At 41.6% G+C, this 57,671-nt stretch carries 39 protein-coding genes and 1 pseudogene (1 of these 40 running past the window's edge); 21 read left to right on the plus strand and 19 right to left on the minus strand.

Features of this window, described 5'->3' with window-relative positions:
- Positions 1 to 331: 331 nt before the first annotated feature.
- The 5 genes from V7K45_RS16055 to V7K45_RS16075 all read left to right on the plus strand — a co-directional run bounded on the left by V7K45_RS16055 (position 332) and on the right by V7K45_RS16075 (position 4,094).
- Entirely contained in the window at positions 332 to 688 is a 357-nt protein-coding gene (locus V7K45_RS16055) for a hypothetical protein (protein ID WP_100897934.1), read from the plus strand.
- Between the two features lie 103 nt (positions 689 to 791).
- Positions 792 to 1,814 (plus strand): SPL family radical SAM protein, encoded by a 1,023-nt coding sequence (locus V7K45_RS16060; protein WP_335005219.1) that lies wholly within the window; start codon positions 792 to 794, stop codon positions 1,812 to 1,814.
- A gap of 428 nt (positions 1,815 to 2,242) precedes the next feature.
- The gene (locus V7K45_RS16065) at positions 2,243 to 3,724 is read left to right on the plus strand and encodes a site-2 protease family protein (RefSeq protein ID WP_335005061.1); all 1,482 of its coding nucleotides are present in this window, start codon (positions 2,243 to 2,245) and stop codon (positions 3,722 to 3,724) included.
- Positions 3,725 to 3,729: 5 nt separating this feature from the next.
- Positions 3,730 to 3,906, plus strand: a complete 177-nt coding sequence (locus V7K45_RS16070) for a DUF6888 family protein (RefSeq protein ID WP_335005063.1) — start codon at positions 3,730 to 3,732, stop codon at positions 3,904 to 3,906.
- Entirely contained in the window at positions 3,903 to 4,094 is a 192-nt protein-coding gene (locus V7K45_RS16075; protein WP_335005065.1) for a DUF6887 family protein, read from the plus strand. Before V7K45_RS16070 ends, V7K45_RS16075 begins: the two co-directional genes overlap by 4 nt.
- A 352-nt stretch (positions 4,095 to 4,446) precedes the next feature.
- Here the strand turns inward: V7K45_RS16075 and V7K45_RS16080 are convergent, their stop codons facing one another.
- From V7K45_RS16080 to nifH, 4 genes are all read right to left on the minus strand, one after another.
- On the minus strand, positions 4,447 to 5,700 hold the full coding sequence (locus V7K45_RS16080) for a glycoside hydrolase family 10 protein (RefSeq protein ID WP_335005221.1): 1,254 nt from the start codon (positions 5,698 to 5,700) through the stop codon (positions 4,447 to 4,449).
- Positions 5,701 to 5,753: 53 nt separating this feature from the next.
- Positions 5,754 to 7,064, minus strand: coding sequence for a nitrogenase iron-molybdenum cofactor biosynthesis protein NifN (gene nifN, locus V7K45_RS16085; protein ID WP_335005067.1), 1,311 nt, complete (start codon positions 7,062 to 7,064; stop codon positions 5,754 to 5,756).
- Entirely contained in the window at positions 7,064 to 8,443 is a 1,380-nt protein-coding gene (gene nifE / locus V7K45_RS16090) for a nitrogenase iron-molybdenum cofactor biosynthesis protein NifE (protein WP_335005069.1), read from the minus strand. The genes nifN and nifE overlap by 1 nt, the downstream gene beginning before the upstream one ends.
- Positions 8,444 to 9,021: 578 nt before the next feature.
- Positions 9,022 to 9,990 carry a nitrogenase iron protein gene (gene nifH, locus V7K45_RS16095; protein ID WP_335005072.1) on the minus strand — a complete coding sequence of 323 codons (969 nt, stop codon included), beginning with the start codon at positions 9,988 to 9,990 and terminating at the stop codon, positions 9,022 to 9,024.
- A gap of 203 nt (positions 9,991 to 10,193) precedes the next feature.
- Here nifH and V7K45_RS16100 point away from each other — a divergent pair, with 203 nt between their 5' ends.
- Positions 10,194 to 10,403: a hypothetical protein gene (locus tag V7K45_RS16100; protein ID WP_335005074.1), complete on the plus strand. Its 210-nt coding sequence runs from the start codon at positions 10,194 to 10,196 to the stop codon at positions 10,401 to 10,403.
- 271 nt (positions 10,404 to 10,674) lie between these two features.
- On the opposite strand, the gene V7K45_RS16105 is transcribed toward V7K45_RS16100, so the two are convergent.
- Positions 10,675 to 11,805, minus strand: a complete 1,131-nt coding sequence (locus V7K45_RS16105; protein ID WP_335005076.1) for a substrate-binding domain-containing protein — start codon at positions 11,803 to 11,805, stop codon at positions 10,675 to 10,677.
- Between the two features lie 545 nt (positions 11,806 to 12,350).
- Here V7K45_RS16105 and V7K45_RS16110 point away from each other — a divergent pair.
- From V7K45_RS16110 to V7K45_RS16125, 4 genes are all read left to right on the plus strand, one after another.
- The gene (locus V7K45_RS16110) at positions 12,351 to 12,722 is read left to right on the plus strand and encodes a hypothetical protein (protein WP_335005078.1); all 372 of its coding nucleotides are present in this window, start codon (positions 12,351 to 12,353) and stop codon (positions 12,720 to 12,722) included.
- 99 nt (positions 12,723 to 12,821) lie between these two features.
- Positions 12,822 to 13,196: a hypothetical protein gene (locus V7K45_RS16115; RefSeq protein ID WP_335005080.1), complete on the plus strand. Its 375-nt coding sequence runs from the start codon at positions 12,822 to 12,824 to the stop codon at positions 13,194 to 13,196.
- Between the two features lie 491 nt (positions 13,197 to 13,687).
- Positions 13,688 to 14,329, plus strand: a complete 642-nt coding sequence (locus tag V7K45_RS16120) for a hypothetical protein (RefSeq protein ID WP_335005082.1) — start codon at positions 13,688 to 13,690, stop codon at positions 14,327 to 14,329.
- 10 nt (positions 14,330 to 14,339) lie between these two features.
- Entirely contained in the window at positions 14,340 to 15,152 is an 813-nt protein-coding gene (locus tag V7K45_RS16125; RefSeq protein ID WP_335005085.1) for a pentapeptide repeat-containing protein, read from the plus strand.
- An 89-nt stretch (positions 15,153 to 15,241) separates the two neighbouring features.
- On the opposite strand, the gene V7K45_RS16130 is transcribed toward V7K45_RS16125, so the two are convergent.
- Positions 15,242 to 16,693, minus strand: a complete 1,452-nt coding sequence (locus V7K45_RS16130) for an MFS transporter (protein ID WP_335005087.1) — start codon at positions 16,691 to 16,693, stop codon at positions 15,242 to 15,244.
- Positions 16,694 to 16,795: 102 nt separating this feature from the next.
- Here V7K45_RS16130 and V7K45_RS16135 point away from each other — a divergent pair, with 102 nt between their 5' ends.
- From V7K45_RS16135 to V7K45_RS16145, 3 genes are all read left to right on the plus strand, one after another.
- A complete protein-coding gene (locus V7K45_RS16135; protein ID WP_335005089.1) occupies positions 16,796 to 17,314 on the plus strand; it encodes a phosphoribosyltransferase in 519 nt (172 codons plus the stop codon).
- Between the two features lie 191 nt (positions 17,315 to 17,505).
- Positions 17,506 to 17,745: a hypothetical protein gene (locus tag V7K45_RS16140; RefSeq protein ID WP_335005092.1), complete on the plus strand. Its 240-nt coding sequence runs from the start codon at positions 17,506 to 17,508 to the stop codon at positions 17,743 to 17,745.
- Complete coding sequence (locus tag V7K45_RS16145) at positions 17,742 to 18,008, plus strand: type II toxin-antitoxin system RelE family toxin (protein WP_335005094.1); 267 nt, start codon at positions 17,742 to 17,744, stop codon at positions 18,006 to 18,008. The genes V7K45_RS16140 and V7K45_RS16145 overlap by 4 nt, the downstream gene beginning before the upstream one ends.
- A 178-nt stretch (positions 18,009 to 18,186) precedes the next feature.
- Here V7K45_RS16145 and topA read toward each other — a convergent pair whose 3' ends face one another.
- The 3 genes from topA to ftsH all read right to left on the minus strand — a co-directional run bounded on the left by topA (position 18,187) and on the right by ftsH (position 23,803).
- A complete protein-coding gene (topA, locus tag V7K45_RS16150; RefSeq protein ID WP_335005096.1) occupies positions 18,187 to 20,352 on the minus strand; it encodes a type I DNA topoisomerase in 2,166 nt (721 codons plus the stop codon).
- A gap of 333 nt (positions 20,353 to 20,685) precedes the next feature.
- On the minus strand, positions 20,686 to 21,597 hold the full coding sequence (locus V7K45_RS16155; protein WP_335005098.1) for a DUF928 domain-containing protein: 912 nt from the start codon (positions 21,595 to 21,597) through the stop codon (positions 20,686 to 20,688).
- Between the two features lie 316 nt (positions 21,598 to 21,913).
- A complete protein-coding gene (ftsH, locus tag V7K45_RS16160; protein WP_335005100.1) occupies positions 21,914 to 23,803 on the minus strand; it encodes an ATP-dependent zinc metalloprotease FtsH in 1,890 nt (629 codons plus the stop codon).
- Positions 23,804 to 24,342: 539 nt separating this feature from the next.
- Between ftsH and V7K45_RS16165 the strand changes: the two genes are divergently transcribed.
- Positions 24,343 to 24,888 carry an NADPH-dependent FMN reductase gene (locus tag V7K45_RS16165; RefSeq protein ID WP_322693178.1) on the plus strand — a complete coding sequence of 182 codons (546 nt, stop codon included), beginning with the start codon at positions 24,343 to 24,345 and terminating at the stop codon, positions 24,886 to 24,888.
- Positions 24,889 to 24,932: 44 nt separating this feature from the next.
- Here the strand turns inward: V7K45_RS16165 and V7K45_RS16170 are convergent, their stop codons facing one another.
- From V7K45_RS16170 to V7K45_RS16215, 10 genes are all read right to left on the minus strand, one after another.
- A complete protein-coding gene (locus V7K45_RS16170) occupies positions 24,933 to 26,051 on the minus strand; it encodes a ferrochelatase (RefSeq protein WP_335005104.1) in 1,119 nt (372 codons plus the stop codon).
- 1,210 nt (positions 26,052 to 27,261) lie between these two features.
- Positions 27,262 to 28,728 (minus strand): xylulokinase, encoded by a 1,467-nt coding sequence (gene xylB, locus V7K45_RS16175; RefSeq protein WP_335005106.1) that lies wholly within the window; start codon positions 28,726 to 28,728, stop codon positions 27,262 to 27,264.
- Positions 28,729 to 28,855: 127 nt separating this feature from the next.
- The gene (locus V7K45_RS16180; protein ID WP_335005108.1) at positions 28,856 to 29,494 is read right to left on the minus strand and encodes a hypothetical protein; all 639 of its coding nucleotides are present in this window, start codon (positions 29,492 to 29,494) and stop codon (positions 28,856 to 28,858) included.
- Between the two features lie 352 nt (positions 29,495 to 29,846).
- A complete protein-coding gene (locus tag V7K45_RS16185) occupies positions 29,847 to 31,124 on the minus strand; it encodes a glycosyltransferase (RefSeq protein ID WP_335005110.1) in 1,278 nt (425 codons plus the stop codon).
- A gap of 805 nt (positions 31,125 to 31,929) precedes the next feature.
- Entirely contained in the window at positions 31,930 to 33,189 is a 1,260-nt protein-coding gene (locus V7K45_RS16190; protein WP_335005112.1) for a glycosyltransferase, read from the minus strand.
- A 93-nt stretch (positions 33,190 to 33,282) separates the two neighbouring features.
- Positions 33,283 to 33,750, minus strand: coding sequence for a DUF2141 domain-containing protein (locus V7K45_RS16195; protein ID WP_335005114.1), 468 nt, complete (start codon positions 33,748 to 33,750; stop codon positions 33,283 to 33,285).
- 102 nt (positions 33,751 to 33,852) lie between these two features.
- The gene (locus V7K45_RS16200; protein ID WP_335005116.1) at positions 33,853 to 34,836 is read right to left on the minus strand and encodes a glycosyltransferase family 2 protein; all 984 of its coding nucleotides are present in this window, start codon (positions 34,834 to 34,836) and stop codon (positions 33,853 to 33,855) included.
- Positions 34,837 to 35,078: 242 nt separating this feature from the next.
- Positions 35,079 to 36,083 (minus strand): NAD-dependent epimerase/dehydratase family protein, encoded by a 1,005-nt coding sequence (locus tag V7K45_RS16205; protein WP_335005118.1) that lies wholly within the window; start codon positions 36,081 to 36,083, stop codon positions 35,079 to 35,081.
- Positions 36,084 to 36,289: 206 nt separating this feature from the next.
- Entirely contained in the window at positions 36,290 to 37,468 is a 1,179-nt protein-coding gene (gene devC, locus V7K45_RS16210) for an ABC transporter permease DevC (RefSeq protein WP_335005120.1), read from the minus strand.
- 88 nt (positions 37,469 to 37,556) lie between these two features.
- Positions 37,557 to 38,765, minus strand: a complete 1,209-nt coding sequence (locus V7K45_RS16215; protein WP_335005122.1) for an ABC exporter membrane fusion protein — start codon at positions 38,763 to 38,765, stop codon at positions 37,557 to 37,559.
- Between the two features lie 1,546 nt (positions 38,766 to 40,311).
- Here V7K45_RS16215 and V7K45_RS16220 point away from each other — a divergent pair.
- The 7 genes and pseudogenes from V7K45_RS16220 to V7K45_RS16250 form a co-directional block, all read left to right on the plus strand.
- Positions 40,312 to 40,573 (plus strand): annotated as a pseudogene (locus tag V7K45_RS16220) (hypothetical protein).
- Between the two features lie 300 nt (positions 40,574 to 40,873).
- Positions 40,874 to 46,300, plus strand: coding sequence for a beta-ketoacyl synthase N-terminal-like domain-containing protein (locus V7K45_RS16225; protein ID WP_335005124.1), 5,427 nt, complete (start codon positions 40,874 to 40,876; stop codon positions 46,298 to 46,300).
- Between the two features lie 248 nt (positions 46,301 to 46,548).
- On the plus strand, positions 46,549 to 48,276 hold the full coding sequence (locus V7K45_RS16230; protein WP_335005126.1) for an SDR family NAD(P)-dependent oxidoreductase: 1,728 nt from the start codon (positions 46,549 to 46,551) through the stop codon (positions 48,274 to 48,276).
- A gap of 213 nt (positions 48,277 to 48,489) precedes the next feature.
- The gene (locus V7K45_RS16235; protein ID WP_335005128.1) at positions 48,490 to 53,241 is read left to right on the plus strand and encodes a PfaB family protein; all 4,752 of its coding nucleotides are present in this window, start codon (positions 48,490 to 48,492) and stop codon (positions 53,239 to 53,241) included.
- Between the two features lie 201 nt (positions 53,242 to 53,442).
- Complete coding sequence (locus tag V7K45_RS16240; protein WP_335005130.1) at positions 53,443 to 55,119, plus strand: PfaD family polyunsaturated fatty acid/polyketide biosynthesis protein; 1,677 nt, start codon at positions 53,443 to 53,445, stop codon at positions 55,117 to 55,119.
- Positions 55,120 to 55,121: 2 nt separating this feature from the next.
- Positions 55,122 to 56,636 (plus strand): thioester reductase domain-containing protein, encoded by a 1,515-nt coding sequence (locus V7K45_RS16245; RefSeq protein WP_335005132.1) that lies wholly within the window; start codon positions 55,122 to 55,124, stop codon positions 56,634 to 56,636.
- Between the two features lie 570 nt (positions 56,637 to 57,206).
- Positions 57,207 to 57,671 carry the 5' portion of an SDR family NAD(P)-dependent oxidoreductase gene (locus tag V7K45_RS16250; RefSeq protein ID WP_335005134.1) on the plus strand. It continues 339 nt past the right edge of the window, so only the first 465 of its 804 coding nucleotides appear in the window; the start codon lies at positions 57,207 to 57,209; its stop codon lies off the right edge, out of view.

Genomic DNA, 57,671 nt, shown 5'->3' on the forward strand with positions numbered 1-57,671 from the left:
TATTCAGAGGTAAGTGAAGCCATGATTTATGGTTCTTTGCTTCGTCTCATGGTTAGGCGATTGGCTATTTAATATTTACTTTACGAATCAGCTCTTAACAAGCCAAAGTTAGGACTACAACCTAAAACTTAAGTTTATTGAGCTTGCTGAAACCTAGAACAGCCCCAAAGCTGGTAAAAATAGCGTGACTGACATAGAGATATCAAGTAGCAATTGGGAAAGGAAACTACTACCTTGAATTGGGTATAACCCGTATGCTCTATAGCTTTAAGTCACTTTTCTAGATTTTACAATACAAGTAAGACATAAAAATAACGCTTCAATCAATTATATGAAAATCCTCTCATCAGAACTAGTCCATTTGGGATTTGGCAAATATGTGCGTTCTGACCAAGTGACAGCAGTTATACCAATAGAAGAGGAGCGAGGCCCAGGGCGACGAACCTTTGTTCACGTTCAAGGGCAAAGCGATCCAATTATCGCCTCTCGCGCTGAAGATACCATCATCCGTGATTTAGTACAAGAACCACGCGAAGTTACGCAAGCGCGTCAGCAGCAGGAAATTCTTCAAGATTTATTGGTTAATTTAGCTAATGTTAATTCAACTGTGCGCCGAATTAACCGTGATGAAGGCAGTTTGGATCTTGATTTGTTAGAACGACGAATAAAGCAAGTCCTAGAAAATTAATTGCAGAAGTCAGCAAACTAAATAACGGAGAAAGATATTGCTGAATACCATTACAGACCAAGTTTCAGTATCAGATACACAAACAAGATCGCCAAGGTTGTGGATACCTGAACGGGTACTGTTTACACCTGCTGCTCTAGATGAAGATTGGGGGCAGCAGATTCTTAAACGTGTGCAGTCACTCAACTTACCAATAGAAGAATTATCACAGAACCGCCTAAAGGGTCTGCGCGGTGAATCTGAGCGGGATACTTACAACATCGCCAAGCGTACCTTAGCTGTGGTTACTGCACCACCCAGTTCTTTTAAGCTGAGTCCGATCCCACCTTCTGCGGATTGGCAGTTTCACCTTGCCGAGGGTTGTCCGGCTCACTGTCAATACTGCTACCTAGCTGGTAGCTTGTCGGGGCCACCTGTCATCCGCGTTTTTGCTAACTTACCGCAGATATTAGAGAACTTAGCTAACTACGAGCAACAGGGTAAAAACACAAGTTTTGAAGTTAGCTGTTATACAGATCCATTGGGTATTGAGCATTTAACTGGAAGTCTTGCTGAATGTATCTGTTACTTTGGCACTCGTACCAATGCACATCTACGTTGGGTATCGAAGTTTGATGCTGTGGATGGATTACTCGACTTACCACACAATGGGAATACTCGCTGTCGGATGAGCGTTAATGCCGCACCAATTTCTGGTAAGTTTGAAGGTGGCACAGCATCCGTAGCATCTAGACTGAATGCGTTGCGACGGTTGGCGCTACCACAAGAGCGTGGCGGTGGCGGTTATCCAGTAGGCTTGGTTATCGCGCCAATTATGCCGATAGACGATTGGCAAATGCACTATAGTCGTTTGTTTGACCAGATAAACGAGGCACTGGATTTTGACTGTAACCTTACCTTTGAGTTAATCTCGCATCGGTTCACACCAGGATCAAAAGAAGTGTTACAAACTTGGTATCCGCAATCGAAATTAGAGATGGATGAGGCAAAACGTAGTGTCAAACGTAATAAGTTTGGTGGGACGAAGTACATTTATGAGAAAGACACAATGAAGGCGTTGCGTAGCTTTTTTGAGAGTGAGATTAGTAGGCGCTTTCCAAAGGCTGAAATTCTTTATTGGACTTAGAAGAATACTTTGCTCATATAGAGTTTGAGCAAATTAATTATTGGGTTAGAGAGCGATTGATATGTTATGCGATCGCTCTCTTTTCAGGTTGCTCAAAAGCTGGTGCGTTATACTAAAGCCCTAACACATCCTACTTACAGCAGTTTTCATATGTATTTGAACCACACCTGTCGTAGGGGCGCAAAGCCTTGCGCCCCTACCGCGTGGTCTATTACTTTATAAATTGCCTCTTACCTTTGAAACCTAGTTTGTATACCGCACCAAGCTGAAATCTGCTGTAAGTCGAGCTATTAGTTCAACTTGCCCGATGCCTCAGCTACGCACAAAGCAGGATAATTTGAGCAGATTACAGGCGGCGTTATACATTAATAAGTGTATCTGCAATACCGGACTTGTTCTGGCTTAGTCTCAATAGCAAAGGTTTGGAGATGTTTACTTTATCAGAAACTTCTATCCTGGCGGCAATCCTACTGGTAGCTTTAGGCATTTTGGGCTGGGGCTTTTATCGCGCCAGACCTTTTGGTAAACTGGGAATCTTAGCCTGGTTACAGTCGGTGGTGTTGATGACTCCCTGGCTGCTGTTTTTTGGATTGTTTGCCGCAGGGATTTACATCAATATAGCGGGTATATTGTTCTTGGTGGTGACATCCGCCGGATTGTACGTCTACTTGGGCAGACAGTTACGCGCAGCTGGGCAAGATGCCATCCTCAAGCAACGCGCTACAGAAAGACTCGCTGCTGCTTCCTCACTTGAAGCAAATTCCCCACAACTAAAAGTAGCAGAACTGAAACCGGAGATCCCACCGATACCAGAAGAAGACTTGAATGCAGTTAAAGGTATTTTCGGTATCGATACGTTTTTTGCTACAGAAACGATCGCTTACCAAGATGGAGCCATTTTTAAAGGCAATCTACGGGGAGAACCAGAAGAGACTCACAACCGTCTAACTGCAAGTTTACAACAACGCCTTGGCGATAAATATCGTCTGTTTTTAGTGGAAAATACAGACGGTAGACCTGTGGTAATCGTCCTACCCAGCCGCAACGATCCCCGGCCGATGTTATTATCGCAAAAAGCTTTTGCAGGTATTCTGTTAATAGCGACCATTGCCACAAGTTTAGAAGCTGCGGGATTACTGCTGAATTTTGATTTTTTTGGCAATCCAGGGCGGTTTCAAGAAGCTTTGCCCATAGGCGCTGGAATATTTTCGATTTTAGTAGCTCACGAAATTGGTCATTGGTTACTTGCACAGCGTCACCAAATTCGCCTTAGCTGGCCCTTTTTTCTACCCGCAGTGCAAATTGGCTCTTTTGGCGCAATTACCCGCTTTGAGTCTCTGTTGCCCAACCGCAAGGTATTATTTGATATCGCCTTGGCAGGGCCAGCCGCAGGTGGTATTGTCTCTTTGTTAATGCTGGTGACGGGCTTGCTGCTTTCCCATCCAGGTAGTTTATTTCAATTGCCAAATCAGTTTTTCCAGGGGTCGATTTTGGTGGGAAGTTTGGCGCGAGTTGTCCTTGGTTCGGCGTTGCAGTCACCCCTGGTAAGCGTTCATCCCCTAGTGGTGATTGGTTGGTTGGGGTTAGTAATTACCGCTTTGAACTTAATGCCCGCCGGACAACTAGATGGTGGGCGGATTGTGCAGGCAATTTATGGACGCAAAACCGCAGGACGAGCAACGATCGCAACTTTAATTTTACTGGCGCTAGTGTCTCTCGGTAATACTCTTGCCATGTACTGGGCGATCGTGATTTTCTTTTTGCAACGAGATCAAGAACGCCCCAGCTTGAATGAAGTCACTGAACCTGATGATGCTAGAGCCGCTTTGGGGCTTTTGGCTCTATTCTTAATGATTACCACGCTTCTACCCCTTACTCCTGGCTTGGCTGGGCGTTTGGGAATAGGATAGTGTTTATGGAGCCTACACCCAAACAAGCAATCTCCGCAATTCGGGTGTGCGCTCAACTTACCAGAGTTTATAAAGGAATAGACCTTGTAAGGTTAGACGAGCGCACCAAAAATGTTTATATCTTGGCGAATAATTCAATCGAAGCTGAGGTAACACCAACTGGAGAAATTCTTTGGTTATGACAAAACCTAACTTTCAACAAATGCCTTTAGAGCAACTCAGAACTTACATTTTGGAGCATCGCAACGACGATGAAGCATTTCATATTTACATCGACAGGAAACGCGCCCAATCTGCAAAACAGCTTCCGATGACAATTGAGGAAGCGGAGGCTGATTTACAGAGACGGTTTGGACAGCAAGCTAGTTAAAATAATTCGTAATTCGTAATGGGCTACGCCCCGCTACGCGGGAGCATCCCAAATGTGCAAGTTTAATTTACATACGGCATTATGACTTATCCCAGAGGATAAAAAACGAACCGCATTCGCGCAGCGTCTCGTCAGAGAAGGACGCAAAGGACACAAAGGTAAGAGGATTTAAAAGGGTTTTTGCATCAGTTCCATATATTTTTGCCAAATTGGGATGCTCCCCCGCTACGCTAACGTAATTCGTAATTCGTAATTCAGTTTTGTAAAGGGGATTGAGCGCAAAACCTGAGCAGTCTGACTGACGAGTATAAGTGTGAAGGATAAAGTATTAACTTTCATCCTTCATCCTTTCTTATGGTTTCCAACCTGCTAGCAAATTTGGGTAAGCTACAGGTGTGGGGAAAATTTTCTGGAAGGCAGTTTGACGCTCTTGTGGCTTTTCTTTGCTCATGTTCCAGAGGGTTTCATAGAAAAAGAAAGAGACTCCAGCAAAATTGCGATCGCGTACTTTTTGCACTTGTGTCTGAATCTGTTGCATCGGTATAGATCGGTTTTTCAACCCAGCCAAAATGCCTACACTCACTGGAATATGGCTCTTTGCCGCTTTCACTTCTGGATATTCTAATTCTCTGATAAAAACATTCAAGTCATCACGATATATCTGCAAAACTAAGTCTTCAATGATTCCCAGCCGTTCCCACTTCTGCCAGTCTGCTAAAAAGAAATCGTAGGAAAGACGTTGAGGATTAGGAGCAACGGAAACCAGACAATCTTTTTTAGTAGCTTTGATAGCTGTAAATACCCGCTTCATAAACTCGGTGATTTTGTTAGCTCTCCAGCGTACCCATTCTGGATCTTTGAAGTTTTTCGAGGGAGCTTTCCCCTGATGTTCTTTTTTGTAAAGTGCCACTGTATAGGCATCGTATCCTAATTCTGATGGTAAGCCAAAATGGTCATCAAATTGAATACCATCAATATTGTAATTTCTAACAATTTCAACGATTAAATCTTGAATAAATTGTTGTACTTCTGGGCGAAAGGGATTTAGCCAAATGCGATTATCATTCCCATCTTTGACAATGCGAGTCCCATCGCTGCGACTAGTGAGCCATTGGGGACGATTTTTAGCTAACAGAGAATCTGCTGGTGCCATGAAGCCAAATTCAAACCAGGGAATCACTGTTAACCCTTTTTGATGTCCCACATCGACAATTTCTTTGAGGATATCTCGCCCTTGCAATCCGGGAGTGGGATCGAGCGATCGCCCGATAACTTTTTGGGCAACTTTACTAGGATACAATGTATATCCCCAATTCCAAACCGCCGGATATATGGTGTTGAAATTGAGTTCATCAAGGCGTTGCAAAGATCCTTTGAGGCGATCGCGCTCAAATAAGACATCACTATCAATATTTGTTAACCACACTCCCCTTAACTCAGATTTTGGCGTTGACGGCAGATTAATTTGAGCGTTCAAGGGGAACGATAATATCATCGTAGCGATCGCACTCAAGGTCAGCATAACGATAAACAAAAAATACTTTCTACTTTGGCGAATATTCCACCAAGAAGAAAAATCAACACACCACTCTACAAACCTTTTCATCATTATTTAAAATGTCTCTGTAAGTGAAGGAAACATCGACATGATAACTAATATTAATGCTTAATCTTTGTTTCCTGCTCTAAAAACAGATTGCCAATATCAAATAAAAGTTGCATAGTACCTCGATAGCCAACTTTGCAGAACTGACCACTATCTAAGCGGTCAAAAATGGGAATCCCTTGACGATAGAGAGGAATTTTTAAGCGTTGAGCGATCGCCTTTCCATGAGAGTTGGTAATTAGCAAATCAGACCCAACCGCCAATTGCTCAAAGTCTTCCAAATCGCCGATAGTGACGCTCTTGATCGGCAGTTTTTCTAGCAAAGGAAAGCGTGTTGTTGTCACTGCTGCGTGAATCTCAACTCCTAGCGATCGCAAAAAAGCAACTGTTGACCAAAGTAAATCGGGTTCCAATGCCAAAGCAACTCGCTTGCACCCAAAGTAAAAGTGATTCTCCAACATCGCATGTTGTAACTGACGGCGTTGACAGCGGTATTTCTCCGGTACGCTGACGCCACTGATATCCGCCAATGCTTGCAGGAATTTATCTACTGCTGCTAGTCCCGTCAATTCACTAAATACCTCATAGGGTATATTGAATCTCTGCTCCAAAATTTGTGCTGCACCCCGCATACTATCACCTAGCGCCAAAGTGAATACAGAACTGCCAATTGAGCGTAATTGTGCTGCATTTGTGCCATTAGCTGTAATGGCACTAGAAGAATCTTCTATATGACTATCTAGTACGCCAGAAAAGTCAGGTAGAAAAATAGGTTCAAGTCCAAAAGAGGTGACAATCTCTTTGATTTCCTGTACATCCCCTGGTGTGAAGGCAGAACTCGCCAAAATAGTAATTTGTGTGGGACAAGCATCTTGTTTAGAGCCTTTTTGGGGAATTTCCCTAACTATACTCTCAACTGCACCAGCAAAGCCATCCTGTAATGTACCTTTGAAATCTGGTGTAGAGACAAGCACAATTGGTAAATAATCCAGTTCTGGGTGACGGTGGCGAATCTCCTTCACAAAACGCCCCATATCATCGCCTCTGGTTTCCACCAGTCCAGTGCTACAAAGACCAATAATTTCTGGTTTGGATCTCTGCACCAAAGTCAAGATTGCTTCTTCAACTCTTTCCTCACCACCCAAAATGGTTGCAACTTCGGTCATCGCCGTACTGGAAAGAGGAATCGTCTGACGGAAATGCTGTACTAATACCGCCTTAGTCAAAGCAGTACAGCCTTGAGAACCGTGTAATAAAGGCATCATCCCTTTCAACCCCAAAAAGGCTAAAACTGCACCCACAGTTTGGCTTTGCTTCAGGGGATTAACTGCAACAGATGTACTCGTAACACTAATAATCGCCATTATATTTCCTCCTCTGACCACGGGGCTGGCTGGTATACTTGCTCCCACACAGGATTGTAAAAAGCGGCATACAATTCTCGTGCTACTTCTAAAATTCCTATATACCCTGCATAAGGATGGTTGCGTTCTTGATTAATATCTAGGAATGGAATTCTAGCTGTGAGAGAGGTGTCTTGATGGCGTTTATCAGCAATTAACATATCAGCAAGATTAGAGTTAATTATCTGTAGGATTTCTTCAGAACTATTTTGTTCTAAAATTATGCCATCTTGACCTAACAAACTTTTGACTCTAATTTTATCCTCATCAGTATTATTCTTAGTCAGAATAGCAATAACTTCCATCCCCAATTTCTTAGCAGCAAAGATAATCAACCAACTCTTGAAACTTCCAATAGAAAGGATAATGCGCTTACCTTGCAATCGGGTAATATACAGAGCGAGTTTTTCATCTATTACAGCAGTTTCTTCTACAATTAACTTTTCCGTACGTTCCTGCAAATCAGAATTACCTAACTTTGCCGCAATATTCCTTAAACATTGATTGATTGACTCTATACCATAGATAGACTCTTCAATATAGGGAATGCCATATTTTTTCTCCATCCCTTTTGCTACGTTGATGAGTGCTTTGGAAGAGAGTATGACGTTAAGTTTGGCGCGATGGGCATAGCAAACTTCTTTGTAGACAGCATCGCCTGTAATTTTTGCCAAAACTCTGATACCTAATTTCTCCAATAACGGTAGAACATTCCATATTGCACCTGCGATGTTATGTTCACCAATTAGGTTGATGTCATAAGGTGTACTAGTGTCTGGTTCAGCTGTTCCAATAACGTGTTCTAGCATTGCTTCACCAGCAACACGATTGCCCAAATTTTGGTTCCCAATGAATCCAGGACAATGTACAGGGATAGTGGGTATTCCTGTTTTCTCAGTAGCATCTTTGCAAACTCCCTCAATGTCATCTCCAATCAGGGCGGTGATGCAAGTGGAGTAAACAAATACCGCCGTCGGTTGGTAGCGTCTTGTTAATTCTAAAATGCCTTTGTACAGCTTTTTAGCTCCACCGAAGATGATATCGTTCTCATCTATATCGCTGGTAAAACGTGTTTTGTACAGCATCGAACCAGAGGAGAGACTGCTGTAACTTCCCCAAATACTGGCAGCACAGCCACTTGGCCCGTGAACTACATGAGCAGCATCGGTGATTGGTACTAGGGTAATCATTGCACTATCAAAAGCACAACTCCCTTGAGTAGTTCCAGGTTGGGGTAATTGTGTAGAGGACTTTTTTTTATGCACTTTCTGTTGCTGAGGAGCATCTTCAGAATTGGAGTCACTGAGTGAATCGTTGATTTTTTCTGGGGTGGGATTCATTTTTTTTGGTGACAATAGGTAGAAGTTATTAGGTGTTAAGATAATTCCAAAAGGTCTTCATAAGATTTTCATTTATTAACCATGTATCTAAAGCATGGAAGAAAAAGGGATGAGAAAGCTCATTTTCTATCCCCTAAAACATAAACACCAACTAGGTTAGAGAAGGAGAAAACAAAAACACGAACTAGACTATTAAAGTATTAATGTTGCTGTGTAGACCTTGAAAAATTAGTGTTAGCACGGTGAAGTTGAAACAAACAAAAGTTAAGATTGGCTATTCGATTACCTCCATTTTAAAGGATTTTTCAAAAGGGATGAGTCCTGAGTCCTGAGTCAAAAGTAATGAATAAGTAGTATTAATGAATCTTCCTACTCTTAGCCGAAGCATTCGCTACTCAAAACTAATTTGATGCTTAGTCGGTCTAATTTTACTTTTTACTCAGCACGGACTAAACCTTAGCTATCCGCTAATATTACTCAACACTCAGAACTGTTTCGGTGAGAGGGTGGGCTATTTTTGCCCACCTGATATTTACTCTGTATTTAGTACCTGAGTCAGATAAAGAACCTTACTTCTTTTAACTACCGGAAACTATTTCTACATTTCCTTTTTTCAGCGCTTCTAGTGCTTCGCCTTGAGCATCTTCTAGCTTCTTCTCACCATCTGCTTGAGCGTTGGCGGCACCTGTTAGTTTTGCAGCATTTTCTTCACTTTCGAGGATACCGAATTCAATCAACAATTCTTCTAGTTCGTCCATCTCAATGGGTGTGGGAACGGCGAGATTTGTATTGTTGATAATCTTGTCTGCTAGTGTGCGGTATTCATTAGCTTGTCCACTGTCAGGTGCGTACTCGTTTACAGTCATCCGGCGCAATTCGGCGTGTTGCACGATATTGTCACGGGGGACGAAGTGAATCATCTGAGTACTTAATCTAGCTGCTAGAGTACTAATAAGTTCGTCTTCCCGGTCAGTTTTCCGGCTGTTACAAATCAGTCCACCCAAACGTACACCACCAGTGTGAGCATATTTGAGAACGCCACGAGCAATGTTGTTGGCTGCAAACATCGCCATCATTTCACCAGAGGTAACAATGTAGATTTCTTGCGCTTTACCTTCACGAATTGGCATCGCAAAACCACCGCATACAACGTCGCCCAACACGTCATAGGATACAAAATCTACATCTGAATAAGCGCCGTTTTCTTCAAGGAAGTTAATAGCGGTGATGATACCCCGACCGGCACAACCTACACCAGGTTCTGGCCCACCAGATTCTACACATCTGATATCCCGGAAACCGGTGATTACTACTTCTTCCAGTTCGATATCTTCTACAGCACCTCGTTCAGCAGCTAAATGCAGCACGGTAGTTTGAGCTTTACAGTGCAAAATCAAACGAGTGGAGTCAGCTTTCGGGTCACATCCGACAATCAAGATACGTTTACCCACTTCTGCCATTGCAGCAAGGGTATTTTGAGAAGTGGTAGATTTACCAATACCGCCTTTACCGTAAAAAGCAATCTGTCTAATTCTTTCGTCGGACATGATGATTGATCCTGTAATTGTTTGTTTGGTGGGTCTGTGAGTTTATGAGGCGATCGCACAAAGTAGTGCCTACCAGAAGTTTGCTGTCAAGTTACAGCAGTAACCTGATGTAGAACGTTGTTGGAGGCGCTCGTTCTACAGCAAAAAGAGTCTGTATCCAGAACATATTTAAGTTGTGGTCAGTTTTCGTTGGCCATTGGTGAATGACACTAAGAAAAGGCGAAAGGCTTGTGTCATCTCGTTCCCAGTCTGAAAACTGGGAATGTGTTCCAAGAGGCTCTGCCTCTGGTCAAGCCACTGGAGGCGGAGCCTCCGAGAAGGGTTCCCAGCCTGGAGACTGGGAACCAGTTAGAGCAAAGCTTATAGCTTTTCTTAGTACCATTCGGCGATTAGTCATTGTTTTTTCTGACTAATGGCTATAGCGATAAGACATCACTCAAGGAATATGCAAGTATTACCATCCGCTCATTCAAACAATTTCTCTGGCGGTAGTAATACCAATTGGAAAAAAGAAAGCTACATATTCCAAGCTGGAAACTCAAATTCAACCCGAATTACAAATTCAGCATTATTCAGTTGTTGTAATTCCCTAAAGGTTGCTCATACCTTAAGAGTGGTTGCAGGAGGAATTTAAATTTACGCTAAATTTTCCTTTAACCACACAACCAACCATTGCAATCCACTCTAAATAGTCGCTACAACTTCTCCGATTTTGCTGATATCGTAACCGCCGAGAATTTCAAATTGTGAGTGAACCATCCGATGTCCCAAAGTACTGAGCAACTGCTGTACAGGTGCTTCTTCCAAATATTCCTTGAGAATCACCAAATCATATCGTGACTGATGTAGAGGGATAAATCCCAGCCCAAAGGCGGTAGCGACAGATGCCGTACTCATACCAGCATCGGCAACTCCTCTGACTACAGCTTGGGCGACATCTTGGTGACTTTTGAGTACATTGTCAAAACCCTGAACAGCATCGAACGGTATCTGCTCTTTTTGGAGTGTTTGTTCCAAAAGCATCCGACTACCAGAACCTATTTCGCGGTTAACAATAGTCGCCCCAGCAACTAAGTCACTAACTGTTCTAATTCCCATTGGGTTCCCTGACTTCAACAAAAGTCCCTCTTCCCAGACACCAAGGGTAATCAGAACTGCTTCCCTTCCAGCCAGAACATCTCGAACAAAGGGAGTATTATACTCACCAGTTTCAGGATCGTAGAGATGCATCCCAGCGATGTGCGCCTCACCTCTGCATAGACTGTGCAATGCAGCCATGCTATTGGCGAAGTTATATTGGACTCGCAGTTGCGGATGCCAGCGTTCGGTAGCTCTTGCCCATAGTGAAATCACAGGGGCACAACCAGCAATCACAACGGTGTTGTGAAGTGTGTCGAGATTATCGTCTAAAAGACGGACTCGAACTTTATTTGTACCTGTAAGACTAGTACTTTCACCATCAGCCGGAATCATATCTTGGCGAAAAGCATCCTTACCAATCAAGGGATAAGCTATCCATTGTCCTCCCACACGAGCCATGCTAACTCGCAGTTGTTGACCGTTAGGAACAGGTTTGGCAAGAACTGCTTCAATTTCAGGTAAATCTCGCTCTAACCAGAATAGATCCTCAACTTGACAGCCAAGCGCTTTGGCCAAGCGAAGTGTTATGGCTACTGAAGGAGCATATTGTCCCGACTCTACACCACTAATTGTCTGACGAGTCACATTAGCGATGTTAGCCAAATCTTGTTGGCTCATGCCTAAGCGAGTTCTAATTGACTTCAAGTTATTACGGAGGTCACTATCCTGCTTCATTGGCTTTGTGTCTCTTGGTTTCAAAAAGCCGTAGCGGATTTAAACATTGCATCTGCCAAGGCGAAAGTTTGGTCTTTGAGTTTATATCATTTCTCTTTGAAGACTTTTTGTGCTTTCGCTGTCTTGATTCCCTATATAAAAAGACTATCACAGAAATGGCCAATTTGCTTGCGAGGCGCAAATTATTTTGGCGGTTGATTATTTTCTACCTGCTATTTTGGCTTAAAAGCCCCAAACTCCAATAAACAGAGCATATATCTTGCAGTAAAGTTTTACCAATTAAATTGGTACAAAGTAGTGTTTAATACAGTTTTAGAGATTAGTTTCAGCTTTGATGCTTGATAGACGAGTAACACAAACAGTAGAAAACATACTAACCAATTTCGCTTTTAGGGGTAAATTTTGCCCTGACGAAAAATTACCTATTTGACTAAAGTGAATATGCACATAGCATCAGCAAATAATTGCTGTATGAAGTTTTTGCACAATCAATTAGGTATTTACCAAAGTATGCAACAGATGGCAACAAAGCAATGGAGAGAGTAATGATTACCGAAGAAGACTTAGCCCAGCAATTTAACGTAATTATTGAACACACTCACCCACAGGTATGGAAACTGTTAAACCAATGTTATGTGAAGATAATCAATCCTCATCCTCATTTAACAAGAGTGAATATAAAAACATGCATCCGCCATACAAAATACATTGGTATTTATTGCCCTGACAAACTAATGAGTGCTGTAGTAGAACAAAAAAACCTACTCAAAGAAGTAGCAGAATACTTAGGGCTAGTTGAAGTTGTTTGCTTGAATGCCAATAACTTGATCTTGATGCGCGATCGCCTTTCAAATCTCAAGCAAACTTATCCCCAGTTATGGTTAGACTTGCTGTGGATTGTTACTCAAGAACAATAACCTAGTAAACCTGATTTTTCTGCAATATTCAATCTGCAAAAAATCAAAAGTACCAATCTTCACCGCAGCTTCGTTACTTTTGAAGCTTGCCAAAACCTTATGAATCAACCATACCTACATCCAGATGATTTGCCTTCACCTCAAACAATCAAGCTGAGTGAAATACTATTTCGACAGCTTGAAGAAGCAACGAAAAAAAGCTTTTTTTTAGCGTGCGATCGCATGACACGGATTTTGTTATCGAGTTGTCATTGGTATTTCCAAATCAATAGTGGCGTTTTGACCTTGATCCTGATTTGTAATAACATGGAAAGTTATCGCAATATCATGAAAACTGTTCCCCAATTTGCCGATCGCTTAAAACAGTTTGCTAACAGAGCTAAAATTACTGTCAGTTCTCCAATTGACAAAGGTATACCGTGGGTACTCAGCATCGATAATGTCTTACCTGAAGGGGACTTGCCGAGTACCTGATAGATAAACCAGAAAAATAGCGATCGCCCTTCCGCGTGAACAGTGGCGATCGCGCCGAAATCTTAAACCACGGCAAGGTGTCTAAGCGCTTTGTATCTGCTTATTTAACTGATTGGGAGGATAGGGATGAAAATACTTTAGGAAAAACAACTTGAGTTAGAAAGAGCCATATTTATTGGGATCTAATACTTGCGGTTCCGGTTGGGAGATGTTGGGGAAATATTTGGGGTAAAACTGGGGTAATGTAAAAGAGTCAAGATGTTTACAAAGCAGCCGTGTTAAACAAAAATTATGTCGTCCGATCGAAGTAGATTTTATCCCAAGACGACAATGGTCTTTTAAATAAGCATTAGCTTCTATAATTGCTATTTGACACACGGGTGTAGATCCGTTTAACGGATTTTGCGCTCTTTTATACCCTATATTGTCAAGTTAGGCACTTATATCTTGCATATAGATAACTTTTACCCTCACCACTGGAGAGCAAAATCTTGGGCATAGAATTACGCAGTTTCGTATTTCTCGACAGCCTGCAACCTCAACATGCAGCATATATGGGAACAGTAGCCCAAGGCTTCTTACCATTACCAGGAGATACATCACTGTGGATTGAAATATCTCCTGGTATCGAAATTAATAAGATTACGGATATAGCTCTGAAATCTGCCTCTGTCCGTCCGGGAGTACAGGTAGTTGAACGACTATACGGACTATTGGAAGTTCATTCTAGCTCCCAAGGCGAAACCAGAGCTGCTGGTCAAGCAATTTTGGCGTTCCTGGGAGTCAAAAGAGAGGAATGTCTCAAACCGCGTGTTATTTCTAGTCAGATTATCCGCAACATCGATGCTTATCAAACACAACTGATTAATCGCACGCGCCGGGGACAGCTACTACTAGCAGGTCAAACACTGTATGTATTAGAAGTGGAGCCTGCTGCTTACGCCGCACTGGCTGCCAATGAAGCGGAGAAAGCAGCGAGGATTAATATTCTAGAAGTTCAAGCTGTAGGTAGTTTTGGACGGCTTTACTTAGGTGGACAAGAACAGGATATCCTAGCAGGAGCAGCGGGAGCATTAACGGCTATTGAAAGTGTCGCTGGTCGGGTAAATTCTCTGGGTGGGCGTCAGGAGTAAAGGAGAGAAAATGGCAAATCGAGAGCATCTAACTTTACTCAAAGCAGGTGCAGTTAAATGGATTGAGTGGAGAAAGAAAAATCCCCAGATTGAACCAGACCTGAGCGCCGCGAATCTGCATGGCGATAACCTCAGAGGTGCATACCTCCAAGGGGTAAACTTGAGAAAAGTCGATTTGGGTAATGCTTTACTTGTGCGGGCAAACCTCAGTAGTGCTGACCTCAGTAGTGCCAACCTCCATAAAGCCTTCCTGAATGAAGCTAACCTGAGTGCGGCTAACTTCAGTGTTGCTAACTTGAGTGGCGCTATACTTACGCAGGCAGATTTGAGTTATGCCAATTTGATTGGAGCTGACTTGAGTCAGGTGGATCTTAGAGGTGCTGCGATCGCATCTGCTAATCTAATTGGTACTGACTTAAAAGGCGCTAACTTGAGAGATGCCGATTTAGGTGCAGCAAAGTTGATGCGGGCTAACCTCTCTTTTGCCAACCTCATTGAAGCTAACTTGATTGCGGCTGACCTCAGCGAGGCGAGTTTGTACGAAGCAGAAGTTTTAGGAGCTTATCTTTACAAAGCTGACCTGTACAAAGCTAATCTGACTAAGGCTCACCTAAGTGGTGCATACTTGTTGCGGGCTAACCTAAGTGAAGCTGATTTGAGTCAAGCTGACTTGAGTTGGACTAACCTTAGAGACGCGAATTTGGCAGGAGCTAATCTTAGAGGAACTAACCTCAGAGGAGCCGACATTCGGGGAGCTAACCTCAGCGGCGTAAATCTTCAAGAAACAATTATGCCTAATATCACTCGCTTTGTACATTTTTAACTCGGAATTGGGTTTGGGGAAAAGGTTAAAGGGTAAAGGTTAAAGGTTTTTTTCTTTCCTTTTCCCCAAAACCCGATATAGTATTGCCTTTAACTCCCCCTCTTCTCTTGCCGTTCTTTGAGTTTCAGCATAATTTCAGCGTGCATTTCGCGGGTAATTGGGTAAAAATACGTTAAAACTAAGCCGAAAATCAAACAAACTGTCGGTATGGGGCCAACGGCAACGCGAATAGCAAACAGTGCTGATTCCGGTTGGATGGGTAGTGGACTTCCGGCTACAGATTCTTTGAAACCAGATACTTGCAAAGCATTTGACACCAAAAACAACCCGAAAGCTAAACCAAATTTTTGTAACAAAACCATGAAGCCATAAAAAATACCTTCTCTGCGTTGTCCGGTTTGCAGTTCATCTAATTCAATTACATCTGGAATCATTGACCAGGGAATTAGATAAGCTGTGGATACACCAATACCTGCCATCACAGCCATCACATACATCAAAACTATTTGACCAGGCTGTAAGAAAAATAGTCCGGCTGCTGCTATAATCCACAAACTCATTCCCAGAAAATAAACAATTTTTTTCCCAACTTTTTTACTCAGCGCCCCCCAGACAAATAGCATCAACAAAGCAGTTACTTGCACTGCAATCAGCACTGTGGGTACATCTTCAAATTTTAGACCCATACAATAGACTACAAAATAGGGAATAATGCTAGCTGTAATCTGCACACCTAGCCAAGAAAAAAGATATATACCAACAACAAATAGAAAAGGTCTGTTGCTAAAGACAATTTTTAGCTGTTCCAAGAAGGGAAGAGATGCAGGTTCCTCAGCTTGGATGCGTTTGGCCTCAAAAGCCAGGATGCGATCGCGAACTCCAAAAACGCACCAGTATAATCCTAAAGTGGAAATCACCGTACAAACTGCTGCTAAAACGAGATATCCCTGTTGGGCATTGTGAATATTGTCAAAAACAATTTTCGTTAAAATTAATGACAGAATGCTACCACCAATAGAAAATGTGAACCGATAGCTGTTAAGACTGGTGCGTTCGTCGTAATCTTGAGTTAGTTCTGGAGTCATCGCCGTATAAGGCAAATTCACAACCGTGTAAAAGGACTGAGATAGAATCCCAATCGCTACGTAATACCAGAACAGCGGCCAAATATTCTCACTCTGATTTGCACTAAATCGCGGTACAATCCACTGCAAGAAGAAGAAAATTCCAAAGGGAATTGCTCCATAAAACATCCAAGGAAGACGACGCCCCCAACGACGAGATTTTGTTTTATCAGTCAGGAACCCGACAAGCGGATCGTTTACGCCATCCCAGATTTTGCCAATCATCAAAATGCTGCCAGCTAAACCCGCAGGGATACCAGCAACATTGGTAAAGAAAATTAGCAGATAAAAGACGGAGATATTTGCGGTGATTGCTGGCCCTAAATCTCCTGCACCGTAAGCCAGCTTTGTTTTTAAGTCGAGTTTTTCACTGAGAATATCTCGTTTGGCACCGCCATCAGCTGTAAAATCATTCATAAAACTTTGCACTCATACTAAAATAAAAAATCTGCGACGCCAAATAATAGCCCGTCGTAGACATTGCCTTCAATACAGCCATCTACCACTCCCGTTAGACTTATGCCAGACCTTTATGTTTCTTGGTCAGATTATCACCAAAAAATTGAACAACTGGCTATTCAGATTTATGAGTGCGGTTGGGAATTTAACCAGATTATCTGTCTTGCCAGAGGAGGACTACGAGTTGGAGATATTCTTTCCCGTATATACCAGCAACCACTGGCAATTTTAGCAACCTCATCTTACAGTGGCACTGGCAAGCAAGAAAGAAGTAATTTAATTTTCTCCCGCCACTTGACAATGACTGCCGAAAAGTTAGGTTCGCGCATTCTCCTAGTGGATGACTTAGTAGATTCTGGGATCACACTCCAACAGACTATACCTTGGCTCAAGCAAAATATTGATTTTCCCATTGAGGAAATTCGCACTGCCGTTCTTTGGTATAAAGCTTGTTCAGTTATAGCACCCAATTATTATGTTGATTATCTGCCTGACAACCCCTGGATTCATCAACCCTTTGAACAATACGAGCAGATGAACATTGCAGAACTTGCGGCTAAGGTAAATCAACCGTGTTGATAAATATATACACAAAGTTAATTTCACAGCCACTCATCCTCGACCGGATTTCTGAATATACAATTTTTGTAAAGTATTGGTCACTTTTTAGATTTTAGCGATCGCTCGTCAAATCCTTGAAAACCGATCGGACTTTAGGCGAAACTAGAGATGATGGCAAAAAAAGTAAAATCATCCTCGGATAATTAAAAATGAAATCAGCACACGAACGCGAACAATTAATTAAAGATATCAACGTACTACTAAACCAAGCTTATGATAGTACTCTAGATGAGATTTACGCATTACTTCAAAAAATCGAAGAGGAAGAGGAAGAGGAAGATTTAAAAGCCTATGAGCTTGCAAAAAAATCTGCTGATATTGATGGCTCAGTGTCATGGGAGGAAGCTAAAAAAGAACTAAAACGAGAAATAAAAAAGGAAGTTGCGTGAGTTATAAAGTTGAAATATTAAAGGTAGCATTAAAACAACTTAAAAAATTATCGCCAGAACTTCAAGAACGCATACAACTTAGAATTGATGATTTAGCCATAGAACCCCGTCCAAACGGTGTAAAAAAGCTAAAAGGTAAAGAAAATGCTTATAGGATTAGACTAGGTGAGTATCGAGTTATATACGATATTTTCGATGATATTCTAGTAGTGAATGTTGTAGAAGTTGGACATCGTAGCAAGGTTTATAACGATAAAAGTTAGGACTAATTAATTTGTAATTAATTCTTGATGATTTTAAATACTTTGAGTGCTTGTTTGTCAAGTATTTATGCTGACTAAGGAAGAAGCAAACCCCTTGTCTCGCAGTAACACACCTTATGACTTACAAAATTAAATGATTTGTTGTCATTATTGACGGTAAAAATATCAATGGTAGAACCTAACAATTTAATTCCCCAAACTTAGGACTCCACCACCCTTTTGACGTATTGAAATAAGCTACATCTTTATGTTTGGTATCCTTACGGGATTGTGCGTTAGAACATCGCAACATTGTCTTACTCTCCCCATTTTTTATATAACTGTACTCCTCTAGAGGTTTCTTACATACCGGGCAGGGATATGCCGTCATCTTCACGGGAGGCTTTTGTTGATTATCAGCTTGGACTACTTTAGTTTGTGGTGGCTGCCAAGTTTTATTAAAGTCGCTCCAAAATAGGACGACATTTTCACAGCCTTTTGTGCATTTGAGGAAATATTTCTTTTTAACTTTAGTACTCGGAATTTTGGCGAGAAAATTTTTGCATTCAGGGCATCGCGTCTTGGAAGTTTCATATTTGCGATCGCTTATCACATTAGCTTTACCTGTTGGGGAACTTGCAACTACAGTTTTAGCTTTGGAAAGCGCTGGTATAAAGTAATTCTGATTCCAACTAGTTAAATAATGCTGCCAAGAATTCTTTCCTTCGGAAATGGCATCAAGGGCATCTTCCATTTTCGCTGTGAATTCTGCCTCTAATAAATCAGGCAGTGCTTTGAGCAAAAATGCATCAACTTCTAACCCTAACGCTGTCGGTTGCAGATGGTCTTTTTTCAACTCAACATAATTTCGTTTTTTTAAGGTAGCAACAGTAGGAGCATAGGTACTTGGGCGACCAATTCCTTTACGTTCCATCAATTGCACTAATTTTGGTTCGCTATAACGCGGTGGTGGCTGCGTCTGCTTCTTTTCATGTCCAGCATTCTCTAGTTTCAATGCTTGTCCCTGTTGTAACGAAGGTAAAACACTATCCTTGCTGAGATTGTTCCAGTACCGAGCATAACCGTAAAATTCAATTACTTGCCCTCTGGCTGACCACAGTAGGGAACCAGACTGAGTAATCACCAAAGTTTTACGCAATTGGGCAGCACGACACTGAGAGGCAATTGACCGTTTCCAAATCATCACATACAGATTAAACTCATCATCAGGAAGTTCTAAACGCAACTGAACTGAGGGACGAAACACATCTGTTGGACGAATCGCTTCATGTGCTTCTTGAGCCGATTTGCTACTGCGATGCTTGGCGACTTGCGGCGGTACATTCGGCGGATCGTTTTGCTCCAACCATTTACGGGCACTGGCACAAAATTCTGGACTCAGCATTACTGAGTCTGTTCGCATATATGTGATCAGCCCTGCCTCATAGAGCTTTTGGGCAACAACCATAGTTTTGTCGGGAGCAAACCTCAGCTTTGAACCGGCTGCTTGCTGAAGGCTGGAAGTTGTAAATGGTGGAGGTGGCTGGCGGTTAACGATTTTTCCTTCAAAATGAATCACTTGATGAGGATGGCGCTGTGCTTCTTCAACTAAACGTGTTGCCTCTGCTTCGGAAAGAACGCGCTTAGACTCCGGTGTTTCTGGACTATTACCAACCTTTGCGTCATCGTGAGTTTCAGTTTCTTGGTCTGCTGCATCTTTTGCAGAATCGACCGTCCCTTTGTAAAAAGCCCGAAATCCTTCCGCATAATCTACCCAGACACTCCAGTAATCTTGGGGGACAAACGCCAGAATTTCGTTTTCTCGCTGACAAATCAAGTGCAACGTCGCGCTTTGGACTCTGCCAACACTCTTAGCGCCGTTATTCAATGCCCAAACTAAAGGACTACCTTTATAACCCACCAACTTATCTAGGCAATCTCGGCACAGCCCAGCACCGATTAAATTTTGGTCTAGCTTTCTGGGATTAGCGATCGCACTCTGTACTGCCGATGCTGTAATCTCAGTATAAATTACCCGTTTCGGTTCCCTTAAACCCAGTGTTTCTTTGAGATGCCAAGCTATTGTTTCGCCTTCCCGGTCTGGGTCAGTTGCTAAGACAACTTCATCAACCTGCCGAACCGCAGACTTGAGCTTCTGGATTGTTTCTTTCGCTCGTTGGTCACGCGGAACGTAATTGCACCGAACATTACTGCCGTCCATGACGAAGCCCAAAGAATCGTCTCCTTCATTACTGAGTTCTCGGATATGGCCACAACTAGCTAGAACTTTCCAATCCGAACCCAGAATTTGACTGAGTTTTTTGACTTTTCCGGGGGATTCTACTACAAGCAGGCGTTTGATCATAGCAACTGCGTTCTCAATGCTCTATGTTGAATACTTTGTAACAACAAGCAATTCCATAGTAAATTTTAGTATATATGTATCATCTAGTGCTTTGATTATTTTTAAAAGAATTCAGGAGCTAGGAGGCAGAATTTAGAATTGAATTGGAGTTGTGACTAGCGGATAACATCGCGGTATTGAATCCGCGATAGCGAGTATTCGAGCGTCGCGTCTCAATAAACGGTGAAATACCCCACTCAATTCCAGGGATCTGAATCTCTGGCTCATTGATTCTGACCGGAGGCAGAGCGTCTCCGGCTCCGCTTCTAAATTCTTATTCAAGTAATTGTTAATTTATTTTTGAGCAGTACAACAGGGCAATAAAGGCTTGTTTACAACTTCTTTAATGTCTACTGAACTCAATAAATCTTCCCAATACTTCTGAACTTCAGGATCGTTCGGACGCTGGCGGCGTAAATTAGCTAAAGTTCTCAGAGCATCTTCCCAAAATCCGGCTGTGGCAAATAAAACTGCGCGATCTAAGTCTGTGTTTGGTTGGTTTAGCTGAAGAGATAGGTTTTCATCTTGCGATCGCACAATTGTACCTTCTACATAAGAGTCTTTATCGCGGTTATTAGAATCGCAAATCATCGAAAAAGTCCAATTGTACTCTTTACCGATTTGTAGAGATGGCTGATCGACAGGTACATTTACACTAACAATACCATTCTGCCCAATAGGTTTGAAAGTTCCCTTATATAATGGGTCAATGCTATCACCATCCCGCAAAACAAATTCTAGTGCTTGCACTGTTGTCGAGGTTTGAGGAAGATAGAAAAAGAATGTGGGACGCTCTGATGTGGTACGTTGAGCTTCCTTATCTGTTGGTGTCAAGGGAATAAGATATTGTCCAGTTTGAAAGCAACTTCCCCGCGTTCCTGCTGACCTTACCCTACCAGGTCTACCTGGAACAAAGGCGATACGATTTCTACCGCGTTGAATGTAGCTTGTAACATTTCTAATTGCAGCAGTAGCATATCTATCTCCAGGACGTAGCCGCTCTGCTTGCTGAAAATTCAATAAAGCTTTTCTATAGTTTCTCCGTTTGGTTTCATTATAACCAAGCTGCATATATTGGGTGTAAGCAGATTTTGCTTGTGCTAGTTGGTAAACTGATGTTGCCAAAACCTGAGTAATGCTTACAGGCTCAAAGGGCAGAAATGCTAAAGCAGCAAGCAGATAACTTGCCCAAAATCTATATTTCATGATGTTTATGTTTACTTGTAGTACATGATTTGGGTATATATAATACAATAGCTTAAGCTTTACAGTGACAAGACTTTATGTGTGCTACTTTCTGGGAAGGCTGAGGTAGTATTGTAATTTTTTTTCACAAAAAAATTCCCAACTTTTTTCAGAAGTTGGGAATCTTAACCTTTGGATTTTCAGTAGTCTAAAGTTGATAGACTATTAGCTTTTGCCTATTCCTGAATAGACATCTGGTGAAATTAAAGATACGTTATCCATAACCCTTGTAGAGAGGTAACACTGTTACCCCTTTACATTTATTTCACTCTTATATTTAATGAGGTACAGCCAATTGTTCATCGGCTACCTGAACATGATCGGTAACAATTTTGCGGAATACATCACCTTCAATTGTTTCTTGTTCTGCTAGCAAATCTACTAAACGCTCTAAAACTACGCGGTTTTCTTCCAACATTTCTTTGGCCTTAATGTAAGAATTACTAACAATTTCGCGCACTTGTGAATCAATTTTGGCAGCAATTTCCTCAGAATAGTCTGATTTATTCATCCAGTCACGTCCTAAAAATACCTCTCCACTCTGATTTTCCAGGGACAATGGGCCTAATTCTGACATTCCGAAGCGTGTCACCATCTGCCGCGCCATCCCTGTCACGTGTTGCAGGTCATTGCTTGCACCTGTGGTCACTTCTGGCTTCCCAAAAACGATTTCCTCGGCGGCGCGACCACCCAAAGTAGCAGTAATCCTGGATTTGAGTTGGGAACGAGAAATTAACCCCTGTTCTTCGTTAGGAGTAAACCAAGTTAATCCTAGTGCTTGTCCCCGTGGAATCAATGTAACTTTTTGCACAGGGTCGTGGTCTTTGAGCAATGTGCCTACTAAAGCGTGTCCAACTTCATGATAGGCAATCAAGCGCTTGCTCTTGCTGTCTACTAAGGCGGTACCTTCCATACCTGCAACAACTCGGTCTACAGCAGCATCAATTTCTAAAAGAGTGACGGCTTCTTTACGTCTTCTAGCTGTGAGAATAGCGGCTTCGTTGAGTAAGTTAGCTAAATCTGCACCAGTAAAACCAGGAGTGCGGCGAGCGATCGCTTCTAATGATACGCTAGGATCGATTTTCTTATTCCGCGCGTGGACTTTCAAAATTTCCAGTCGCCCTTTGAGATCGGGTGGATCGACCATCACTTGTCTGTCAAAGCGTCCCGGTCTGAGTAACGCTGTATCTAAAACATCTGGGCGGTTTGTGGCAGCAATAATAATGATGCCTGTGTTACCTTCAAAACCATCCATTTCGGTGAGCAGTTGGTTGAGGGTTTGTTCGCGCTCGTCGTTACCGCCACCGATACCAGCACCCCGTTGTCTACCTACTGCGTCAATTTCATCGATAAATATTAGACAAGGGGCATTATCTTTGGCTTTCTTGAAAAGGTCGCGCACGCGAGAAGCACCCACACCTACGAACATTTCTACAAATTCTGAACCGGAAATACTGAAGAATGGTACACCAGCTTCACCTGCGATCGCTTTTGCTAATAAAGTTTTACCAGTACCAGGAGGGCCAATTAACAGCACTCCTTTGGGAATCCGTGCGCCTACAGCAGTAAATCTTTCTGGCTGTTTCAGGAAAGTCACAACTTCTTCGAGTTCTTCTTTAGCTTCTTCGACCCCAGCGACATCTTCAAATTTCACTCCAGTTTTTGCCTCCATTTGGAAGCGAGCTTTGGATTTGCCGAAATTCATCGCTTGGCTAGAAGCATTAGTAGAGCGCCGGAGGAACAATAGCATTAAAGCTACTAGTGGCAAAATCCACATCAAGTTGATCAACAACCCAACAGCAGCTCGACTGTTCGCAGAAGAAACTTCGCCAAAATCAACATTCTTATCTTTGAGAATGTTGATTAACTCAGTGTTTTGCGCTAAAAGTCTCACCTGTTGCGGTGGTGTATTATCTTTTTGCCCCTTGAGATAAACTTTTGCTAGCTGTTCTGTTTCGTCTAACTCTACTTTCTCGACTTCTCCCGCCTTCACTTTCTTGATCAAGTCGCCATAATTTAGCGAGGCGGTTTCTGCCTTTTGTGCCATGACAGGAGTACTTCCGAAAATTCCTGGCAACATAATCAAACTAGCAGCAATTGCACCAACCCAAGCAACGCGCTTTGAGGACTGCCTTTTTATCAATGCTTTTTTTCCCGAATTTGTCATAATAATTACCCTTTGTCTGCTGGCACAAGTTAAGCGCTGGTTTTATGCCTATTCTTCTATCAAAAATTGTAATAACTGGAAATTACACTTTTCTTATCTAGTCTAACTTCCTCACAAAAGCATTCCCAAGTTTCTTCAGGCTATTACATAAAGTTGAGCGAGGGTTATCTAGTATGCGGCTGTTAAGACTGGGGATTGGGCACAAGAGGCAAAGGGGCAGAGGGGAAAGACTTATACCATTTTGGATTTTAGATTTTAGATTTTGGATTGTGAAACATCCATTGGATAAGTGTTTCAGTTTTCCATCTGTCGCAATCATTTTTCAAATTGGTATTACTGCTACTTCTCCTCGGTAACAGAGCGTTGGTCATTGAGCGTAGCCGAAATGAGCGGAAGTGCTGCTCCTCTGCTTCTCCAATCTCCAGTAGAGATTAATTTGACACATTCCGGCACAAATCGCTAAGATAAACATAGTCATAACGATTCCGCTTTTTAAGAAATCTGACGATAGTAGCTAGTTAATAGTTTGTGGGTTAATTATGGTGAAAATTATTGGCATTGGTGGTAGTTTAAGACCCAACTCTTATACCCAGCTTGCTTTAGAAGTCGCAGCGCAAAGGGTTGAAGCTGTAGGTGCAGAGGTAGAAATTCTCGATTTACGGCAGTTGCAGCTACCATTTTGCACTGGCGCAAAGGAGTATCCAGAATATCCAGATGTTCAGCGGTTGCAAGAAACAGTTAGTCAGGCTGATGGGTTAATTTTAGCGACACCTGAGTATCATGGTGGCGTTAGTGGTGTCCTGAAAAATGCCTTAGATTTGATGAGTTTTGACCAACTGTCTGATAAAGTGACGGGATTGATTAGTGTCTTGGGTGGTCAGTCTAATAGCAACGCCCTAAATGACCTACGGCTAATTATCCGTTGGGTACACGGTTGGGTGATTCCCGAACAAATTGCGATCGGACAAGCTTGGGGTGCATTCAGTCCTGAAGGCAAACTAGTAGATGAAAAGCTCTCTCAAAGATTCGATCAATTTGCTCAAAGTTTAGTTGATAACACTCGCAAGCTGCGGGGCGTAAATTAATTGTAGGGTGGGTCTAGCTTTGCCCACCCTCGTAAACTCAAAACTTAATGATGGTGGTGGTGATGATGGTGATCCCCTGCGAGTTGAGGATTCACTGCCACACTTTGTTGTGATAACAACTCTGCTATATGAGTATCAGCCCATTGCGCCACCATTGCTAAGAATTCTGGGCGATCGTTGACGCAAGCCATTTGCACGTAGTTCGTGCCAGGATGCTGTTTCTCTAAAGCATGGATGATATGGTGTACATCCAATAGAGTTTCGTGGTTTTCTGTGGCAAAGCCAATTGGCATAAAGATCACTACTTTCGCACCCAATTGAATCAGGTTATTAGCAGCTTGCTCTGCATTTGGCTGCGTCCAATCAATTAAGGGCGTGTCATGATTGAGCCAACCCACGGAGATTAACGGATAGCGGTTAATCAACTTTTCCCGAACCAAGTCGTACATTGCTTCACTTTCGGCAATCCCAGAAGTAAAGCCTTTAGCTTTATGGGGACAGCCGTGATTCATTAGCACAATACCGATTTGAGAAGGGAGATAAGCTCCAGCTAACTCAGCAATTTTCTCCTCAACCAGATGAGCCATCAAATCGATATAAGCTGGTTCGTTGAAGAAAGAAGGAATGTAACGCTGTGCTTTAACCCAGTGTTCTTCACCGTCAGTCAACTCAACTAGAGCATTGTTAACTTGCTCGATCGCAATCCCACTAGTAAAGATAGAATCAACAACCAGCAGTGGGTAAATTAGCAGCTTCTCAAAGCCTTGGTTTTTGATTTCTGCCAAGACTTGATTGGGTAGAAAAGGGGCACAGAAGTTAAATGCCTTGAAAACTTGAACCTTATCGCCCCATTTTTCTTGTAAATTCTTCTCAATCCCAGCCCGCTGCTGTTCAAAGATGGCGTTGTGTGGGGAAATAAAATCGTGGTGTGTGTGTCCCCACTCGTGACGGTCAAATAGCGCCAAAAGCTTTGCCAGAGGCGGATAAATCCAGGTTGGTACTGGTGCAAATTTTGCTGTCAGTAGATTTAAAGCCTGTTCGTTATAGTTGGCGAAATCTTCGTAGCTTTCGACTTCGCCGTAGCCCATGAGCAATACGGCTACACGGTCTTTACCTGATAGATGCTCGTGAGTGTGTTGTACTTTTTCCGGCGTGGCAACCACAATGAGTTCCTCAATATAACCAAAGTGCAGAGAGATTTGGAGTTAGGGAATAGTTTGCACTTTTTCCCTACTAGTAACTTATTATCCCATCCAGGGGGATAGGATAGGTGGCAAAATCAAAAGAATACATCAAAAGACATACTTTGATTATTACTGTATAGATAAAAACACTTTAACTAAATGTGCTTTAAGTCTGGAGCTATCCAAGCTTGTCGAGCTTCCTCAGATAGATATTAGGACGGACTTACGCACGAGTTACACAATAAACCTCTTGGCATTTGTGCTTTTTGCAAGAGGGGGAAAAGGGTAAAGGTTAAAGGGGAAGGGGACAATACAGAACTTTTTCCCCTTCCCCCTTTCCCTTTTCCCGACAAATGCCAAGAAGTCTAATAGCGTACTTGCCGCAGTCTACCACAGAGGATACGCAGAAATTGACACTAATACACATCTGCGTGTCCATACGATGGGATGTTTTTTCACTGGAAGTCCCTAAATCGCATCTTTTGAAGGTAATTGAGGAGGAGCTAAAAAGTTACAAGGCTAAACCAGTAGTTAGAAAACATGCCCTAACAGTCTAATTGTTATACAAAGTAGATAAGCTGAAAAAAGCATTTACCAGACCTTAAAAATTAGTAACGGCACAATAAAACTAAACTAAGTAAATCAAGATAAATTAGGCTATAACTTTCTTTTTTCCTGACTCCTGCCTCTTGCTCTATCACAGCTACAAATATTTGCGTCGGCTTACTTATCCCTCTTCGAGGTCGCTACGACTGAGTGATATAATGCAGATTATTTCTTCTTCTGTAAATCTTCAGTAATTCAGGGTAACTTTAAGATACAGCACTTTGCAACTGAATGAGGTACAGAACCAAGCATTCACAAATCAAATTATTAGACTTCTTGCATAAATCGGGAAAAGGGGAAAGGGAAAAGGTTCTGTATTGTCCAATACGGTTCAGTTAAGGGTTATTGGTGTAGGTAATTGGTCTTTAAGACGCGATAAATCGCGTCTCTACATGAGGGTTTTGGGCTTATCTGAACCGTATTGCTGTATTGTCCCTTTCCCCTTTAACCTTTACCCTTTTCCCCCTCTTGCAAAAAGCACAAATGCCAAGAGGTCTATTCTTCTTCCTCCTGCCTCCTGCCTTCTGCCTCAAAACCAGTGACTTTGTACCTCATGCAAAAGAAAACTGCTGTACTTTAACGCTCAACGAATAGCTTTCAAGGTATCGTAAAGTAGCTTGTAGCGGTTAAACCCTGCTTCATACAAAGGATTTGCCTGTGGCTCTACTACATTACTATCATGCGGTAAAATCTTGAGTGCAGCTGCTAAATTCGGATAAACACCAATCCCCACCATTGCCAAAATAGCTGCTCCGTAAGCAGCTCCTTCTTCAGCTTTGGGAGCAATGAGTTTGGTTTGCAAAACATCTGCCAAAATTTGTAACCAGATGTGAGAACGTGCGCCTCCACCTGTTGCTAAGAGTTGATCGAGGGGAGCGATCGCACTAATAACTTCTAATGCTGACCGCAAGCTAAATGCAACCCCTTCCAGCACAGCACGAATTATATCTGCTGGTGTATGAGCTAATGACAAATTCACGAAAGCACCACGAGTATCTGGATCGAGGTGGGGACTTCGTTCTCCTGCAAGGTGGGCCAGAAATAGAACACCACGCGCCCCAGGCTGCGATCGCTCTGCCATATCCATTAAAGCGGTGTAGGGTATATGCGGGACAAATGTATCTCGATACCAACGCAGAGAACCACCAGCTGCTAGCGTCACTCCCAGCAGATGATAACCACCATCCACATGACAGAATAAATGTACCCGACCTTCAGGATCGGGAATTGGGCGATCGCACGGTGCAAAAATAACTCCCGATGTGCCAATACTCAAACTACCTCGGTTCAGGTTGCTTGATGAGATGCCCAAACCGATGGCGGCTGCGGCATTATCACCTCCGCCTGCGACTATGGGTAATCCCACAGGTAATCCCACGCGCGCGGCTATTTCTGATTTGAGTCGTCCAGCGATCGCGGTAGATTCAATGACTGGAGGGAATAACGCGGGGCTGATATCGAGAGCATCGAGAATATCTGTATCCCATTGCCGATTCGCCAAATTCAGACAGCCAATACCAGAGGCATCAGACGGTTCTGTTACTGCTTCGCCAGTTAGCACATATCCCAGATAATCTTTTGGTAAAAGAATCTGCCACAGCCGAGTGTATGCTTGTGGTTCTTCAGTCCGCAACCATAGGAGCTTCGGCAGTTGAAATCCTGTAATTGCCGGATTTCCAGTGCGCTGGATCGACTCCTGACGGGGAATAGCGGCTTCAATCTCAGCAACAGCTTTACCCGTGCGCTGGTCATTCCACAAAATTGCAGGTCTGATTGCTTTGCCCTCCACATCGAGAGGAACCATGCCATGCATTTGTCCAGACAAACCGAGGGCAATCGGTCGATATCCGTTTAGCTGTTGAGTGACATCGAACAGAGCATCCAAACTGGCTTCCACCCAATCCGATGAGTTCTGTTCCGTCCAACCGGGTTGTGGAGTTAATAGAGGATAGCTTCTGGTTGACTGAGCGATAATTTGTCCTTGCAAATCAACTGCGATCGCTCGTACTCCTCCTGTACCCAAGTCTAAGCCAACTACGATGTCAGTCAATTGCCCCTCCAAATTCTTAATCGTGCCAATGAGTATCATGAATTATCACAAATTGCCCCCATTGGTATGCACCACCTTTCTTTTTTTCCACTGCTACTGCCTAGCCACCCATAACGATCGCTCTTCTCTAGTCTAAAGTCCAGTCTTTACGTTTTTGCCGTAAACCTACACTTAAAGCTGCAAAAGTTAATGCACCCAATGCAAAATTAGGTTCGGGAACACTGGCAATAGTAGCCTTATTTTCGTTTGTAATACCATTCCAGGCACCAAACTCGTACAACTCTAAGCGATAGCTAAACAAACCGTCTGAATCACCAATAAATTGCAGAGGTGCTGAAAATTTCAACACAGTGCCATCAAGGCTATATGGTACTGAACCCCGAATCTTACCCCACCCTCCCGAATTTGGTTCCGATGGGCCAACTGAAAAGACATCACGTATCCGAACGTCACCTGCAATGTGAATTTCTTCTCCGCGAATAATTGACTCAAGGTTACTATAAGCAGGGGATGTTCCAAAAATAGGTAATTCCTCATCTTTATCAATAAAGTATTGAAAAGAGTCGGCTTGTCTATCAAATTCATCAACTGTTAAAAAGTCCGGCACTCTATTAAAATCTGTAGTAAATAACACTTCCTTAGCATTAAGATTTACCACCGCTGACTCTGATTCAACTAATAGTACTGCTTGCGCCATTTGCCCTGTGCCCAAGGCAATTAAAGCTGCTCCAAGCATAGACACTGATAACTTTTGTACGTATGTCATAAAAATTACTTTTTTAACCGTAGTATGGCATTAAGATAATACAGCAAATAACATATTAGCTAAAAGTTATCACAGTAATTTCACTGAAAATTTATGATAATTTTACAGAATTTTTAACAAATATTGTACTACTCAGGATATGCAATCGCATCCTTTAACTAACAGCCTAAGTCAAACTGAAAGTCACTAATTAGCGATCGCTAGTAGTCTGCCAACCCAAAAATGCGCTTGTGAGGTCTGGGGAAAGGGTAAGGGATTTAACACCTTTCCCCCTTCCCCCTTACCCTTTACCCCGCCAAGTGAACGTGGCGAACTACTAGTACTGTAAATACTAGCGATCTGTTTGTGATTGTTATGGTCTTATACTGCCTGTACCGACCTCCACCTTCTGCGCTCCTTCAACGATTTGGTAAAGTTTGTGTTCAAATTTCTGCATACACGCCGACCAATCAAATTCGAGTATAGAGGGGCGAGCGTGTCTAGTCATATCTGCTTTCAAATCGGGATTTTCCAGAATCGCAATTACCTTTTGGGCGAAGTCTGTAGGGTTGTTAGGTTGGGCAAGGAAGCCGTTACGACCAGGAAATACCTGTTCTGAAGTTGACGGTGCAACAACAGCAACCAAAGGAGTTCCAGACGCTAATGCTTCGTTATTTGTCGTGCAGAAGTTCTCGGTGACGGAGGGATTGACAAAAACATCCGCTCTAGCAAACCAACCGAGAAGTTCTGTACCGTGAGACTCGCCCCATACAGTAATACTCGATCCAAACTTTTTAGCACGCTCGCGGATCTCTTGATCTAGCGGGCCACTACCAACAATTACCAGATGGACATCAGGAATTTTAGCAGCTATGACTGGAAAGATATCAAGCAATTGATTGACATTCTTTTCCGGTGTGATGCGTCCGACAAACAACAAAGTTGGTCGGTTATCGTTAGGAATTGGGTTGTAACAAATGTTTCGCGGATGAAATTTTTCGCAATCGATACCTTGATAAGCGACGTATTCAGCGCGTTGGCATTTCAGTTCTTCGTATTTAGTCAGTTGTTCTTTAGAAGAGAAGTAATTGAAGTCATAAGACTCACTAAACTGCTTGACTAAAAGGGGAACGATGGGACGAACCAAATTGAAGAACCTGTCTCCAAAGTAATATTTGATATACGCAACGATATCTGTATGGAAGAGTGATATTATTGGCGTGCCTGTTCGTTTTGCGTATTGAGTGCCGATTGGGCGACCATAACCTTGCAAGAAAAATGAGTATAAACCTCTCATTTGGGCTGCTTCTTCAACCACGATAATATCGGGCTGAAATTTCTCCAGCAACTTGGTATCGCTCCAATGTCGATAATTCAACGGTTGAGGAAGAGACTTGTAAAATACCAGTGGTTCTGTAGGGAACGCGTAAGCAGAGAAATTAGGAAAAGATTGAATTTCTTCTAAACCTGGCATAGGGCGATCGCCAACATTTTTAGGGTAGCGATCGTTGATTTGCGGATGGATTAGAAAAACCTCATGTCCCTGCTCTAGCAACCAACGAACTCGTTGATGAACTGCAACAGAAACACCAGTTAAGAAAGGAGCGTACAACCCTGTAAACAGTGCAATGCGAAGTTTTTGCTTAGTCATAATAAAGGGGAATATTTCACAAAATTGCTGGTTTTTAACTTAGGATTTACGCAGCAAATGTTTCATGAACATCCTGATTATCTGGCTCAGAAATTCCCACTAATACAGTTAGACTAAGGATTTACGCATTGTCAAATAGCTGAAATTTTCGATTTTGAAGTGGATGTTTATAGTGCTTCTAGCTTGTGTGCAATAGAGTCCGATCTCTCTCCTTCTAGAAGAGATGCTTTGGGGATTACTCCCTTCCAGCAACAAAGGTTTTCCGCTTTCCTATCTTCTTAGGCTACAGGTATTACACACAAGTCCTTCTGACCCCCTCTAACTTCCCCAAGCGGTGTACACACAAGTCTGAAATAGCTGATTAAGCAAGGTTTTACCCCACCCTAACCCTCCCCTTGGAAAGGGGAGGGAACTAGATTTCTTTTTTCCCCCTTTATAAGGGGGGATTAAGGGGGGTAAATCCAGAGTTTGGGCTTCATTACCAAAATGTGTGTACACCGTAGCTTATTAAGAAAGAGGTATGGAAAAGGTTGGAGATTAGTAGACTCAATTGCAAACCCGTATATAAACCTGGATTAGAAACTAACAAAACATCCAAACTGCTAAGTCAAAATTCCCCTTAATATATTTGTCTAAACCCTTGCTAAAAATGTAAATATGTTTGGCAATCAACAAGTATAAACATATATTTTTACAAGGGTTATAGCTAATATAGTTCTACTAAATATAAGATAATATAATTTGAAGACTAGGGAATGTTTAGTGTAATAACTTTCATGCCCTAGTTGATATTTAGCAATTTAATTCAAAGAGAAACCTTGCTATTAATAGGCTGATCCAACCATTGATAAGGGCGATATTCCACTAAGCGGACATTCCAAGGCCCTTTAACGCGATAGCTAACACCGCGCCAGGTGACTGTTGATGTCCACAGGGATGATAGCATCGCTAACCCATAAACCCACTGTGTCAACGGAATCCCAATTAACATTTTAATGATTGTAGGAGCTGATAATTTGGCGATCGCCTGGTCATTAGAGCGGACCACTCGCTGTATCTCTAATTCCAACACCAACATTATCAAGAGTAATCCGACAGTGTAAACTCCATAGCAGACTAACAACAGAGCCGCAGCTTCCCATTTTGCCTCTAACAGCGACTCTAGAACTAACACGCTCAGTAGAGTCGGAAACAAAATGCTAGAAACAGCTTCACTCACAAGAGCCAACCAACGGGGATGATACAGTCGAGAAAAAAGGATAAGGCGCTTGAGATAGTCTATTAAGTTAAATAAATCAGTCTCTTCCCGATTAACTATTAGCAGCGAAGGCACAAACTTTACCTGAAAACCATGTTTTTTCAGGATGTCGTGCATCATAAAATCTTCGCCTAAAGCTTGTCCCCACTTATCTAGCAGTTCTGTTTGGCGAAGCACTTCTGTTTTCACAGCCAAAGTTCCACCCCAAGGAATCTGAAAGATAAACATTTGCACCACTGTGGATACATTGCCGATGTACCGCACTAAAGAACCCCAATACCTACCTGTTGGTACGTACCAACGATTGCCGGTTGTTGCGCCTACTTTCGCATCGCCTAGAGGACTGACTAATTCTCTGAGCCAATTCAGATGAACTATAGTATCAGCATCGACTAAAGCAACCACCTTGTAAGAGTCGTCCAACTCCCGGACAGCTTGAACTAAAGAACTGCATTTGAGACTACAACTGTTGCGTACTATTCTCAAAGGGCTGATTTGAACGTTGGTTGCTTCTTGCTCTGTGATGGTTTCACTAGCAATTTTCCAAGCGGGATCTTCGTGACTATCAACGATCAACTTTAAATCATACTGTGGATAGTTTTGATTTAAGAGCGATCGCAAACATCTAGGCAAAAACGGATCGGCTCCGCGTAAGCAAAGAATTACTGCTGTTTTGGGTAGCTGATCGTCTGGTAATAAGTTTTTTTTAGATGAGCGCAGATACCATATAAAGACAAGCGTAAAACACACCTGAATAACCAGCCAACCCATCAAAGACTTAGACAGAAATATTGCCAAATCTTCCATTAAATTTTTAATCTCCGACAGAATAATGGATTGGAAATTGGGGATGGGGCAGAGGAGAATAATTTTCCCTCTCCTCCTAACTCCCCATTCCCTTTACGAATCCAGTGAATATTTCATAATGATGGTCACTGTTGTATTTTTGTTTACAACAAAACTGGCATCACGAAACTTTGGTGTACCTGTTTGTATAGACACAGTTGGATTTTTAGAAATTCCAAAACCTTCTTTAGGAATTCCGAAAAAGTCTTTATTGAGTTTGCGATCGCCATTTTGATCGTCAACCACAGCAACAGCATAAGTTCCAGGCTTCAAACCGGAGAATTCTTTTTTTACAGAAGTGCCAGTAATCTTAGCGCAGCCACTTTGAGCTTCACTAGTACTACTCATTGGAAATCCTTTTTCATTTGCATAAACTCGGAAGCAAATTTCACCTTTTTGGTGATGTATTCCATTGACTACAACATTAAGTGTTGCAGTTGGCTCTGCGTTCGCTATTTTTGCAAAGCTGATGCTCATTAAAGTAGCAAGCAAAACATGAGATAGTTGAGATAGTTTCAGCATAGTTTTGTAGTCAGAATAGGTGATTTTTGGGTTGATATAAAGCTACATTTGTCACAGACATTGGCGCAGCCATCGCCAGCTTTTATTTGTAAACTGGTTTTTTCAAAGAATGACTTGCTCTTCTTTAATGAATGCTGTTTTCCAACCTTTCCAAAATACTTGCAGCACACTTAGCAAATCTTTCAGCAAAAGATATTCTGTTCCTTTTAACTGCTGTTGTAGACTTCTATGACAACATAGCCGCTCATTCAAACTCAGGGGACTACGCCATATAGAGAGTATATACTCCCAGATTATTCTCCAATGTGGGAATAAAATTTGTCCTTTCTTTGCTGAATCAAACCACACTGTATACCCATAAAAATCAGGCAGCATACTCAAGAATGATTTTTGATTTGTATTTGTTAACAACAAATAATTGGGAAAAAACATACTCATTGATTGTTGCGGATGACTTCTGAAGAAAAACAGGTATTCAGGGATTTCATAAAACCTACCGAGAATACCAAGTCTTAACAAAAGAATTCCATCTGCATTACCGTAACCACCCATAGGCGGTATCTTTTTCAAAGCACTAGTGCGAATTACCCCGTAACATTGATTGCATAAATGCTTGGTCAGCAATTCGTGAAAACGCTCCTGTGGCTTTAGTGAATCGGCCTTGACTTTGATATCGTAATTTTGGATAAAATTCCCCTGTTCATCAATGAAATATGCCTGGGAGTGACACAAGATTATAGTAGGATCTCGGTCAAGCACCTCGACACACTTCTTGATAAAATCTGGAGAATGTAGATCGTCATGGGCTGCCCATTTAAAATACTCACCCGAAGACAGTTTCAAGACACGATTAAAGTTACCAGCACAACCGATATTCGTGTCATTGCGGTAGTAACAAATACGTTGCTCTTGCTCGGCATAAGCTCTACAAATTTCCTCAGTTTTATCTGTTGATGCGTTATCTGAAATAATAAGTTCAAAATCTTCAAAGGTCTGCGCCAAGAGTGAATCTATGGCTTCTTTGATAAATTTTTCACCATTGTATACAGGTAATCCGATGCTCAATCGTGGCTGATTGCTACTCATAGAAAATAAGTATTCGGAAAATCTGTGGATTATTTGGTTAATCGTAGTTAGGTAGATGCAACGTAAGAATTCAGAAGTCAGAATCCAGGAGTCAGAATTAAGGATACTTTGATACCAAGCTGAATCATTTCAAGTAAATCAAGAGTCTCCTAGATATTTCATTTTGCAATCATTCTGTTAGCAGTAGCGGGGCGTTTAGCCCATTCTGACTCCTGACTCCTGAATTACTAAAAATCTATGAACTATTTCATCAAGCTTTGAATATCTGTTTTTTGCAGCCATTCATGTGTTTGCTGCATACCTAATTCTAGGTCAACTGCTGGTTTGTAATTTAACAGATTTTGGGCTTTGGCAATGGAACAAGCGTAAGGACGAGTCATAAAATCTATAGACTCTGGTAGGATATCAACTTTTTTCCGAAACAGTTTTTGTCCTTGAACGCGTAGCTTTAGAAACAATTTGATTTCATCTTTTGATAATGAAAGGGGTGCTTGTAAATCTTCCATTGCTGCTAAACGCATAAAATACTCTCTCCACGAAGTTTCTTGTCCGTCGGTGATATTAAATATTTCACCGTAGATTTCTTTTTCTATCGCGAGAAAAATGCCATTAACCAGATTATCTATATATACGTGATTGATAACTCCTTTAGCATCATTGGCACAGGCAAATAATTTTTGACGCATCATCAGAATTGGTCTGACTATCCAGGGAATACTTCCTGGGCCGTAAACATCACCGGCTCGAATAATAATGATGCCAAAATCTGGAGGATTATTCAGTTCTAATACTGCTGTTTCAGCTTCTATTTTCGTTTGACAGTAGGGATTATTTTCGCCAGAGAGTGGGCCGGATTCTGTAACACCATCAGGATAGTTAAAACCGTAAACCATCACACTAGATAAATGCACAAATGTTTTGACACCAGCTTGTTTAGCAGCTTTAGCCATATTGACAGTACCGCCAACATTCACATCACGAAAATGCTTAATTGCACCAGCTTCTTCAGCAATTTGCTCTGTATGTAAAACGATATCTACTCCCTGACAAGCCTTTTGGGCAATAGTAGAATCGGTGATACTACCAATAATTACCTCTACGCCTAAATTCTGTAATTGTTTGTTCTGTTCTGTAGAACTTTGTAATCCACGAACCTTCATCCCTTGCGCTATGGCTAACTCGGCTGTACGCAAACCGACAAATTCATTAATCCCAGTAATTAGGAGAGTTTTGTCTTTAAGGTTCATAAAATCGAAATCATTGTTAAATAGGTGAATTTGATTTGTTAGATAAAAGACTTTAAGTAATACCAAATTTAAATATTGGTAAATACTTTTAATCTAAAATCTAAACGTGTATAAGAAGAATTATTCTGTGGAGAAGCTGTACTAATACTTAGCTATCAGTTTATATCATGGCAAAATAACTGAATTATTTTGCTACTAAAAATCAGCTAGAAAATATCTCCTGGATCTGCGGAACGGAGTTTATTGATAGCAAGCGCTCCTGATGTTATACACATCAGAACTGTTGAAGTTAAGACAATCACTGCATTATTAGTGGTCATAACTATTGGTAGTTTAGTTGCTTCTGCTGCAAAACTATATAACAAAACAGAAGTAATAAATCCTGGGATATAACCTAAAATCGCTAAAATTAAAGCTTGCTGAAATACTACATTTAGTAAATAGCTATTGGCATAACCGATGGCTTTTAAAGTGGCGTAAGCAACGAACTGTGTAGCAATATTGCTGTAAAGAATTTGATAAACAATAACTACACCAACCACCGCAGCCATTGTCAACATTAAGTTAAGAATAAAACCAATGGGTGTTCTGACAGCCCAATATTTTTTTTCAAAATCAATGAAGCCTTGGCGGGTAAAAACTTGGACATCATTAGGCAAACTTGCTTGTAAATTTTTCAGTACTGTTTCTGGATTAGTACCAGGTTTGAGGGAAATCAAACCGATATCGATCATATCGGCCGGACGAGTATTGGGATTTATTCTTAAGAAAGTTGAGTCACTGACAAGTAAATTGCCGTCTACCCCAAAGGAAGGCCCTAAGGTGAATAAGCCACCAATTCTCACTTTATAGCCAATTAATGAATTGAAGGGAAATATTTCAACTGTTTGTGTAGTATCTCCCGCATTAAATTTTTCAGCTATTGGGCCAAACTCTGGGCGAGAACCCCGATCAAAAAGCATAACATCGGGAATTTTGAGTTTATCTAAATTTTTCTCAACTTCCGGTAGATTGATTACAGGTCTACCTGGATCGAAACCAATAACATATATTGAATATTTCTCACCAGTTGCCGGATTTTTGAGTTTGGCAAATTGCAAATACATGGGGCTAACTGACTCTACGCCATCAAACCCCAAAGATTGATACAAACGAGTCCGCGAAAAACTTTGATTTGAGGTCAAAGATTTATATTGCGAACTAACTAAAAATAAATCTCCTTTGAGATTCTGATGCACAGCAGTTGCACTAGAATAGAGAGCATCTTGAAAACCAAGTTGCACAAACATTAGCAACACAATAAAGCCAATTCCGGCTACAGCTACTAGTAAACGAACTTTTTGCTGGGCTAACTGTAGCCATGCTAAAGGAATTTTGAAAATCATGGATTTATTTATTATTTGTCATTTGTCATTTGTCATTTGTCATTTGTTAATGACCAATGCCCTATGCCCTATGCCCTATGTTCAATGACTAAATATGAATGGCGACATCGACTTGTAAGTTAGTAAAACGAGCGACCTTTTCACTATCGGCAGGATTATCGATGGAGATTTTCACTTCCACTATTCTGCGGTCTGTATCTGAGCCAGGGTTGAGGCTAAAGATGCTTTGCTTGTCAACTTGCCAACCAATTTCTTTTACAGTTCCTTTTATTGTTCCAGGAAATGCAGTGCTGGTAATGGTGGCTTTTTGTCCTACACGCACTTTTTGAACATCGGTTTGATACACCTCTGCAATCACATACATTTGAGATGTCTTACCTATTTCAGCAAATCCTCTGGTGGTGCTAATTACTTCTCCGGTTTTGGCGTGAATTTTCAAAATTTTGCCATTTATGGGAGATTTGATGTAACTTAAATCCAAGTCGGCTTTTGCTTGTTGAACAGAAGTTGTTGCACTATTAACTTCGCTTTGTGCGACTTGAACATCTACACTACGCACTTCGCTAATACTGGTGAGTTGTGCTTGTGCTTGCTTGCGTTGTTCTTGGTATGTGTCTTGAGTTCGCTTGAGAGTGGCTTGGGCTTCTGTTAGCTGCTGTTGTGTAGTCTTTAGTTGCAAAGCTTTGCTATCTGCTACAGAAGCCGCGATCGCACCTTGTCTATATAATTGCTGATAGCGATTATTTTCAGCTTGAGCATTGTCTACTTCCGCCTGGATGCGGTCGATTGTTGCCTGTTGTGTGGCAACATCTCCTTTATATTGTGGCTCTAAACGGGCAATTACAGCCTTTTGAGCATCGACATCTCCGGTTTTACCTCCAGATTTAACTTGCGCCAATTTAGCTTTGGCAACTTGTAGCTGGTCTAAAGCCTGTTGCAATGCGGTTTTAGAACGACCATAATTTTCGAGATAGGCCAATAATTGTCCTGCTTTAACCGTATCTCCTTCTTTCACTAACAGTCTGTCTACTCGCACCCCATTATTAGATGTGGGAGCAGTCAAAGTAGTAACTTCGCCTTCTGGTTCTAAACGTCCCAAGGCAGTCACAGCAACTTTCGCAGGGGTGGCAGCTTTTGGAGGGTTGGCTGGCGCTGTCACAACTTTCGGTTTAGACCAAAAGGGTGCCAAACTATAGAAAGTGATTAATCCAGCCGCTAAAGTGAGAGAAGCTGCTAAAATTACTTGCGATCGGCCTACGGGTTTTCTGAATAATCTACTTTCTTTATTTACTGCCATATTTTCATTCCAATTCTGCTTTTTTAGGGAATAACCTGGTTATATTTAGTCGATTACAATGGACTCATCCGCAAATTACCAAGAGGGCTTTTCCTCTAGGTTTTCTACCTCAATTGAGTGGATGGTTCTAAATTGGTTTTATATGAATTGTTGTACGCTTTTACCGGCCAAACTTACTATTGTGGCGTGAAAATTAATGGCGTATTACTTCAAAGCTTCCTAAGTTATATCCTAATTTGACATCTAACCCCGTAGCGTAAAATACAATAGCGCTAACCAGAAAACTTAACTTTCAAGAACAACCAAGCGCTAATAAAAATGAACTCAAAACTTGGATAAACTTGTTATTAAGTATGACAATCAAATTTTCATTTGTCAAGTAATTTTATTTTCATAAGTCCTGATTCTCTCACTAAAATATTTCATCATAGTCAGATGAAAGACTGAATAAATTTGCTCATCACTAATCCTTCATCTGCTGATTGAATACCAATAGATAGTTGGTTATTAACCAGATTTCTTATTACTAACAGATTATTGTTAGTGAGGTTGTGTACTATTAGACATTCTTATCCGTTTTAATCCTACTAATTAAAGGCATGAAGCGATACCTTCAGTGGCTTATGCCAACGCACATCTAAAAATACACGAGTACACTAGACTTCTTGCATAAGTCGGGAAAAGGGGAAGGAAAGAAGAGGGGGAAAGGTTAAAGGGTAAAGGGGAAAGGGAAGAAAATCCCCTTTACCCCTTACCCCTTCTCCTTTCCCCAGCCGAAGGCGTTTCCCTTTACCCTTTTCCCCAAGAGTGCAAAAAGCACAAATGCCAAGAGGTCTACTGTAACGGAAGTTTAGCTAGCTTTAAGACCCTTGTTTAGCCCAGGTGGCTAGCTTTTGTCTGTGTTGTTGAGATTTATAACCACTAATGAAATCATGATTATGTTTACCAAGTAACATACTAAAAATTAATATTTGCTTTATAAATAACCGCTTTCCTTTTTAACTTGACTTATATTGAAAAATAACCAAAAACTTTGGTTCAATTATCATGTTTATTTGAGAAAACATACTTATGGTTATTCAATTTATCTATGTATTAATTGAATTGTTACTTACTAGACAACAGATTGGCATTGTTAACTTAATTCAGGGGAATTTTCTGGTTAACCAGTAAATAACAAACTATCTAACTCATTTATATAGTTATAAATTATACTTTTCGGCTGAAATTTCTTAAAAATTCATATCAGTAAGAGTAGAAATTTATTTATAAAATAACTTTAAAGAAATGATTTAGTTTGTGTAAAGTATGTTAGTCTTTTTATTAATTCAACGCTTAAAAGCAGTTAGACAAACTAGTTATTTGATGGAAGTTTTAAAATTAAAAATAGCTAAAGATAACTGCTTGGTCATCACTTATGCTCGTTTAATTACTGTTTCAATTTGCATAAATCCGGCTCCAGGATGGTGTCTTTTGTGTAACGAACTTGTCAACTTTCCTGGTTGAAGTAGCATAAAATATATTATCCCGGACGTTGAAATTGGCTATGAAATTGATCCAGATACAGAACGTTGTCATTAAGAACAGACATGTTGCTGTGGTTAGGTTAGATAATCAAACGGTTTCGGGTAAAAAACGTTTCTGTTCCCTTAGCTACTCCTCAGTTTTCATTGTTCCAGTAGGATACCATTACTCAAAATCTTTACCATTCCAAATGGATTAAAATCACTGGTCAAGCAGCTATTACACTCCAAGACTATTTTACCAGTTTTAACAACGTTATCGACCGTGCAAGTTTTAGATTTTGAATACGAGACGCTGCGCTATCACAAATCTAAAATTGGTTGAGCTTTTTCCACAATATCAAGAGTCTAGCGTTGGATAACATTTTTTGCGATGTCTACGACGGGCTACGCCTACGCAGTATGCCAAAGTCGCCTATAAATCTAAGGCTTTATGAGGGCAGTATGTGTCGTGTGGTGTTGATTTGGAGAAAAGCATTTAGCAAAGATAGGATAGCTAGCTGCTTAGAAGACGAGAGATTTTCATTATTTAGTAGGCAACAGAAATTACTGTAACTACACAATCCACAGTACTAACTATGCCCTATGTCTGCTTATTCAATTGATACTGCCTTAGCGGAGTTAGAGAGCCTTATCAATAATTGTGAGAAGGCTGTGATGAGGTCTATAGAGGAAAAAAACATGAAGTCAGACAAATCAGATAAATCAGTGTCAATTAACAAAATTAACAGACAATTACAATACAATCCTATCGCCATTGTTGGGATGGCTTCTCTATTGCCACAAGCCAGAAATTTGCGGGAATACTGGCAAAATATAGTAAACAAAATTGACTGTATTACCGATGTTCCTGCTACTCACTGGAGTGTTGAAGATTATTACGATCCGAATCCCAGAACTACTGAAGATAAAACCTATTGTAAAAGAGGTGGATTTCTTCCAGAAGTAGATTTTAACCCGATGGAATTCGGTATACCTCCCAGCATTTTAGAAGTCACAGATGTATCGCAACTATTAAGTTTAGTGGTTGCAAAAGAGGCGATGGAAGATGCAGGCTATGGTGAAAAACGTGAGTTTAACCGCGAGACTGTTGGCGTAATCTTAGGCGTGGCTATGGCCAAGCAATTAGGAATGCCACTTTCAGCTAGGTTGGAATATCCGATTTGGGAAAAAGCTCTCAAAAGCAGTGGTTTATCCGATGAAGATACGCAAAAAATCGTCGAGAAAATCAAAAGCGCTTACGTAAAGTGGGATGAGAACGCTTTCCCTGGAATGTTGGCTAACGTAGTCGCAGGTAGAATTGCCAATCGCCTAAATTTTGGCGGGATGAATTGTGTAGTTGATGCCGCTTGCGCTAGTTCTTTCGGTGCTTTAAAAATGGCAATCAGCGAACTAGTTGAACATCGTTCTGACATGATGCTAACTGGTGGCGTTGATACCGACAACACCATCATGGCTTACATCTCTTTCAGCAAAACACCGGCTGTTTCTCCTAGTGAAAATGTCAAACCATTTGATGCTAAATCTGATGGGATGATGCTGGGTGAAGGTATCGGGATGATTGTCCTCAAACGGTTAGAAGATGCTGAACGAGACAACGATAAAATATATGCCGTAATTAAAGGTATTGGTACTTCCAGCGATGGGCGTTACAAGAGCATTTATGCTCCCCGCAAAGAAGGTCAAGTTAAAGCCTTAGAACGCGCTTATGAAGATGCCGGCTTCTCTCCTGCAACTGTTGGTTTGATGGAAGCACATGGCACCGGTACAATGGCTGGAGATCCGACAGAATTCGGTTCTTTAAAAGACTTTTTTGATGTGCATGATGACAAAAAGCAGCATATCGCTTTGGGTAGTGTGAAATCGCAAATCGGACACACAAAAGCGGCTGCGGGTGCGGCGAGTTTGATTAAAACTGCTTTGGCTTTACATCACAAAGTATTACCACCCACAATTAACATTACCGAGCCAAACCCCAAACTCAACATTAAAAATTCATCCTTTTATTTGAATACCGAAACTAGACCTTGGATTCGTCCAGAAGGGGAAGCACCAAGACGCGCAGGTGTAAGTTCCTTTGGATTTGGCGGAACCAACTATCACGTTGTTTTGGAAGAATATGAAGCCGACCAAAACGCCGCTTACCGCTTACACAGTGATGCTAGTGAAGTGCTGTTGTTTGCTCCTACGGTAGAGCAATTGTTGAGCAAGTCGGAAGAGATTTTAGGTAAGTTGCGATCGCCAGATGCACCCGCACATTACGCACAATTAGTCAATGAGTGCAAATTACAACAAATTCCTCTCTCTGCTGCCAGATTTGGGTTTGTCGCTGAGAATCTCGAAGAAGCTTGCAAGTTTCTGCAAACTAGCATTGACTGGCTGAAACTCAAAGGGTCAGCAGCATCTTGGGAGCATCCCCAAGGGATTTATTACCGTTCCTCTGGTATGGAGTTGGGCGGAAAAGTTGTCTCTCTATTTTCTGGTCAAGGTTCGCAATACCTGGAGATGGGACGCGAACTGGTGATGAATTTTCCTTTGATGCGCCGTCTTCATGGTTATATGGATAGCCTGTTGCTCAAAGATAATTTGCAGCCGTTGTCAGAAATCGTTTTTCCTCATCCTGTGTTTGGAGAGGCAGAAAAGAATGTCCAAATTGCTGCCTTACAACGCACAGAATACGCTCAACCAGCCATCGGGGTGTTGAGTGCAGGGATGTACAGCATATTGCAACAAGCTGGATTTAAATCAGATTTTGTTGCCGGTCATAGCTTTGGTGAACTAACCGCACTATGGGCTGCGGGGGTTTTGAGTACCGAAGATTACTTGTTCTTAGTGAAAGCTAGGGGTCAAGCAATGGCTGCACCCGAAGATCCAGATCATGATGCGGGTAGTATGCTGGCTGTCAAAGAAGACATCAGCAAAGTGGAAGCAGTGCTGAGACATTTTCCCCAAGTTGCGATCGCTAATCAAAATTCTCCGACTCAATTTGTCTTGGCTGGGCCTACCGCAGAAATAGCGAGAATCAAAGAGGCTTTACACGAGAAAGGATATACGGCTGTATTGTTACCTGTTTCAGCAGCGTTCCATACACCGCTAATCGCCTTTGCTCAGAAATCCTTTGCGATCGCTACCAAGTCTGTCAAGTTCCAAAGTCCGAAAATCCCTGTTTACAGCAACGTTACCAGTAAGCAGTATCCCAAGGAAGCCCAAAATATTCAAAAGATTCTGGAAACGCACCTTTCAAACTCGGTGTTGTTTAAACAGGAAATTGAAAATATCTATGCGGCAGGTGGTACTTGCTTTGTGGAATTTGGGCCGAGGAGAATTCTGAGCAACTTGGTGAAAGAGATTCTTGGCGATCGCCCACACATCACCGTATCTTTGAATCCCAGCACTCAAAAGAATAGCGATCGCTCTTTGCGAGAAGCAGTTGTGCAGTTGCGGGTAATTGGTATGGCTTTGAATAACCTCGATCCTTACCAACTTCCCCAAACTATCCCCCCAATTGAGACGAAGAAGACATTAAATGTCCGTTTAAACGGCATAAACTACAGATCCGAAAAAACGAAAAATGCCTTCGCTCTAGCTTTGCAGGATGGGCATAAAGTCACATTACCCACTCCCGAAGCTTCTGAAACTGTAGCTCCTTTATTTAGTAGCCCCGGTGTAACTCCACCTGTAGCAGTGATAGAGACTAACGGACATAAAAAACTTACCCCAGTAATGAACGGTGTGACTGCTAGTATCATCACCCAGCCAGAGCAACAGATGAATCCTGTTACCCTGTCACAACCAGTCCAGGAATCTAAGATGCAACCAACACCAGAAAAACTTACAAATTACGAACAACTTTTAGCAAGTTTAGAATATCTCCTGACACAATTCCAGGAAAATCAAGCCGAGAATTTACAAGTTCACGGTACTTATCTCAACCATCAAATGGAATACGCTAAAGCGTTTTTCCAACTGATGCAGCAGCAGAATTCCTTGTTGAGTGAAAGTAAATCAACAGCCGAAACTGCCAAAATGAAGCTAGTTGTCATGGAAAGCTTAGAGCGTAGCATGATGCAGTTTCATTCCCAACAGGGTGAAACTCTACGCATCCATGAGCAATATCTCCAAGAGCAACTGGAATATACTAAGAGCTTTTTCCAACTCATCCAGCAAGAATATTCTCAAATCATCTCAGGTGAGGGAGCAACTCAACTAACAGAGAAACTCAGCAATTTCACTCCGTTCACCACAGAAACAACTGTTACTGATGCACCCGTACCCGCTACTACCAAGATAGTAGAAAGCCAGCCTTTGCCTGTAACTGAGCCTGTAGCTAAAAATGGCTTAAATGTTACCCAAGCACCTCTCCCGGCTGTTGTAGAGGCTCTAGTTGAAACTTCCTACTCCCCACTTCCCACACCGCACTTCGCCACTGTCGAGACAGTAGAGCCTGTAGTCGCGCCACCTGCCCCAGTTGTAGAACCCCAACCTGAAGTTGTAGTCAAAATTAGCTCACCTCCAGCCAACGACGTTGTTGCATTCACCCCAGAACCAGCACCCACAACTGCTGCACCTGTATCTGGCGCAACCATCGATATTGTTGACTTGGATAAAAACCTGTTAGCCATCACCAGCGATAAGACCGGCTACCCAGTCGAAATGCTGGAAATGGACATGGACATGGAGGCTGATTTAGGGATTGACTCTATTAAACGGGTAGAAATCTTGGGGGCGCTACAAGAAATGTACCCCAACTTACCCAAGCCAAATTTAGAAGAACTGTCAGAAAAACGCACCATCGGTCAAGTTGTAGAGTATCTGCAATCCCACGCTTCCAAAAGTGTTTCTGTAGAAATTGCAGTTCACGAAATACAACCAGCAACCGAGATTGCAGTAGAAACTGCACCAGTAGTTGAGGTAGTCATTGCACCGGAACCAAGCATAGTTGTCGCATTCACCCCAGAACCAGAAGTTGCTCTCTCTGTCTCTACAAGTGATGAATTTGCAAACTTAGGTGAAACCCTGTTAGCCATCACCAGTGATAAGACTGGTTATCCAGTCGAGATGCTGGAACTGGAAATGGACATGGAAGCTGATTTAGGGATTGACTCTATCAAACGGGTAGAAATCTTAGGGGCGATGCAAGAAATGTACCCCAACTTACCCAAGCCAAATATCGAAGAACTCGGAGACCTCCGCACCATCGGTCAAATAGTCGATTACCTACAGCAGTTGGCTGGAGGTGAAAAAAAAAAGTCTGAGCCTGAGTTTGTCCAACAGCAGCCACCGGAATTAGAGCATAATATCCAGCGCCATCTCGTCAAACTCAGAAGCTTACCACAGCCCGATTATTTGGATTTCACATTACCAGAGGGACACATCGGTTTAATCACCGATGATGGTTCCCTCACCACCTATAAATTAGCTGAATCCCTAATCGAGAAAGGCTGGAAAGTAGTAGTTATCAGCTTCCCCCAATCGCTCATCGCCCAACAAGCGCCTTTACCCACAGGAGTAACCCGCGTCACCTTAGCAAACTTAAGTGAAGAACATCTTCAACAACAATTGCAAGCGATCGCATCTCACTGCGGAGCGATTGGGGCCTTCATCCACTTACATCCAATGTTTGTAGGAAATCACACCGGAAGTATTTCTTATAACGAATCAGAAAAGGCGATCGTCAAGCACGTATTTTTGATGGCGAAACACCTCAAACCCTCTCTGAACGAAGCCGCAAAGCATGGACGTAGTTGTTTCTGCACAGTAGCTCACCTTGATGGAGCCTTCGGTTTAGAGTATAAAGTCAACTTCGGTGCGATCGGTGCTGGTTTATTTGGATTAACCAAAACCCTGAGATGGGAATGGCCAAAAGTATTTACTCGTGCGATCGATTTAAGTCCTAGACTTGACGCTAAACAGTCAGTACAAAACATCATCGCCGAACTTCACGACCCCAACCTTTATATAAGTGAAGTTGGCTACGGTTCACAAGGACGAGTCACCATTATCGCCGATTAATTAGTTCTTTGATATAGCAGTCTTATTTGAGTTGTGAAAATTCCTGTTTTTAACGAACCGCGAAGGCGCGAAGGGCGCGAAGAAAAGAAATAAACAGAGAATCTCATAAATCTTTTAGGGCTGCTATGGTGCATTCTTCTTACTCTCTTCCTACTACAAAATTCCCTATTTATCTTCCTTCGCGTTCTTAGCGTCTTCGCGGTTCGTATATCAAAAAACCCAATTTATGCAGCTATTCACGAGGATTTATGACACAAACAGCCCAGCTTAGTCCATCATCTGTCTTTGTCGTGAGCGGCGGTGCAAAAGGGATTACGGCTGAGTGTACTATCAGATTAGCTCAACAGCAACCCTGCAAATTCATACTCCTCGGTCGCTCCGAACTATTAGAAACTGAGCCAGATTATGCCCAAAATTCTGATGACTCCGCATTGAAAAAATGCATCATGGAAAATCTTCTTTCTCAAGGAGAGAAGCCCACACCCATGAATGTACAAAAAATATATAACAAAATTACCTCCAGCCGCGAAATTAAAAAGACTCTAGCAGCAATTGAAAAAACCGGAGCTAAAGCCGAATATATCAGCGTTGATGTCACAGATACGCCAGCTTTACAAGAAAAACTTGCCACTGCTGTGCAACATCTCGGCCCAATTACAGGAATCATCCACGGCGCGGGAAACTTAGCTGATAAGTTAATTGAAAAGAAAACAGAAGAGGATTTTGAAAAGGTTTACACCGCCAAAGTTCAAGGTTTGGAAAACCTGCTAACTTGCGTTAACCCTAATCAACTTCAGCATTTAGTTTTGTTTTCTTCCGTAACAGGCTTTTACGGAAATCCTGGACAATCTGATTATGCGATCGCAAATGAAATTCTGAACAAATCAGCCCATATATTTAAGCAAAGTTATCCCTCATGTCACGTAGTCGCTATCAACTGGGGCGCTTGGGATAGTGGCATGGTGACAGCAGAATTAAAGAAGATTTTTCAAGAGCGAAAAATCGATATAATTCCCATTGCAGTCGGCGCACAAATGCTCGTTAAGGAAATGGATCATACCAATCATGCAACTGCACAAGTTGTCATTGGTAGTCCACTTGTTCCACTTGCGGTAGAGTTAGATTCAGAACTTAGAACCTATCGTATTCGTCGCCAAATGACATTGGAGGCTAATCCATTTTTGCACGATCATACGATTGCTGGTTCTCCAGTTTTACCTGCAACTTGTGCAATGACCTGGATTATCAATGCTTCTGAACAATTATATCCTGGTTACAGATTGTTTAATTACAAAGATTTTAAAGTTTTAAAGGGGATTACTTTCAATGAAACATTAGCGAAGGAACATATTTTAGAAATAGAAGAAATTTCTAAAGTTAATCTTGAAAGAATTGAACTTAAAGCCAAAATTTCGAGTAAAAACCCACAAGGTAGAATCCAGTTTCATTTTAGCGCTCAACTCAATCTCCAGCGAGAAATCCCAACTGCACCCATTTATGAATCTCTTAATCTCGAAGAAGATAATATCATTACCGCTACAGGAAAAGCATTTTACCAAAATGGTGGGGCTACATTATTTCACGGCCCTGGTTTTCAAGAGGTCAAAAGAGTTTTAAACATCAGTCCTGAAAAAATTACAACAGAATGTCTTTGGCCAGAACTCACACCACAGCAACAAGGACAATTCCCTGTGCAATGGGTAAATCCTTATACAACAGACTTGAGTATGCACGCCTTATGGATTTGGACACAACACTTTCATGAAGAAGGTTGTTTACCTGGAAAAGTGGAAAAATTTGAACAGTTTGAAGCGATACCACATAACGAAACATTTTACGTTTCTTGTGAAGTACTAGCTAAGACACCAAGTAGTGCGATCGCAAACTTTATCATACACGATCGCCAAGGTAAAATCTATTCACGAATGCTCGGCGCTCATGCCATTATTTGGTCAATGAAAATGCTCAGAAGCTAATAATCCTCCTTTACCACTCAACACTTATATATAGCAATCCTAAACCATTTGTGAAAACTTCTCTTTCTTTTCTTGGCGCTCTTGGCGTCTTGGCGGTTCGTTAATTTTCACAACTCTAGTATTGCTATAAGCCACTTCAAAGTTTGGGGAACAGCGTAAATCCTGCCTTTTAATTATCTCTTGCTAAATACCCAAACTCGGAGCATATAAATCGTGGAAAAAATAGCCATCATCGCATTATCATGCCTATTCCCCGATGCAAAGAATCCTGAAGAATACTGGCAAAACATCGTTAATCAAAAAGATTCGACATCCTCTGCAACCGTCGAAGAAATCGGAGTAGATCCGACAATATTTCACAATCCAGTTAAAGGTACACCAGACAAAACTTATTCCCTCAAAGGCGGTTACATCCGCAACTTCCAGTTTAATCCATCTGAATACAATCTACCATCAGAATTTGTTGACAGTTTAGATAACACCTTCAAATGGTCATTGTATGCTGCTAAACAAGCAATTGAACAAAGTGGTTATTGGGGTAATCAAACTGTTCTGGCAAAATGTGGCGTAATTTTAGGTAATTTGTCATTCCCGACAAAACTATCTAATCAATTATTCTCTCCAATTTACCAGCAAGCTATTAATCCTGCTGTTAGAGAACTTTTGCAGGATGAAGACTTTGATTTAGCTGCTTTACCAAGTGCAAATAAAGCATCTTTATACAATGCGATGATATCTGGTTTACCAGCATCTATCGTTGCTCAAGCTCTATCTCTATCCCAAATTAATTTATGTCTGGATGCTGCTTGTTCATCATCATTTTATGCGATTAAACTAGCATCTCATTACTTATGGTCACACAAAGCTGATGTAATGTTAGCTGGAGCCATCAGTTGTGCAGATTCGCTATTTGTGCGGATGTTATTTTCCGGTGTTCAAGGGTATGCAGAAAACGGCATCAGTCGCCCCTTAGATAAATCCTCTAGAGGGCTAATTCCCGCCGATGGTGTTGGGATGGTGATGCTGAAGAGATATTCTGATGCCGTTAGAGATGGTGATAATATTCTCGCCACTATCTGCGGTAATGGACTATCGAATGATGGCAAAGGGAAGCATTTATTAAGTCCGAATCCTAAAGGACAAACCTTAGCTTTTGAACGAGCCTACAATGAGGCAAATTTTAGTCCAAAAAGCATCGATTATTTAGAGTGTCACGCCACCGGCACATTACTGGGAGATACAACCGAATTCAACTCCATAGAAACATTCTTTGGTCAAAATCAAGCTGCGCCTCTGGTGGGTTCTGCTAAGGCAAATACTGGTCACTTGTTAACTGCTGCTGGTATGGTTGGCTTGACTAAAGTGATTTTGAGTATGTCTCATGGTGTAATTCCAGCAACCATGAATGTTTCGGAACCTTTAACGTCAGAAAAAGGTACAATTTCCGCTGATAAAATTGTTAGAACAGCTACAGCATGGCCTAATAATAACGCACCAATTAAACGGGCAGCTATTAGTGCTTTTGGTTTTGGCGGTACTAATTCTCATCTGATTTTAGAACAAGGAACTACAACACAACCAGTTGAATCAACTCCGCCTATTCCACCTACCAAAATTGCCATTGTTGGCATGGATGCCTTTTTTGGTAACTGCAATGGTTTAGACGCTTTTGAACGCAGCATTTATGATGGAACACAGCATTTTACTTCCTTACCGCCTCTAAGATGGCACGGGATAGAAAATCAAGAAAATGTCTTGAAAGAGTACGGTTTAACAGACGGGAAAGCACCAGTTGGGGCATATATCAAGGATTTTGAAATCGATACTTTATCGTGCAAAATCCCCCCGAATGAGATAGAGAAATTAAATCCACAACAATTGTTGCTTCTGAAAGTTAGCGATCGCGCCGTAAAAGATGCGAAACTACACGAAGGTGGCAATGTGGCTGTGATTGTTGCCGCCGAGACAGAATTTTCCGTACATCAGCTACAGCAAAGATGGAATCTATCTTGGCAAGTTAAGGATGGCTTACTCAACCAAGGAATTTCTCTACCTGCTGAACAGCTTTCCCAACTGGAAACCATTGTCAAAGATAGCATTCACCAACCAGTAGAAATCGGCGAATATGTCAGTCACATCGCCAACATCATGGCGAGTCGGATTTCTGCTTTGTGGAATTTCACTGGCCCTGCATTCACCGTTAGCGCTGGCGAAAATTCTGCCCTGAAAGCGTTGGAAGTTGCCCAAATGCTACTCGCTACGGGAGAAGTTGATGCAGTCGTTGTGGGTGCAGTAGATTTAGCCGGTGGTGTGGAAAATGTCTTGTTCCGCAGCCAATTTGCACCAATTAATACGGGTGTCAATACCTTGGGTTATGACCAACAAGCTAATGGCTGGACGGTTGGCGAAGGTGCGGGTGCTGTGGTTCTCAAGCGCTACGAAGCTGCTAAAGAAGATAATGAACGCATCTATGCAGTAATTGATGCCATGAGTTTTGCACAAGGTAATTCTACTTTGAGTGATGCTTTGGTAAAACCTGATGCTTCAGCTATCAGCAATGTCTGCAAACAAGCTTTCGAGATGGCGGAGATTCAACCCACAGAGGTTAACTATGTGGAAGTCTTCGGTAGTGGCGTTCCCCAGGAGGATGAAGCCGAAATCACAGGTTTACTGCAAGCTTATCCGAAAGTGGGCAATGGTTTGCATTGTGCATTGGGCAGCGTCAAAGCCAATATCGGCCACACCTATACAGCATCGGGAATTGCTAGCTTAATCAAAACCGCTCTCTGTCTTTATTACAGGTATATTCCCGCGACACCCAAATGGTCTGGTGTCAAAACACCGCAAGTATGGGAAGGTAGCCCCTTCTATGTGGCAATGGAATCAAGACCTTGGTTTGTCGATAAAGGCGGTACACGCAGAATAGCAGCAATTAATAGCATGGGTATAGATGGCAGTTACGCCCATTTAATCTTATCGGAGGAACCCAGCCAAGAAGAGCGCGACAACAGATATTTGCAACAAATGCCTTTTCATCTGTTTCCCATTGCAGTTAGCGATCGCTCCACTATACCCGATATCCTAAACCATCTTCAAAAATCCATCGAAGCTAGTTCTTCTTTATCAGCTACCGCCAGCGAGACATTCGCTACTTTTCAACAGCATTCTAATCCAAAATACGTCTTATCAATCACAGGACGTAACACAAAAGATTTACTCAAAGAAATTGAATCTGCCCGCAAAGGTGTAAATAATGCCTTTGAAAACGGCACAGATTGGCAAACACCACTAGGTAGTTATTTCACAGCGAAACCATTGGGTAAAACTGGAGCAGTAGCTTATGTTTATCCCGCAGCAGTCAATTCTTATATCGGTATTGGTCGCACCGTCTTCCGCTTATTTCCTAAAGTTTTCGAGGACTTAAAAAGTAACAATCTTTACAACCGGGCAGCCGATGTTGAAAAACTAGTTTATCCCAGAAGCTTACCGAAATTGACAACTAGGCAACTAGAAACTCTCGAAAAGCAATTGTTAGATGATTCATTGGCAATGTTTGAAAGTGAAATTGCCTTTGCTAGATACATGACGGCAATTTTCCGAGATGATTTTCAAGTCAAGCCGCAATCTGTATTTGGGTATAGCTTGGGTGAAACTAGTATGATGGTTGCCCAAGGAGTTTGGAGTGATTTTGAGGGTGGAAGCAACACCTTAAACTCATCACCTCTATTTGGCGATAAATTATCTGGGCCGAAAAATGCGGTGCGTGAATATTGGGGATTAACCGATTCACCAAACAACAATTTTTGGAATACCTATGTTCTCATGGCTACTCCATCGCAAGTTAGAGAATGCCTGAAACATGAAAATCATGTCTACTTAACTCAAATCAACACACCAGAAGAAGTATTAATTGCTGGTGAAGATGCAGCCTGCAAGCGAGTGATTGCGACTTTAGGTTGTAATTCTTTCCCTGCTCCCTTCGACCATGTGATACATTGTGAAGCGATGCGATCGCAGTACGAGGAAATCAAGAAGGTAAACACCTTACCATCGCAAAATCTCCCCGGTATTGTTTTTTACTCAGCCGCCGACTATCAACCGATTGTACTTGAGAGTGATACCATTGCCCACAACATTGCCAAAGGATTGTGCCAAGAACTTGATTTTCCACAATTAGTTAATCGTGTCTACGGCGATGGAGTCAAAATATTTCTAGAAGCAGGTGCGGGTAATGTCTGTTCCCGATGGATTGATAAAATCCTCGGCAACCAAGAACATATCACAGTCTCTCTAAATCGTAGAGGAATGGATGACCATGCTGCAATGGTCAAAGCATTAGCAAAACTACTCAGTCATCAGGTGAACGTAGATTTATCACCACTGTATAGCAAAGCCCAAGACACTGCTAATTCAAATAAAGCAACATTGAGAACAGTTACCTTGGGTGGAAAAGCGATCGCAGCTACAATTTTGAGCGAAGAAAATCGTAAACTTGTTGAAAATTTCGCTGGGGATCTTAGGAGCGATCGCTTCAAAATACAGCATCCAGATATACCTAATGTCCAACAATCTGAAATCACAGATTCTCTTAACACTTCCAACCAAATAACCCAACAAGAAAATTATTCTCCTAACATCTTGCCTCAGCTAGAAGAAGTAAAACCGAAAAATATCATTGATAACGTTTTTGAACCGAGAGAACAATTACAATCTTCTGAGTCAAGCGCAATTAGACAGCCAATTCCTGTTTCTTTCCCACCCGTCAGAACTCAAAAAATTAGTAGCATCATCAGCATGTTCGATTTAAATAAGACCCAGTATCAAAAGCTCAATGCTAATAATTCAAAGATAACTAAAGCACACACTGCCTTCTTACAAGCTAGACAAGATTACAGTCAGCAAATGAGCGAAATAATTCAATTGCAACTAGCTTGCGCCCAAAACTTGCTTAACGACGAATCTTAATATCTCATACCAATTCTCTCTCAAGTTTTTCTTCCTTCTCTTCGAGACGCTGCGCGAACGCGCCCTTTGCGTCCTTCGCGGTTCGTTTAAAAATTATTACGTGCATCTCCTAGAGAATTGGTATGAAAATCTAGACTCCTATAAAAAGTCTACACATTTCAACTTTATCATCCATTGTTTGTAATCCGAGGGATAACTACCGTGACAACCGTAGATACGGTACTAAGTAAACACGATAATGGTCTTAACTTCTCCGCTTGGTCTCATAACAAAAACCAGGTTTGGAAAGGTTCTTTAGAAACTGTATCTTTCGAGAAACAAACCATCAAAGATAAATTGATGGTGTTAAATAAACCCTGCTACATCGTGAAAGTTGCCGGAAAAATCGGTGTCACTAATGAGGGTTATTTATCCCCTGGTGATAATGGCACAACAGCACAAGTAGAACTGCTAACATTTGCAGCACCAATCCGCATTCAACAGTTTGGAGATCCCAATTTTCTCTCCTTTCATGGAGTGAAATATGCCTACGTTACCGGTGCAATGGCTGGTGGAATTGCTTCCGAAGAAATGGTCATTGCACTAGGAAAAGAACAAATTTTGAGTTCCTTTGGTGCAGGTGGTTTAACTCCAGAACGTTTGGAAGCAGCCATAAATCGCATTCAACAAGCCTTACCTCAAGGGCCCTACGCATTTAATCTAATCCACAGCCCCAACGAACCTGCGATTGAACGCCGGGCTGTGGATTTATACCTCAAATATCAAGTAAGAACAGTAGAAGCCTCTGCATTTCTCGACTTGACCCCCAACATTGTTTATTACCGTGTTGCTGGATTGGGATTAAATAACGCCAATCAAATTGAAATCAAAAATAAAATCATTGCCAAAATTTCTCGCCGAGAAGTTGCGACTAAATTTCTGCAACCAGCACCAGCCAGAATAATCAAAGAACTTCTTGAACAAGGGTTAATTACTGAGTTACAAGCAACCCTTGCAGCCAAAGTTCCGATGGCTGATGATATTACCGTCGAGGCTGATTCTGGAGGACATACAGATAATCGTCCCCTGGTTTGTGTGTTACCTTCTATTATTGCCTTACGAGATGAAATTCAAGCACAATATCATTACCAAACACCCATTAGAATTGGCGTTGCAGGGGGAATTGGGACACCACAATCAGCATTAGCAGCCTTTATGATGGGTGCTGCTTATATAATGACCGGTTCCATTAATCAATCATGCGTTGAATCTGGGGCTTGTGAACATACCAAAAAGTTATTAGCCCAAGCAGAAATGGCTGATATGATAATGGCCCCAGCAGCAGATATGTTTGAAATGGGAGTCAAATTGCAAGTTCTCAAACGGGGTACAATGTTCCCCATGCGAGCGCAGAAATTATTTGAACTCTACCGCGCTTATGATTCTATTGAAAGCATCCCACTTGCAGAAAGAGAGAAATTAGAAAAACAAGTTTTTCGCAAAACTATTGCTGAAGTATGGGAAGGAACTGCGGCTTATTTATCCCAAAAGAATCCTGAGAAACTGGGAAAAGCAGTTAATAATCCTAAACTGAAAATGGCATTGATTTTCCGTTGGTATTTAGGATTATCTTCCCGTTGGTCTAGTTCTGGTGAAAAAGGTAGAGAAGTCGATTATCAAATTTGGTGTGGCCCGGCAATGGGCGGTTTCAATGACTGGGTACGCGGTTCTTATCTATCTGAACCAAATAATCGTCAGGTAGTTGATGTTGCTAATCAAATTATGACTGGTGCAGCCTTTTTGTACCGTGTCCAAAATTTGAAAATTCAAGGACTGCAAGCTTCCGATTATTACAGTCAATATCACCCTGTTCGTTCTACATCATTGTTGGAGATTTAAAAATGACTATAAAACAGTCTTTCACAGCAGACGATATTCAAATATTTTTGGTATCTAACTTAGCTAAGTTGCTAGGAGTCGCAACTGATGAAATAGATGTCACAGAACATTTAGAAAACTATGGGTTGGATTCAGCCCAAGCAATGATTCTAGTCAGTAACTTAGAAAAGTTGCTCGGATTTCAACCCTCTCCATTACTTCTGTGGCATTACCCAAATATTGAAGCTCTTTCACAGCGTTTAGCTGAAGAAGTGCAAGATGGTTCGCCAGTTCAAGATACAAAGGTAGTAGCCTCTAATGCCAACACTGCACCCTCAATTCTAGATTTAGGTGCAGAGGCTGTTCTTGACCCCACCATCCATCCCGGCGCTGCATCTAATGTAGCTATAAGTGAACCCAAGAACATCTTTTTAACTGGAGGAACAGGCTTTTTAGGAGCCTTTATCATCCGAGAATTGCTACAGGAAACTAATGCGGATATCTATTGCTTAGTGCGTGCTGCTAATGCTGAAGAAGGCAAAAGCAAACTCCAAAAGAATCTGGAACAATATGCAATTTGGCAGGAAGAATTTACCTCCAGAATTATTCCGATTGTCGGTGATTTATCTCTGCCTTTATTAGGCGTTGGCTCTGAACAGTTTCAAATTTTAGCTACCAATATTGATACTATTTATCATAGCGGTGCTTTGTTGAATTATGTTTTCCCATACTCAGCACTAAAGGCAGCCAATGTTCTAGGAACTCAAGAAGTTTTGAGATTGGCTTGTCAAATTAAAGTCAAGCCTGTACATTACGTTTCTAGTGTGGCTGTTTTTGAATCAACTGCTTATGCTGGTAAGGTTGTTAAAGAACAGGATGAATTCAATCATTGGGAAGGTATTTATCTTGGTTACTCTCAAACTAAATGGGTAGCTGAAAAGTTAGTTAAAATTGCTCGTGACCGTGGACTTCCTGTAACTATCCACAGACCACCACTGATTTCTGGCGATAGCAAAACAGGCATTTGTAACACACATGATTTTATCAATTTGATGACCAAGGGCTGTCTACAAATGGGATATTTCCCTGATGTAGATTATATGTTGGATATGTCACCTGTGGACTATGTAAGTAAAGCGATCGTTTATCTATCACGGCAAAAAGAATTTATAGGTAAAGCTTTCAATTTACAACATCCCCAACCCGCCGCTTTGAAAATGCTAGTTGAGTGGATACGCTCTTTTGGTTATTCAGTTGAGATGATTCCTTACGAAAAATGGCAATCAGAGTTAATCAATAACGTCACTTCTGCTGACAATCCTTTATACACTCTGCGACCATTTTTACTGGAACGTTGGTCTGATGAACAACTAACTATTCCTGATTTGTACTTGCAAGCTAGAAGACCTCATATCAGCTGCCAAGATACTCTCCAGGCACTAGCAGGTAGTTCTATTGTTTGTCCTCCAATTGACTCTCAATTGTTTATGACTTATACTGCCTACTTGATTCAAAGCGGTTTCTTGAATCTCGCTTAGGAGTTCACAACTTGCGTAGGATGTGTTAGGAACATAACGCACTATCCCGAATAATTTCGGTGCGTTACGGAAGCCGTAACACACCCTACAACTACAACAAAACAATTTTATTTAGTCGATGTTTTTTAAAACTCAGTACTGCTGAATAGTTAATATTTCAGATGCCAGCAACAACTTATATACCAACAGTGGCAATATAATTGCCCTGTTTTTTTATGCTCAATCATGTAAATTTTTAGTATTCACCCCTTGACAGAAGCAATCGAGGATAGAATGGTTAGTGTCGGGCATAAAAGTTTGATTTTCCCTACTGGCTTTTGTGAGTAATCAAAAGCCAGCGCTAATAGTTTGAAATAACCAAACTTCTTTAATGCCTCACTTATTCGATGCATAAGTCCTAAATTTACGTTTGGACTGCTACATCTATCCAATGCATCACGCAAGCAGTTGAAAGGGTAATAGCTCAAGACATTTCTCGTCGGCTCAGATATTACGCGTACTTAATTGTAGAACGAGAACTACTGTAAATGCAATACAGCTTCATCAAGTTGAATTTACCAACATTTTTACATGAACACAACACATCAAACTCAGAGCAAAAAAACTGCTCTTATTACTGGAGCAGCCGGTGGTATTGGCTACGAATTAGCATGTCTTTTTGCTGCCCATGATTACAATCTGGTCTTAGTAGATAGAAACGGATTAAAGCTTGTAGAAAATGCAGGTAAATTCCAAAAAAAATTTGGAAATCTTGTCAAAACTATTGTCAAGGATTTATCTATATCAACCGCTCCTGAAGAAATTTTCACGGAGTTACAGAAAGCTGATATTAATGTTGATGTGCTGGTAAATAATGCTGGATTTGGTATCTATGGATTATTTCACGAAACAGATTTAGCGACTGAATTGGAAATGCTACAGGTAAATTTGGTGTGCCTTACCCATTTAACCAAGCTATTCGTGAAGCACATGGTAAAGCAAGGTGAAGGAAAAATATTGAATGTTTCTTCGGCTGCTGCTTTTCAACCAGGGCCT

The organism is Nostoc sp., assembly GCF_036917375.1.
Classification (GTDB): Bacteria; Cyanobacteriota; Cyanobacteriia; order Cyanobacteriales; family Nostocaceae; genus Nostoc.

Bases quoted from the DNA above. Each gene is read 5' to 3' on its own strand.
- V7K45_RS16055 (WP_100897934.1), top strand. From the start codon at position 332: ATGAAAATCCTCTCATCAGAACTAGTCCATTTGGGATTTGGCAAATAT.
- V7K45_RS16065 (WP_335005061.1), top strand. From the start codon at position 2,243: ATGTTTACTTTATCAGAAACTTCTATCCTGGCGGCAATCCTACTGGTA.
- V7K45_RS16070 (WP_335005063.1), top strand. From the start codon at position 3,730: ATGGAGCCTACACCCAAACAAGCAATCTCCGCAATTCGGGTGTGCGCT.
- V7K45_RS16075 (WP_335005065.1), top strand. From the start codon at position 3,903: ATGACAAAACCTAACTTTCAACAAATGCCTTTAGAGCAACTCAGAACT.
- V7K45_RS16080 (WP_335005221.1), bottom strand. From the start codon at position 5,700: ATGAAAAGGTTTGTAGAGTGGTGTGTTGATTTTTCTTCTTGGTGGAAT.
- nifN (WP_335005067.1), bottom strand. From the start codon at position 7,064: ATGGCGATTATTAGTGTTACGAGTACATCTGTTGCAGTTAATCCCCTG.
- nifE (WP_335005069.1), bottom strand. From the start codon at position 8,443: ATGAATCCCACCCCAGAAAAAATCAACGATTCACTCAGTGACTCCAAT.
- nifH (WP_335005072.1), bottom strand. From the start codon at position 9,990: ATGTCCGACGAAAGAATTAGACAGATTGCTTTTTACGGTAAAGGCGGT.
- V7K45_RS16100 (WP_335005074.1), top strand. From the start codon at position 10,194: ATGACACTAAGAAAAGGCGAAAGGCTTGTGTCATCTCGTTCCCAGTCT.
- V7K45_RS16105 (WP_335005076.1), bottom strand. From the start codon at position 11,805: ATGAAGCAGGATAGTGACCTCCGTAATAACTTGAAGTCAATTAGAACT.
- V7K45_RS16110 (WP_335005078.1), top strand. From the start codon at position 12,351: ATGATTACCGAAGAAGACTTAGCCCAGCAATTTAACGTAATTATTGAA.
- V7K45_RS16115 (WP_335005080.1), top strand. From the start codon at position 12,822: ATGAATCAACCATACCTACATCCAGATGATTTGCCTTCACCTCAAACA.
- V7K45_RS16125 (WP_335005085.1), top strand. From the start codon at position 14,340: ATGGCAAATCGAGAGCATCTAACTTTACTCAAAGCAGGTGCAGTTAAA.
- V7K45_RS16130 (WP_335005087.1), bottom strand. From the start codon at position 16,693: ATGAATGATTTTACAGCTGATGGCGGTGCCAAACGAGATATTCTCAGT.
- V7K45_RS16135 (WP_335005089.1), top strand. From the start codon at position 16,796: ATGCCAGACCTTTATGTTTCTTGGTCAGATTATCACCAAAAAATTGAA.
- V7K45_RS16140 (WP_335005092.1), top strand. From the start codon at position 17,506: ATGAAATCAGCACACGAACGCGAACAATTAATTAAAGATATCAACGTA.
- topA (WP_335005096.1), bottom strand. From the start codon at position 20,352: ATGATCAAACGCCTGCTTGTAGTAGAATCCCCCGGAAAAGTCAAAAAA.
- V7K45_RS16155 (WP_335005098.1), bottom strand. From the start codon at position 21,597: ATGAAATATAGATTTTGGGCAAGTTATCTGCTTGCTGCTTTAGCATTT.
- ftsH (WP_335005100.1), bottom strand. From the start codon at position 23,803: ATGACAAATTCGGGAAAAAAAGCATTGATAAAAAGGCAGTCCTCAAAG.
- V7K45_RS16165 (WP_322693178.1), top strand. From the start codon at position 24,343: ATGGTGAAAATTATTGGCATTGGTGGTAGTTTAAGACCCAACTCTTAT.
- V7K45_RS16180 (WP_335005108.1), bottom strand. From the start codon at position 29,494: ATGACATACGTACAAAAGTTATCAGTGTCTATGCTTGGAGCAGCTTTA.
- V7K45_RS16185 (WP_335005110.1), bottom strand. From the start codon at position 31,124: ATGACTAAGCAAAAACTTCGCATTGCACTGTTTACAGGGTTGTACGCT.
- V7K45_RS16190 (WP_335005112.1), bottom strand. From the start codon at position 33,189: ATGGAAGATTTGGCAATATTTCTGTCTAAGTCTTTGATGGGTTGGCTG.
- V7K45_RS16195 (WP_335005114.1), bottom strand. From the start codon at position 33,750: ATGCTGAAACTATCTCAACTATCTCATGTTTTGCTTGCTACTTTAATG.
- V7K45_RS16200 (WP_335005116.1), bottom strand. From the start codon at position 34,836: ATGAGTAGCAATCAGCCACGATTGAGCATCGGATTACCTGTATACAAT.
- V7K45_RS16205 (WP_335005118.1), bottom strand. From the start codon at position 36,083: ATGAACCTTAAAGACAAAACTCTCCTAATTACTGGGATTAATGAATTT.
- devC (WP_335005120.1), bottom strand. From the start codon at position 37,468: ATGATTTTCAAAATTCCTTTAGCATGGCTACAGTTAGCCCAGCAAAAA.
- V7K45_RS16215 (WP_335005122.1), bottom strand. From the start codon at position 38,765: ATGGCAGTAAATAAAGAAAGTAGATTATTCAGAAAACCCGTAGGCCGA.
- V7K45_RS16225 (WP_335005124.1), top strand. From the start codon at position 40,874: ATGTCTGCTTATTCAATTGATACTGCCTTAGCGGAGTTAGAGAGCCTT.
- V7K45_RS16230 (WP_335005126.1), top strand. From the start codon at position 46,549: ATGACACAAACAGCCCAGCTTAGTCCATCATCTGTCTTTGTCGTGAGC.
- V7K45_RS16245 (WP_335005132.1), top strand. From the start codon at position 55,122: ATGACTATAAAACAGTCTTTCACAGCAGACGATATTCAAATATTTTTG.